This is a genomic window from Brevibacillus nigriterrae (assembly GCF_049846925.1).
GTDB lineage: Bacteria > Bacillota > Bacilli > Brevibacillales > Brevibacillaceae > Brevibacillus_H.
On sequence record NZ_JBNCMT010000039.1, the window covers coordinates 1 to 55,300 of the forward strand.

Annotated in this window: 65 protein-coding genes; 41 read left to right on the top strand and 24 right to left on the bottom strand. The window is 44.8% G+C overall.

What is annotated here, in order from left to right; translation table 11 throughout:
- A partial coding sequence (locus ACPW7N_RS22355; RefSeq protein WP_425653617.1) for a GntR family transcriptional regulator occupies positions 1–200 on the bottom strand: 200 nt, incomplete at its 3' end.
- Positions 201–313: 113 nt separating this feature from the next.
- Between ACPW7N_RS22355 and ACPW7N_RS22360 the strand changes: the two genes are divergently transcribed.
- The gene (locus ACPW7N_RS22360) at positions 314–718 is read left to right on the top strand and encodes a GNAT family N-acetyltransferase (protein ID WP_425653618.1); all 405 of its coding nucleotides are present in this window, start codon (positions 314–316) and stop codon (positions 716–718) included.
- Here ACPW7N_RS22360 and ACPW7N_RS22365 read toward each other — a convergent pair whose 3' ends face one another.
- Positions 719–2,269 carry an aldehyde dehydrogenase family protein gene (locus tag ACPW7N_RS22365; RefSeq protein WP_425653620.1) on the bottom strand — a complete coding sequence of 517 codons (1,551 nt, stop codon included), beginning with the start codon at positions 2,267–2,269 and terminating at the stop codon, positions 719–721.
- A gap of 28 nt (positions 2,270–2,297) precedes the next feature.
- Positions 2,298–3,395 (bottom strand): SDR family oxidoreductase, encoded by a 1,098-nt coding sequence (locus tag ACPW7N_RS22370; protein WP_425653622.1) that lies wholly within the window; start codon positions 3,393–3,395, stop codon positions 2,298–2,300.
- Positions 3,396–3,507: 112 nt separating this feature from the next.
- On the opposite strand from ACPW7N_RS22370, the gene ACPW7N_RS22375 reads away from it, so the two are divergent.
- Genes ACPW7N_RS22375 through ACPW7N_RS22385 form a run of 3 tightly spaced genes read left to right on the top strand, consistent with a single transcriptional unit; the run spans position 3,508 to position 4,716 of the window.
- Positions 3,508–4,197, top strand: coding sequence for a LexA family protein (locus tag ACPW7N_RS22375; RefSeq protein WP_425653623.1), 690 nt, complete (start codon positions 3,508–3,510; stop codon positions 4,195–4,197).
- A 17-nt stretch (positions 4,198–4,214) separates the two neighbouring features.
- Entirely contained in the window at positions 4,215–4,430 is a 216-nt protein-coding gene (locus ACPW7N_RS22380) for a hypothetical protein (protein WP_425653625.1), read from the top strand.
- Positions 4,372–4,716: an MBL fold metallo-hydrolase gene (locus tag ACPW7N_RS22385; RefSeq protein WP_425653626.1), complete on the top strand. Its 345-nt coding sequence runs from the start codon at positions 4,372–4,374 to the stop codon at positions 4,714–4,716. The genes ACPW7N_RS22380 and ACPW7N_RS22385 overlap by 59 nt, the downstream gene beginning before the upstream one ends.
- Positions 4,717–4,761: 45 nt before the next feature.
- Here the strand turns inward: ACPW7N_RS22385 and ACPW7N_RS22390 are convergent, their stop codons facing one another.
- Positions 4,762–5,769 carry a M23 family metallopeptidase gene (locus tag ACPW7N_RS22390; protein WP_425653699.1) on the bottom strand — a complete coding sequence of 336 codons (1,008 nt, stop codon included), beginning with the start codon at positions 5,767–5,769 and terminating at the stop codon, positions 4,762–4,764.
- A gap of 219 nt (positions 5,770–5,988) precedes the next feature.
- Between ACPW7N_RS22390 and ACPW7N_RS22395 the strand changes: the two genes are divergently transcribed.
- Together ACPW7N_RS22395 and ACPW7N_RS22400 are read left to right on the top strand one after the other, a co-directional pair.
- Entirely contained in the window at positions 5,989–7,113 is a 1,125-nt protein-coding gene (locus ACPW7N_RS22395) for a metallophosphoesterase family protein (RefSeq protein WP_425653627.1), read from the top strand.
- Complete coding sequence (locus ACPW7N_RS22400) at positions 7,110–9,686, top strand: ATP-binding protein (RefSeq protein WP_425653628.1); 2,577 nt, start codon at positions 7,110–7,112, stop codon at positions 9,684–9,686. The genes ACPW7N_RS22395 and ACPW7N_RS22400 overlap by 4 nt, the downstream gene beginning before the upstream one ends.
- Here ACPW7N_RS22400 and ACPW7N_RS22405 read toward each other — a convergent pair whose 3' ends face one another.
- Positions 9,687–10,886, bottom strand: coding sequence for an ornithine cyclodeaminase, nickel-pincer nucleotide-dependent (locus ACPW7N_RS22405; RefSeq protein ID WP_425653630.1), 1,200 nt, complete (start codon positions 10,884–10,886; stop codon positions 9,687–9,689).
- A 180-nt stretch (positions 10,887–11,066) separates the two neighbouring features.
- On the opposite strand from ACPW7N_RS22405, the gene lipA reads away from it, so the two are divergent.
- Positions 11,067–11,951 (top strand): lipoyl synthase, encoded by an 885-nt coding sequence (gene lipA / locus ACPW7N_RS22410; RefSeq protein WP_425653631.1) that lies wholly within the window; start codon positions 11,067–11,069, stop codon positions 11,949–11,951.
- 179 nt (positions 11,952–12,130) lie between these two features.
- Here the strand turns inward: lipA and ACPW7N_RS22415 are convergent, their stop codons facing one another.
- Positions 12,131–13,237, bottom strand: coding sequence for a YhcN/YlaJ family sporulation lipoprotein (locus tag ACPW7N_RS22415; protein WP_425653632.1), 1,107 nt, complete (start codon positions 13,235–13,237; stop codon positions 12,131–12,133).
- A gap of 125 nt (positions 13,238–13,362) precedes the next feature.
- On the opposite strand from ACPW7N_RS22415, the gene ACPW7N_RS22420 reads away from it, so the two are divergent.
- Complete coding sequence (locus tag ACPW7N_RS22420) at positions 13,363–14,016, top strand: YutD family protein (protein ID WP_425653633.1); 654 nt, start codon at positions 13,363–13,365, stop codon at positions 14,014–14,016.
- A gap of 123 nt (positions 14,017–14,139) precedes the next feature.
- On the opposite strand, the gene ACPW7N_RS22425 is transcribed toward ACPW7N_RS22420, so the two are convergent.
- The 3 genes from ACPW7N_RS22425 to glpX all read right to left on the bottom strand — a co-directional run bounded on the left by ACPW7N_RS22425 (position 14,140) and on the right by glpX (position 15,980).
- Complete coding sequence (locus ACPW7N_RS22425) at positions 14,140–14,565, bottom strand: hypothetical protein (RefSeq protein WP_425653634.1); 426 nt, start codon at positions 14,563–14,565, stop codon at positions 14,140–14,142.
- A 162-nt stretch (positions 14,566–14,727) separates the two neighbouring features.
- Complete coding sequence (locus tag ACPW7N_RS22430; RefSeq protein ID WP_425653635.1) at positions 14,728–14,997, bottom strand: DUF3055 domain-containing protein; 270 nt, start codon at positions 14,995–14,997, stop codon at positions 14,728–14,730.
- An 8-nt stretch (positions 14,998–15,005) separates the two neighbouring features.
- Positions 15,006–15,980, bottom strand: coding sequence for a class II fructose-bisphosphatase (gene glpX / locus ACPW7N_RS22435; protein ID WP_425653636.1), 975 nt, complete (start codon positions 15,978–15,980; stop codon positions 15,006–15,008).
- A 170-nt stretch (positions 15,981–16,150) separates the two neighbouring features.
- Between glpX and ACPW7N_RS22440 the strand changes: the two genes are divergently transcribed.
- On the top strand, positions 16,151–17,494 hold the full coding sequence (locus ACPW7N_RS22440) for an EAL domain-containing protein (RefSeq protein ID WP_425653637.1): 1,344 nt from the start codon (positions 16,151–16,153) through the stop codon (positions 17,492–17,494).
- Positions 17,495–17,632: 138 nt separating this feature from the next.
- Here the strand turns inward: ACPW7N_RS22440 and ACPW7N_RS22445 are convergent, their stop codons facing one another.
- Positions 17,633–18,646 (bottom strand): DUF4349 domain-containing protein, encoded by a 1,014-nt coding sequence (locus ACPW7N_RS22445; RefSeq protein ID WP_425653639.1) that lies wholly within the window; start codon positions 18,644–18,646, stop codon positions 17,633–17,635.
- A gap of 108 nt (positions 18,647–18,754) precedes the next feature.
- On the opposite strand from ACPW7N_RS22445, the gene ACPW7N_RS22450 reads away from it, so the two are divergent.
- The 4 genes from ACPW7N_RS22450 to ACPW7N_RS22465 all read left to right on the top strand — a co-directional run bounded on the left by ACPW7N_RS22450 (position 18,755) and on the right by ACPW7N_RS22465 (position 20,948).
- The gene (locus ACPW7N_RS22450) at positions 18,755–18,880 is read left to right on the top strand and encodes a hypothetical protein (protein WP_425653640.1); all 126 of its coding nucleotides are present in this window, start codon (positions 18,755–18,757) and stop codon (positions 18,878–18,880) included.
- Between the two features lie 15 nt (positions 18,881–18,895).
- Positions 18,896–19,330, top strand: a complete 435-nt coding sequence (gene hepT / locus ACPW7N_RS22455) for a type VII toxin-antitoxin system HepT family RNase toxin (RefSeq protein ID WP_425653641.1) — start codon at positions 18,896–18,898, stop codon at positions 19,328–19,330.
- A 93-nt stretch (positions 19,331–19,423) separates the two neighbouring features.
- A complete protein-coding gene (locus ACPW7N_RS22460) occupies positions 19,424–20,053 on the top strand; it encodes a helix-turn-helix transcriptional regulator (protein WP_425653700.1) in 630 nt (209 codons plus the stop codon).
- A 115-nt stretch (positions 20,054–20,168) separates the two neighbouring features.
- A complete protein-coding gene (locus ACPW7N_RS22465) occupies positions 20,169–20,948 on the top strand; it encodes a TIGR01457 family HAD-type hydrolase (protein WP_425653643.1) in 780 nt (259 codons plus the stop codon).
- Here the strand turns inward: ACPW7N_RS22465 and ACPW7N_RS22470 are convergent.
- A complete protein-coding gene (locus ACPW7N_RS22470) occupies positions 20,900–21,445 on the bottom strand; it encodes a phosphatidylglycerophosphatase A family protein (protein WP_425653701.1) in 546 nt (181 codons plus the stop codon). The two genes, ACPW7N_RS22465 and ACPW7N_RS22470, sit on opposite strands and share 49 nt — an antisense overlap.
- A 117-nt stretch (positions 21,446–21,562) precedes the next feature.
- Here ACPW7N_RS22470 and ACPW7N_RS22475 point away from each other — a divergent pair, with 117 nt between their 5' ends.
- Positions 21,563–22,891 (top strand): hypothetical protein, encoded by a 1,329-nt coding sequence (locus ACPW7N_RS22475; protein ID WP_425653645.1) that lies wholly within the window; start codon positions 21,563–21,565, stop codon positions 22,889–22,891.
- A gap of 23 nt (positions 22,892–22,914) precedes the next feature.
- On the top strand, positions 22,915–23,877 hold the full coding sequence (locus ACPW7N_RS22480; RefSeq protein ID WP_425653647.1) for an alpha/beta hydrolase: 963 nt from the start codon (positions 22,915–22,917) through the stop codon (positions 23,875–23,877).
- A 43-nt stretch (positions 23,878–23,920) separates the two neighbouring features.
- Here the strand turns inward: ACPW7N_RS22480 and ACPW7N_RS22485 are convergent, their stop codons facing one another.
- Positions 23,921–24,148, bottom strand: a complete 228-nt coding sequence (locus ACPW7N_RS22485; protein WP_425653649.1) for a NifU family protein — start codon at positions 24,146–24,148, stop codon at positions 23,921–23,923.
- Between the two features lie 233 nt (positions 24,149–24,381).
- Here ACPW7N_RS22485 and cysK point away from each other — a divergent pair, with 233 nt between their 5' ends.
- The 3 genes from cysK to ACPW7N_RS22500 all read left to right on the top strand — a co-directional run bounded on the left by cysK (position 24,382) and on the right by ACPW7N_RS22500 (position 26,895).
- Complete coding sequence (gene cysK, locus ACPW7N_RS22490; protein ID WP_425653651.1) at positions 24,382–25,305, top strand: cysteine synthase A; 924 nt, start codon at positions 24,382–24,384, stop codon at positions 25,303–25,305.
- Positions 25,306–25,307: 2 nt separating this feature from the next.
- Positions 25,308–26,441 (top strand): bifunctional cystathionine gamma-lyase/homocysteine desulfhydrase, encoded by a 1,134-nt coding sequence (locus ACPW7N_RS22495; RefSeq protein ID WP_425653653.1) that lies wholly within the window; start codon positions 25,308–25,310, stop codon positions 26,439–26,441.
- Between the two features lie 130 nt (positions 26,442–26,571).
- Positions 26,572–26,895 carry a YuzD family protein gene (locus ACPW7N_RS22500; protein WP_425653655.1) on the top strand — a complete coding sequence of 108 codons (324 nt, stop codon included), beginning with the start codon at positions 26,572–26,574 and terminating at the stop codon, positions 26,893–26,895.
- Between the two features lie 52 nt (positions 26,896–26,947).
- Here the strand turns inward: ACPW7N_RS22500 and ACPW7N_RS22505 are convergent, their stop codons facing one another.
- Complete coding sequence (locus tag ACPW7N_RS22505; RefSeq protein WP_425653657.1) at positions 26,948–28,015, bottom strand: NAD(P)/FAD-dependent oxidoreductase; 1,068 nt, start codon at positions 28,013–28,015, stop codon at positions 26,948–26,950.
- 168 nt (positions 28,016–28,183) lie between these two features.
- Between ACPW7N_RS22505 and ACPW7N_RS22510 the strand changes: the two genes are divergently transcribed.
- Positions 28,184–28,447 carry a YuzB family protein gene (locus ACPW7N_RS22510; protein ID WP_425653702.1) on the top strand — a complete coding sequence of 88 codons (264 nt, stop codon included), beginning with the start codon at positions 28,184–28,186 and terminating at the stop codon, positions 28,445–28,447.
- Positions 28,448–28,491: 44 nt separating this feature from the next.
- Here the strand turns inward: ACPW7N_RS22510 and mqnE are convergent, their stop codons facing one another.
- Complete coding sequence (gene mqnE, locus ACPW7N_RS22515) at positions 28,492–29,595, bottom strand: aminofutalosine synthase MqnE (protein WP_425653659.1); 1,104 nt, start codon at positions 29,593–29,595, stop codon at positions 28,492–28,494.
- Between the two features lie 390 nt (positions 29,596–29,985).
- On the opposite strand from mqnE, the gene ACPW7N_RS22520 reads away from it, so the two are divergent.
- Complete coding sequence (locus ACPW7N_RS22520) at positions 29,986–30,213, top strand: Spo0E family sporulation regulatory protein-aspartic acid phosphatase (protein WP_425653661.1); 228 nt, start codon at positions 29,986–29,988, stop codon at positions 30,211–30,213.
- A gap of 288 nt (positions 30,214–30,501) precedes the next feature.
- On the opposite strand, the gene ACPW7N_RS22525 is transcribed toward ACPW7N_RS22520, so the two are convergent.
- Entirely contained in the window at positions 30,502–31,356 is an 855-nt protein-coding gene (locus tag ACPW7N_RS22525; RefSeq protein WP_425653663.1) for a sugar nucleotide-binding protein, read from the bottom strand.
- Between the two features lie 175 nt (positions 31,357–31,531).
- Here ACPW7N_RS22525 and erpA point away from each other — a divergent pair, with 175 nt between their 5' ends.
- The 3 genes from erpA (at position 31,532) to ACPW7N_RS22540 (ending at position 33,071) form a co-directional block, all read left to right on the top strand.
- Complete coding sequence (erpA, locus tag ACPW7N_RS22530) at positions 31,532–31,888, top strand: iron-sulfur cluster insertion protein ErpA (protein ID WP_425653665.1); 357 nt, start codon at positions 31,532–31,534, stop codon at positions 31,886–31,888.
- 227 nt (positions 31,889–32,115) lie between these two features.
- Positions 32,116–32,811, top strand: coding sequence for a hypothetical protein (locus tag ACPW7N_RS22535; RefSeq protein ID WP_425653666.1), 696 nt, complete (start codon positions 32,116–32,118; stop codon positions 32,809–32,811).
- Between the two features lie 86 nt (positions 32,812–32,897).
- Entirely contained in the window at positions 32,898–33,071 is a 174-nt protein-coding gene (locus ACPW7N_RS22540) for a hypothetical protein (protein WP_425653667.1), read from the top strand.
- Positions 33,072–33,569: 498 nt separating this feature from the next.
- Here the strand turns inward: ACPW7N_RS22540 and ACPW7N_RS22545 are convergent, their stop codons facing one another.
- Positions 33,570–33,890, bottom strand: a complete 321-nt coding sequence (locus tag ACPW7N_RS22545) for an 8-amino-7-oxononanoate synthase (RefSeq protein WP_425653669.1) — start codon at positions 33,888–33,890, stop codon at positions 33,570–33,572.
- Between the two features lie 16 nt (positions 33,891–33,906).
- On the bottom strand, positions 33,907–34,806 hold the full coding sequence (locus tag ACPW7N_RS22550; protein WP_425653670.1) for an HD domain-containing phosphohydrolase: 900 nt from the start codon (positions 34,804–34,806) through the stop codon (positions 33,907–33,909).
- 287 nt (positions 34,807–35,093) lie between these two features.
- Here ACPW7N_RS22550 and ACPW7N_RS22555 point away from each other — a divergent pair, with 287 nt between their 5' ends.
- From ACPW7N_RS22555 to ACPW7N_RS22565, 3 genes are all read left to right on the top strand, one after another.
- Positions 35,094–35,744 carry a Crp/Fnr family transcriptional regulator gene (locus ACPW7N_RS22555; RefSeq protein ID WP_425653671.1) on the top strand — a complete coding sequence of 217 codons (651 nt, stop codon included), beginning with the start codon at positions 35,094–35,096 and terminating at the stop codon, positions 35,742–35,744.
- 102 nt (positions 35,745–35,846) lie between these two features.
- Positions 35,847–36,377 (top strand): histidine phosphatase family protein, encoded by a 531-nt coding sequence (locus ACPW7N_RS22560; protein ID WP_425653672.1) that lies wholly within the window; start codon positions 35,847–35,849, stop codon positions 36,375–36,377.
- Positions 36,374–36,718 carry a cupin domain-containing protein gene (locus ACPW7N_RS22565; protein WP_425653673.1) on the top strand — a complete coding sequence of 115 codons (345 nt, stop codon included), beginning with the start codon at positions 36,374–36,376 and terminating at the stop codon, positions 36,716–36,718. Before ACPW7N_RS22560 ends, ACPW7N_RS22565 begins: the two co-directional genes overlap by 4 nt.
- 34 nt (positions 36,719–36,752) lie before the next feature.
- Here the strand turns inward: ACPW7N_RS22565 and ACPW7N_RS22570 are convergent, their stop codons facing one another.
- Both ACPW7N_RS22570 and ACPW7N_RS22575 read right to left on the bottom strand, forming a co-directional pair.
- Complete coding sequence (locus ACPW7N_RS22570) at positions 36,753–38,024, bottom strand: MFS transporter (RefSeq protein ID WP_425653674.1); 1,272 nt, start codon at positions 38,022–38,024, stop codon at positions 36,753–36,755.
- A 24-nt stretch (positions 38,025–38,048) separates the two neighbouring features.
- On the bottom strand, positions 38,049–38,651 hold the full coding sequence (locus tag ACPW7N_RS22575) for a TetR/AcrR family transcriptional regulator (RefSeq protein ID WP_425653675.1): 603 nt from the start codon (positions 38,649–38,651) through the stop codon (positions 38,049–38,051).
- A gap of 157 nt (positions 38,652–38,808) precedes the next feature.
- Here ACPW7N_RS22575 and ACPW7N_RS22580 point away from each other — a divergent pair, with 157 nt between their 5' ends.
- Together ACPW7N_RS22580 and ACPW7N_RS22585 are read left to right on the top strand one after the other, a co-directional pair.
- On the top strand, positions 38,809–39,333 hold the full coding sequence (locus ACPW7N_RS22580) for a hypothetical protein (RefSeq protein ID WP_425653676.1): 525 nt from the start codon (positions 38,809–38,811) through the stop codon (positions 39,331–39,333).
- Positions 39,334–39,418: 85 nt separating this feature from the next.
- Complete coding sequence (locus ACPW7N_RS22585; RefSeq protein WP_425653677.1) at positions 39,419–39,694, top strand: hypothetical protein; 276 nt, start codon at positions 39,419–39,421, stop codon at positions 39,692–39,694.
- Positions 39,695–39,797: 103 nt separating this feature from the next.
- Here ACPW7N_RS22585 and ACPW7N_RS22590 read toward each other — a convergent pair whose 3' ends face one another.
- Positions 39,798–40,811: an NAD(P)/FAD-dependent oxidoreductase gene (locus ACPW7N_RS22590; RefSeq protein WP_425653678.1), complete on the bottom strand. Its 1,014-nt coding sequence runs from the start codon at positions 40,809–40,811 to the stop codon at positions 39,798–39,800.
- A gap of 441 nt (positions 40,812–41,252) precedes the next feature.
- Between ACPW7N_RS22590 and ACPW7N_RS22595 the strand changes: the two genes are divergently transcribed.
- The 4 genes from ACPW7N_RS22595 to ACPW7N_RS22610 all read left to right on the top strand — a co-directional run bounded on the left by ACPW7N_RS22595 (position 41,253) and on the right by ACPW7N_RS22610 (position 43,639).
- Positions 41,253–42,443 (top strand): NAD(P)/FAD-dependent oxidoreductase, encoded by a 1,191-nt coding sequence (locus ACPW7N_RS22595; protein ID WP_425653679.1) that lies wholly within the window; start codon positions 41,253–41,255, stop codon positions 42,441–42,443.
- Positions 42,444–42,458: 15 nt separating this feature from the next.
- Entirely contained in the window at positions 42,459–42,713 is a 255-nt protein-coding gene (locus tag ACPW7N_RS22600) for a hypothetical protein (RefSeq protein ID WP_425653680.1), read from the top strand.
- A gap of 71 nt (positions 42,714–42,784) precedes the next feature.
- On the top strand, positions 42,785–43,270 hold the full coding sequence (locus ACPW7N_RS22605; RefSeq protein ID WP_425653681.1) for an NUDIX domain-containing protein: 486 nt from the start codon (positions 42,785–42,787) through the stop codon (positions 43,268–43,270).
- Between the two features lie 207 nt (positions 43,271–43,477).
- Positions 43,478–43,639, top strand: coding sequence for a YuiA family protein (locus tag ACPW7N_RS22610; protein ID WP_425653682.1), 162 nt, complete (start codon positions 43,478–43,480; stop codon positions 43,637–43,639).
- Positions 43,640–43,703: 64 nt separating this feature from the next.
- Here ACPW7N_RS22610 and hemQ read toward each other — a convergent pair whose 3' ends face one another.
- Entirely contained in the window at positions 43,704–44,450 is a 747-nt protein-coding gene (hemQ, locus tag ACPW7N_RS22615) for a hydrogen peroxide-dependent heme synthase (protein WP_425653683.1), read from the bottom strand.
- 212 nt (positions 44,451–44,662) lie between these two features.
- Between hemQ and ACPW7N_RS22620 the strand changes: the two genes are divergently transcribed.
- Complete coding sequence (locus ACPW7N_RS22620) at positions 44,663–44,923, top strand: YuiB family protein (protein WP_425653684.1); 261 nt, start codon at positions 44,663–44,665, stop codon at positions 44,921–44,923.
- Between the two features lie 210 nt (positions 44,924–45,133).
- Positions 45,134–46,720: a M4 family metallopeptidase gene (locus ACPW7N_RS22625; protein WP_425653685.1), complete on the top strand. Its 1,587-nt coding sequence runs from the start codon at positions 45,134–45,136 to the stop codon at positions 46,718–46,720.
- A gap of 147 nt (positions 46,721–46,867) precedes the next feature.
- Here the strand turns inward: ACPW7N_RS22625 and ACPW7N_RS22630 are convergent, their stop codons facing one another.
- Positions 46,868–47,041, bottom strand: a complete 174-nt coding sequence (locus ACPW7N_RS22630; RefSeq protein WP_425653686.1) for a hypothetical protein — start codon at positions 47,039–47,041, stop codon at positions 46,868–46,870.
- Positions 47,042–47,227: 186 nt separating this feature from the next.
- Between ACPW7N_RS22630 and ACPW7N_RS22635 the strand changes: the two genes are divergently transcribed.
- Positions 47,228–47,851 carry a 3D domain-containing protein gene (locus ACPW7N_RS22635; protein WP_425653687.1) on the top strand — a complete coding sequence of 208 codons (624 nt, stop codon included), beginning with the start codon at positions 47,228–47,230 and terminating at the stop codon, positions 47,849–47,851.
- 30 nt (positions 47,852–47,881) lie between these two features.
- Here the strand turns inward: ACPW7N_RS22635 and ACPW7N_RS22640 are convergent, their stop codons facing one another.
- Both ACPW7N_RS22640 and ACPW7N_RS22645 read right to left on the bottom strand, forming a co-directional pair.
- On the bottom strand, positions 47,882–48,685 hold the full coding sequence (locus tag ACPW7N_RS22640) for a cobalamin-binding protein (protein WP_425653689.1): 804 nt from the start codon (positions 48,683–48,685) through the stop codon (positions 47,882–47,884).
- Positions 48,686–48,703: 18 nt separating this feature from the next.
- Entirely contained in the window at positions 48,704–49,183 is a 480-nt protein-coding gene (locus tag ACPW7N_RS22645; protein ID WP_425653690.1) for a divergent PAP2 family protein, read from the bottom strand.
- Positions 49,184–49,350: 167 nt separating this feature from the next.
- Here ACPW7N_RS22645 and ACPW7N_RS22650 point away from each other — a divergent pair, with 167 nt between their 5' ends.
- The 6 genes from ACPW7N_RS22650 to ACPW7N_RS22675 all read left to right on the top strand — a co-directional run bounded on the left by ACPW7N_RS22650 (position 49,351) and on the right by ACPW7N_RS22675 (position 55,160).
- On the top strand, positions 49,351–49,725 hold the full coding sequence (locus ACPW7N_RS22650; protein WP_425653703.1) for a DUF309 domain-containing protein: 375 nt from the start codon (positions 49,351–49,353) through the stop codon (positions 49,723–49,725).
- 139 nt (positions 49,726–49,864) lie between these two features.
- Positions 49,865–51,358, top strand: a complete 1,494-nt coding sequence (locus ACPW7N_RS22655) for a leucyl aminopeptidase (protein ID WP_425653691.1) — start codon at positions 49,865–49,867, stop codon at positions 51,356–51,358.
- 16 nt (positions 51,359–51,374) lie between these two features.
- Complete coding sequence (locus ACPW7N_RS22660; RefSeq protein WP_425653692.1) at positions 51,375–51,812, top strand: CoA-binding protein; 438 nt, start codon at positions 51,375–51,377, stop codon at positions 51,810–51,812.
- Positions 51,813–51,971: 159 nt separating this feature from the next.
- Positions 51,972–53,246: an efflux RND transporter periplasmic adaptor subunit gene (locus tag ACPW7N_RS22665; protein ID WP_425653693.1), complete on the top strand. Its 1,275-nt coding sequence runs from the start codon at positions 51,972–51,974 to the stop codon at positions 53,244–53,246.
- Between the two features lie 10 nt (positions 53,247–53,256).
- Positions 53,257–53,976 (top strand): ABC transporter ATP-binding protein, encoded by a 720-nt coding sequence (locus ACPW7N_RS22670; protein WP_425653694.1) that lies wholly within the window; start codon positions 53,257–53,259, stop codon positions 53,974–53,976.
- Complete coding sequence (locus tag ACPW7N_RS22675) at positions 53,973–55,160, top strand: ABC transporter permease (protein ID WP_425653696.1); 1,188 nt, start codon at positions 53,973–53,975, stop codon at positions 55,158–55,160. The genes ACPW7N_RS22670 and ACPW7N_RS22675 overlap by 4 nt, the downstream gene beginning before the upstream one ends.
- Positions 55,161–55,300: the final 140 nt, after the last annotated feature.

Consider the following 55,300-nt stretch of genomic DNA (forward strand, 5'->3'; position numbering starts at 1 on the left):
CCTTCTGCGAGCAGTTGCTGGTAAGCCGTTTCGATTGTATTGCGACTTAACCGCAGATGCTCTGCACACTGACGGATAGAAGGCAGGCGAGTACCGGGGAGAAAACGACCCTCTGAAATCTCGTCTCGAATAAATTGATACAGTTGTAGATAGTACGGTGTGGAATGATTTCCATGCAAGTTAGGCGTTATCTCCAGCAACCTTGATCACTCTCTCTCATCTGACCTCATCCGATTTATAAAAACTGACTCTTTCATCAGGGACAGGATGCTTTTATTCTATCAGAAGAGTTCCAGTTGGGGGGAGAAATCAGATGAATATTACGTATCAAATGAATCCTATGATCACAGCAGCAGAGGCTCAGGAAATTTATCAGCAATCGGGGCTTACCAGACCAGAGGATCCTCGAAAAATCGAACAATTGATAAAGAATGCAACGATACTCATAACGGCTCGCAATCAGGAGGGGCAAATCGTTGGATTTTTGCGGGCCTTCACGGATTTTGTCTTTGACTGCTATCTGAATGACCTGGCCGTACATCGAGATTACCAGAGGCAGGGGATTGGCAAACAACTGATCAATCACTTGTATGATCAGCTTGATCAGGATGTCATGATCCTGTTGGTTGCTGCTCCCGCTGCCATTGGCTTCTATGAAAGACAGGGGTTCTCTAACTTCAAACGACTGGAAGACACGTGGTATAAGGTCAAGAGATAATTACGGTTTCCGTATCAGACCTACATACGATTTGACAAACGTCAACCAATTGCGGCTTTTGGCATAATAGCTGTAGATCAGGTTATAGAGAAGGTGGTACTTTCCACGATAAGGGTACCAATGGACTTCCGAGTTGAATTTTCCCCGATCCACAATGACCGCCTTCTCGTGGCAAAAGATGCGCAAGCCGTTGTCGCCGTGATAACGGCCAATTCCACTGTGTTTGGCCCCACCGAAAGGCAGATGATGGTTAGCCACACTGACAATGACATCGTTAATGGCAACTGCGCCACTGACTAGTCGGGAAGCCACTCGTTTTGCCTTGTTCAGATCAGCGCTCCACACGCTTGCATTTAGCCCGTACAGAGAATCGTTGGCAAGTTGTACAGCTTCTTCTTCTGTATCAAAAGGAATAATCGGCAGAAGCGGGCCAAAGGCTTCTTCCTGAACCACTTTCATCGACTGTTTCACATTTGTGAGTACGGTCGGAGGGACAAAAAATCCTTTGGAGGTATCCCATTGGTCGGGAGTCGTCCCCGTCCGCAGATCTGCTCCCCCGGCCAATGCATCGTCCAATTGCTCCTTGAGGATAGCCAGTTGTCCCTGAAACGTCATGGAGCCGATATCATCATTGAGCGTGAAGCCCTGTGTCAACTGGTTTACCTCTTCAACAAGCTTCTGGACGAATTTCTCATAGATTGGTCTTTGTACATAGAGACGCTCCGTTGACATACACACCTGACCGCTATTGGTAAATGCTCCCCATAACGCACCCCGAATAGCACGCTCCAGATTGGCATCCGAAAAAACGATCATCGGGTCTTTGCCGCCAAGCTCAAGTGTCGTTGGGATCAAATCTTTCGCAGCTTGCATTTGAATGATTTGTCCTGTCCGTACAGAACCAGTGAAAAAAATATAATCGGGGTTTCCTTGCGTAAGGACAGCACCCAGTTCTTTGCCACCGTGGGCAACCTGTACGACACCCGGAGGAAAGCCTGCTTTTTGGAATAGCTCTTCGATGCATTTGCCGACAAGCGGAGTGATCTCAGAAGGCTTCAAAATCACCGTATTGCCGCCAACGAGTGCGCTTAGCATAGGAACCATCGCCAGTTGAAACGGATAGTTCCACGGTGAGATGACCAGTACGACACCTCTAGGCATGAATTCTACATATGATTTTTTTCCAATTAAGAGAATCGGTGTTGATTTCTTTTCTCGTCCGAGAACTTGATGTGCGTGTTTTTCGATGTGGAGGATCGCATCCAGCACAGGCATGACATCAGCAGTCAATGCTTCTACCTTTACTTTCCCCGCATCGTTGGAAATTGTTTGAATGATTTCTTCCATATGTTCCGTCATATAAATTCGCAGCTTGCGCAAATACTCTATCCGTTCATGAATCGTCAGTCTGGCCCATTGAGCAAAGGCGCTTCTGGCCTGCTCATACAGACGGGGCACTTCATCAAGGGATGTTTCGTCCATCTCTGCAATGATTTGGTGCGTGGCCGGGCAAGTCACTTGCCATTTCGCACGGTTATTGATCGTGGTCATCTGCATATCAGCACCTCTGTTAAGAAGATTAACGAATCGTCAAATGCTTGCTCTTGTCAAACTTGTTTGCCTGATAGAAGGTAACCATCGATTGGATCCCTTCACGGAAATCAGGACAGGTAATCCCTGATCCAGCAAGGTCTTTTTGTGCGGCGGAACAGTCATAAACGGACATGCAGGTAAAGTAATCCATCGCTTCTTTTTCAACACCTAACCATCTGCGTACTTGCGGTATGGCAAGGGCAGCTTTGGCCCAGGATAACGGAATTTTTCCTTTGGGCTGTCGACCACTAATGGCTTCATAGAGCATGGAGTAAATTTCATGTACGAGATAAGGCTTGGGGTCGGTAAGATGATAGGTTTTGCCTGCACCGACTTCTGCATGGCCGAGATAGGTGGAAGCACGGATGATATAATCGACCGGAACGAAATTGCCTTGCGCTTCTCCTGCTCCGAGGTAGGGAAGGATGGGCATAAACTTCAGGCGGTCAAAAAAGTTCAAGATGAAGTATGGTCCATCGAATTTGATTGTCTCTCCTGTGCGGGAATCACCTTTGACGACTGCAGGGCGAATGATGGTTGTGGGTATCTGATTCCAGATTTGTTGTACGAGCATCTCTGCCTCATACTTTGTGCTTTCGTAATGATTTTTGAACGTCTGGTTCTTCACCAGTTCTGATTCATAGATGACACCTTCCCGTCGACCAGAGACGTAAGCGGTACTAAAGTAAATATAACGTTTCAGCCGGAGTAAAGTAAAAAGCCACTCATTGACATTCTTTGTTCCTGTTACATTGACGTCATAGGCGAGTTTCTCTGGAACGGCGAGGTCGTAAATGGCTGCCAAATGAAAGACATGGGTTACTTGTTGACTTACAGTTGCTTGTACACCTGCTGTCAAGTCGAGACCGGGCTTCGTGATATCTCCCGTGATAACGGTGAGCCTGGTTTTATCTATTTTCTCTGATGCAGCGATTTTATTTGCTTCTTCTTCTGCCTTTATCTTCATCTCTGGCAGAACGAGAAGGTAACAATGTTCAATCGTGTGACCATCTCGGATGATTTGCTTGAGCAAAGCAGTAGCAATAAACCCTGGAAAACCCGTGAAAAAATAGACATTCCCCATGACAATACCCCCATTTGCCATTTGTATTTGAAACCTTTACAATATACCCAAAAGACCCAAAAAAGAAAATTCTTACATTTACTATACGTTGGTCACTAAGAAGGAGTCAATCATGAGTCTTACGGAAAGACGAAAGCAATTTCTTGAGCAAATTGTGCACCTGTATGAACAAACAAATATACCTGTACACTATTCGACGATTGCTGAAGCAATTGGGGTGAGCAAATGGACCGCATATGATGTGCTCAAAGAGCTGGAGAATCACGGGTATTTGCAGAGAACCTACTCCGTGGGCCCCAATGAAACAGGGAGGTCGTTGGTCGTGTTTATACCGACAGAAAAATCGGAGGGATTGTTCCAAAAGTCCAGAGCAGAAATCACGACAAACGAAGAGTGGGAAAAGCTGAAACAGGAGCTTACACAATTGCTCTCAGAATTGGAGAGCCATCCGTTGGCTGAATCCGTTGATCGCCTGCTTCAAAAAATGGAGAAAGTAACGTACCGAGTGGAGTTTTGTGTTTATTTTCTGGGAGTGTTGCTGCTTTATTTAAACGGATTGGGGCAGACCGTTCGGCATCTGAGTATCAATGTAATCTCCGTGTCGAAAAATCCAGTGTTGCAGCTTTCGATGTTTGTAGGCACGGTTGTCGGGATGATCATTCAGACGGTCGGTGAAGAACTGAGTCCGCATATGGCAAAGTTTGTCGGCCAATTCCTGGCAAATGTAGAAGAGCTTTCACCGCAAGAACTTGCCATGCTGACAGAGTTTCTCGACATGTACCAGAAGCAGTCCAGGTTATAGTGGGTGTGGGTAAACTGATGATTCAGGTAGATACATTCGAGAACATTACGCATGCCAAAGCAATAATTACTCGAATGGGGCAGAGGCTGAGTGTCCATATTTATGAGGTAGATGGGCTGTTGATTGACACGGGCCCCAGACAAACCATTTTGCCAAAGTCAAACAAAATTACCTATGTATCGCAGGTTGTTCTGGGGGAATCGGGAAGCATTTCAGCCACAGACGATTTCTGAGACGATTGAATCTGATCAACACCGCTACCAGGTAATCCATATTCCGGGACATGCAGAAGATCACATTGTGTTGTTGGATCAGGAGCATGGCAGATTGTTTAGCGGGGATCTGTTTTTAACAAGCCGTCCAAGGGTCATGCTTCGCTATGAATCACTTTATCAGAGAGGAATGAGCGAGAAACAGATTTGCAAAACGCTGTACCCCAAGGTCGATCCACTGACATACGTATCGATTTTTGAGATGTCACCGCATAATATCGTTCACTCCATTATCCGCAATCAGTAACAAGGCAGGGGGCCTTCCCCCTGCCTTTCCTGTTATTTTCAGCAATCATTTCCGTTTTTTGTTTTGTCTCTCCCAGCGCTTCAGGTAAGGGAAAGGATCGAAGGCCCATTCATCTGATCCGGTCTCACTGTACATTCCGTAATGCAAATGCGGTGGAAATTTTCCTGAAGTACCGGGCTTGCCGTAACCGGAACTGCCTACATAGCCAACTACTTGACCCGGTTCTACGATATCTCCAACTTTTAGACCTTTGTTAAAAGCAGACAAGTGTGCGAAGTAGTGGTATACGTTTTCGATGTCTCGTATGCCCACTCGCCACCCGCCATAACGGTTCCATCCCATAATTTCAATGACACCATAACTGGTACTGAGCACGGGGGTACCATAATCGGCAAAAATATCGGTTCCTTCATGGATTCGTCGGCCTCCCCAGCCCCTGGCGTCACCCCAGGTGTTTCTGTAACTGTAATCATACCTGCGTGGAATAGGGAAGGCATGATGCAAGAGATCCAGACTTTGATATTTATCATACACTGCGACAAACTGCTGGATTGTCCGTACCGCCTGATCCCGTCTGTAAAAGTTCCAAAGTCCAATTCGGAAGTCTTCAGGTGACCAACCAAATTCTTTCAGGAACTGAGTCGTAGTGTACAGTACATCCATGTCGTTGGTTTGATCAGCAGCCCCATCTCCTGAACCGTCCCTTCCAATTCCACCGAAAAACTGGATTGATCCCGGATCGGTATCATCTTCCTCCGGATTCAGGTATCCAGACCAGACTCTTGGTGGAATGGTGATGGCTGTGAGACGATTGTCCGGCTTTTCTTTGGTATTTTTTTTTCTCTTTTTCATTGTTCTTTCGTATTGATCGATTGCGGCAAGATACGCCCAGGGAATCTGATATACGGTCTCAAAACGTTGGAACAAGTCCATTCGAGCCTGCTGAACAGGGTCTTTGTTTGCCTTTTTTTCCTGCTTGGTGACAGGTTCCTTGTTGAAGAGAGCTGCTGCCGTATGCAAAGGAAGATTCACCAGTATAAGGGCCATCATCAGTACGAGAAATCCAAAACGTCGCAAAAGCAATCTCCTCCATGTCCATTGCTTTTTCCCGTATTTTTGCCACTAGGTCTTTTGTTTACTCAGATACATTTTCCCAATCCCGGAATCCTGTTATTACGTTATTTTTCGATGGATAGTTCTGGTGTTATCCTGTATCATGAACAAAAGAGAAAGTATGTTCGTAAATTCGGGTGGGTTCTTTGAGGTGATGACATGCTATCGTTTATTCATACAGCCGATGTTCATTTAGATGCTCCGTTAGTATCTATGGCTTCCTTATATGAGATTCGACAACACGATTTCCGCGAAACGATGCAACGGATTCGTGATCTGGTTCGTGATAAACAGGTCGATTTCTGGCTGATTGCCGGAGACCTGATGGAATATCATGGCGGAACAAGGTCGACAGCTTTGTTTTTGATCGAGCTGTTTGCGAGTGTCAGTCCAACGCCTGTATTTATTGCACCGGGGAATCATGATCCCTGGATGGAGGACTCGTATTATCAGACCATTGAGTGGCCGACCAATGTCTACTTCTTTACTCCGGAGTGGGGAGCCTATGAGTTTCCAGAAAAACAATGCGTGGTGTACGGCTGGGGGTTTGGACAAGCCCATGTCACGGAATCTCCGTTAGCCTCCTTTCCTGGCAAGCTGACAGGCTTTCAGCATCACATCATGGTGATCCACGGAACTGTCCTGACGCAAGAAGAGTGGGGGCATCAGCCATATGCGCCAATTGCGTTGCAAGAATTGCAGAATCTTTCCATGGACTATGTTGCCTTGGGTCACATTCATAAAGCTCATCAATTTATCCATTCGGAGAGAAAGACTCCTTTTGCCGCCTATCCAGGCTCTCCCGAGGGATTAACGAGCAAAGAGAGCGGGATGAGACATGTTCTGCTCGGTTCTATTCAGCCTGATGGCGAGGTGCGTCTGGAGACCATTCCTGTTTGTTCCAGACAAATCGAAAAAGTATCAATAGAGGTAAACGGTGCAAGCACAACGGATGCGCTGCTGCAACGAATTGCCTCTGTTTTGCACAGTAAAAATAAACGAAACATACTGGAAGTGACGTTGGAAGGTCAACGGATGAGCCACCTTGCCATCCCCCTTGAGCTCTTGCGGGAACAGTATCGGGAGTTTTTTTCGGTCAGCTTCCGTGATTGCACCTATCCCGATATTGATGTCGAGCAGTTGATCCAAGAAAATCAACTGCTGGGTAGATGGCTGCGCACGCTTCAATCAGCGATCGCTCAATCGCCGGCAGAGATGGACAAGGAAATCGCAGAAATTGCCCTCCAGGAAGCAGTGCGACGCATAGGAGGCACGATTCGATGATCATAAAAGAAATCCATATGCAAGGGTTTGGCAAATGGCGAAATCAAACACTTCATTTTACTCCAGGAATCAATGTTTGTACGGCTCCTAATGAATCGGGTAAGACGACCTTGCTGCAAGCCCTGTTTGCTTCTCTTTATGGAATGAAGCGGGATTATGTTCGGGTGACACGATATCTGGACGAGCATGAGCGATATGAGCCGTGGGACAAGGGATCCTATGAGACGGTAATCCGCTACTCGATAGAGGATCAGGATTTTCGCTTGCATCGCCATTTCTCCAAAGAAAAAGAGCAGGCAAGACTGTTCCTCGAACCGGAGTTGACCGAGGTTACGGCCTTGTACCAGGAGGATCGTCGCAAAGAGTACAATTTTATGGAAAAGCATCTGGGTCTTACCCGCAGTGTATTCACTGATGTCACATGGGTACGCTCCGAGCCATTGGTGGCATCCGAGCGGTTTCTTCCTGCGGTAACGGCCAGCTACACCGAAGATCCAATCATGCGAACCCTGCTCGGTGGATTGGAGACGGAGATTGCTGCAATTGGAAAAAAAGAGACTGCCGAGAACACCCTGTTAGGAAAGGCCAGCAAGCAGGCAACCCAGGCAAGCCAAGCACTCATCGAAGCAGAGCAAGCGTGGCAATCCGTTCAGACGCTCTCTCAAAACGTTGCTGGCTGGAATGCCGAACTGGAATCCATGGTCAGACAAAAACAGCAATTGCTATCGCTGCAACGAGAACACGAGAGGAAGCTGCAAGAGGCACAGAAATGGTGGCAATTCAGTTTTCAAACACAAACAGATGAACAGCTTCTGATGTGGGAACAACATGCCGAGACCGTGGAAGAACAGATGGTGCACAAAAAAGTTCGAGAACGTTTGCTTGCGATAAAACAGACAGAAGCAACCTATTTGGCCGTAAACACCAAGCACCAAGCACAGGAAGCGGAAATCAGCAAACAGATGAGCAGGCTTCTCTCCTTCCATGACATCCCTGACGAAGAATGGCATACCTGGTTGAAAAACTGGTACGCCTATTCTGCTAACAAGGAGGATCAGGCGGAGGAAACCAGTCGCACAAATGAAATAAATCTGGAAAAACTTCAGTCTGACTATCGTTTGGGGCTAGGACTGCGTGAACAAATTGAAGCAGCAAGACATTCAATGAATCGGACACCACGCCGTATGTCAAGAGGTCAAGGCAGGTCCTCCATTCATAAAGGGAGCGGCAACCTGTCGTGGGCAGGAGGCATCCTTGCCTCGTCTGGTGTGGTGCTGGGGATTTTGCTTCTTGGACATCTGCTATCTGTATCAACCTCTGTTGAAACTGCCCTGTTTGTACTCTCTGGAATTGCTTCGATTGGAGGTGCGATTCTTCTTTACAAGTCGTTTTCATCAAAAAAGCAGAACATTCGTCTTCAGCCAAACACTACTCAGATGGAAGCCGATTTTGATCCAGAGAAGACAGCCAAGCTGCAGGAAATGGAGGAACACGTTTATGCGTGCGAATCCCAATTGGCGAATATCGTAGCGGAGTGGAAAGTGAATGGGTGGGAAGCGTTTCTGCTGATGCGTGAAAAGCATCTAAAAGACATTCATCGATCTGAGCTGGGGAAACAATTGCAGCAAGAAAAGAAGCGAATGAAAGCCATCCTGGAAAAGACGATGTTGCAATGGGGAGTCCCTCATCATCTTTCCTTTGAAGAAGGAGTATCGCTTGTCCTGCAAGAGCATCAGCTTTGGGAAAAAAGGCGAGAAGAGGATCAGGAACGCTTGGAGCAAGAACTGCAACAGGAACGACATCGCCAACAAGTGACGCAGGAATATGAGCAAGTGATTTTGCAAAAGAAGAAGCTTTTACAGGAGTGGGAAGAGCACGTTCGTACCAAATTGGATGAAGAGATGCAAAGAATCAACTTGCAGAAAAAAAGCGAAGAAGAGAAGCTCAAACAACTCGAAGAAAAAATTGTTGATCATAAAGAGCAGATTGCAAGAGCACACGGTGAAATTGGACAGAGGGATTATGTTTCGTGGGCGCAAGCGAAAAGTGCCAGTGATGAAGCCAAAGAACAGGTTTCTTCCCTGTTAAAACGGCGAAAAGCACTGGAGCTTGCACAAGATTCCCTGATGGAGGCGTGGAAGGAATGGCATCGGGAGTTTTCCCCTGACTTGAATCAAACCGCATCTGAAATCATGGATCATATCACAGATGGACGGTATCATGATGTACGACTGGACCCCTTGCATCATTATGCTATTCGGGTCATTGAACCGGGTACTCGAGATGTTATTACTCAAAAGCAATTGTCATCCGGTACCCAGGATCAACTCTATTTTGCCCAGCGAATGGCCATGATCACTCACTGCAGTCAGGAAAAGGAGCCTTTGCCTATCTTCTTTGATGATCACTTCATTCACTACGATCAGACAAGATTGGAGCAGACGCTGCAATACGTAATGAAGTTGGCAGAGAAACATCAGGTATTTCTCTTTTCCTGTCAGCCCCGAGAAGAAAAACTGCTTGCCCCGCTCATGGCAACAGAAGGACGTCATCAAATTTTACGCCTTCCGTAGTTACAGCTCCCGTTCAAGCATCGTCAGGAACATGCCCACGTCTGTAACTACACCAACCGTTTGGGCAGAGCCACGGTCCATCAGTTTGGTTACTACGGCCGGGTTAATGTCTACACAGACAGTTTTTATCCAGCTTGGCATCATATTGCCTGTTCCGATGGCATGTAACATCGTCGAGAGCATGATCACCAGATCGGCATCTGCCACCTGCTCAGCATACTGTGCCTGAGCTTCAATCAGGTCCATCAGTGTATCGGGCAGAGGACCGTCATCACGAATGGAGCCAGCCAGTACAAAAGGAACGTGATGCTTCACACATTCGTACATGATGCCGTTTTTCAATGTGCCATCCTCGACAGCCTCTGCAATCGAGCCTGAGCGATTGATGGCATTAATCGCTCTCATGTGATTTTTATGACCGCCACGGACAACAGACCCGGTATCGAGATTCACTCCTAATGACGTACCGAACAAGGCACGCTCGATATCGTGTACAGCAATGGCATTTCCGGAAAGAATGGCATTCACGTATCCTTTGCGAATTAAGGAAATGAACGCATCCTGTCCACCCGTATGAATGACAACAGGACCTGCGACAAACACAATTTTTCCATTGCGCTCGTGAATTTGCTTCATTTCCTGCGCCAGTTTTTTTACGATTACTTCGACTCGACGCTCGGAGCTAACCTCATTATTCATAAAAGCAAATTCAGTTCCGTTTTCCTGTGTTTCCGGAAGGATAAGTCGTACACCTGAGCTGCCACAGATGACCTGATCGCCCTTTTTGATATCACGCAGTTTTACACAGTGTACCTCGTCACCTTTTAGCACAAGACAGGCGTCCATGCGTTGATGCTTTGCCCGTACCCACTTGCCGTTCAAGTAAACTTCGGTGGCATGATTGGTTGTGGAGTAAAAGTCATCGGAAACTGTCCTGTCTTTTTCAGCCAGTTTGATATGGATGGTGTTCTCTGACCGAGGAATAATACATCCTACATTCGTTAACTCATTTAGCACCAAATCCAATTTGTCTTCGGGAAGATCAATCACAACCTTAGCCACAGACTCGTCGTCTGTGTGATCTCCTACTTCCAGTTGGATAATTCGATACTTTCCTTGATATTGCTCTACAGAAGCATCAACTAATTTGAGAATGTTATCCCGAATAATATGACCACGAATCTCGATCAGGTGTTCCAAATTCCCATTACCTCCTGGTACATGATTCATTTCAGAATATCGTAATTGCATAGTAACGCTAAAATCAACCATTAGTTTCCAAAGAATAACTGCATAATAGAAGTATAACCATCTATTGCCCCAACGAAAAAAATAACTATATAATGTAGGAATCATGGACAAATAGGAGTGAGCCCGAAAATGGCGCAACGAAAACCGGAGTGGCTCAAGATTAACCTCGTCAAAGGCGATGAGCTGGCCAACTTTAAAGAAATCAAACAAACGATGCGTGGAAAAACGTTACATACAGTTTGTGAGGAAGCGAGATGTCCGAATATACATGAGTGTTGGTCAAATAAAACCGCAACATTTATGATTTTGGGCGATATTTGTACTCGTGCCTGTCGCTTCTGTGCAGTAAAAACGGGTCTTCCTACCGAATTGGATACGGCTGAACCAGAACGTGTAGCAGAAGCCTCTGAAAAGATGGGCTTGCAGCACGTCGTCGTTACATCGGTAGCACGTGATGATTTGGCAGATGGGGGAGCCTCGATTTTTGCGGCAACGATCAAAGCGATCCGCAACCGATTGCCACTTGCGACCATTGAGGTGTTAATTCCTGACTTCCAGGGGAACTGGGATGCTCTTCAAGTGGTAATGGATGCCAAGCCTGATGTATTAAATCACAATATTGAAGGGGTACGCAGACTGTCTGACCGCATCCGTGCCCGTGCAAAATACGATCGCACGATAGAACTGCTCCGCCGTGCGAAAGAAATGCAGCCTCAAATTCCGACCAAATCCAGTCTGATGATCGGGGTTGGAGAATCAATGGAAGAGATCATCGAGACGATGGAAGATCTTCGTGCTGTCGATGTGAATATTATGACCATCGGACAATATCTGCAGCCAACCAAGAAACATATAAATGTGGAGAAGTACTACCATCCTGATGAGTTCAAACAGTTAAAAGATGAGGGCATGAAACGTGGTTTCAGCCACGTGGAAGCAGGGCCGCTCGTACGAAGCTCCTATCATGCTCATGAGCAAGCAAATGCAGCCAAGGAATCAATTGCTTCCAAATAGGCGAGGATAAAATACAAACAATACCCCTGTGCTCCATTTGCTGGATGCATAGGGGTATCTTAAAATTTTAAAGTTTGGGGCCCCGCCCGACGATGCTCAGGACGTGCGAGTGTCGACGATGCAACACGGATGTTGCGTTTAGTCGACCGTTAGCGATAGCTTATGTCGGGTGGGTTTTCTTATCTAGAACCGCCAGTTGTGCCGGTCGCTCCTGCACCGCCGCCCATGGAAGTACCCGTATTGCGGCCTGTTGTGCTGGCATCCTGATAGCCTGCTGTATTGGTGCCAGTCATACTTTGAGTAGCATGACGGCGGCCCTTCATGTGGTCTGAGTCGGTTGAACCACCAAAGCTGCGGATTAAATTGTCAATTTGGCGGTCATCATGTGGTGAGGCCACGTTCACATTGGATGAGCGAGAGTAAATTCTCGTCATCTCATCGATCATGTCTTTGTTGTCCGTTACATAGACTTTAAACCATCTCGGGGAAACGGACATGGCATTCATGCGCACTTTTGGCTTTGCAGAATTCGCATGTTTTCCCTCCAGGTTAACTCCGACGAAAATTTCTTCATCTGTTACCAGTACGGTTGAGGTGGAGACCCCTGGGACGCCGCATGTAACGTTGCCCACAACTTGTGCCAAAGCATCGCGGTCTACATGGAACTGACTGAGAGCGTCACGGTTGGTACGGACGTAATTGACATCCATGCGGGCATAGCCCATTCGGTTATGACCAGTTGCCATACCAGTTGTGCCTTGACCAGCAGTGCCAGCCGTTCGGAAATTGTACCCATTGCCGACTACATTGCCATCCGTGCCTGTTTTGTAAATGGAAGTGTTCATCCGGTAATTGGCCTGGTCGCCTGCACGGATTCCATACGTACCATCGGTTCCATAGCCGAAACCACGCGTATTGTACGGGGTACTACCATATCCGTTCATGCCATAACCTGTGGTGGTGCCATATCCCGTTGCACCATAGCCAGCCCCTCTAAAGGCGGTGTTATTGCTTGTTGCTCCGTAGTAGCCAGTGGTACGGTCTACGCCAAAAGCAGTATTATTGCTTCCGGTGCCATATGTTCCGTTGTGTCTGGTGCCCATGGTTCCAGAATAACCGCCTATGAGGTTGCTGCTGCGGGCCATGTAATCACCATAAGAATAACTGGTACCATCGTAGGCTGTTGTCCCGTAACGATTCGTGTTAGGAGCGGCAGCGTTATTCCCACAGGCAGTAGCAAGTAATGCGATACCGGCAATTGTTGAGTAAAGCCATTGCTTATTCATTGGATACACCTCCTGCTCAGTATATTGCCCGTCAAGAGTCGGGAGTTTGTGTGGGAATTTTATGTCCGAAACCAGAAAATGTGGTAAGATGGGGGCAGATGTTCTCGTAAAGGAGGAAGCATGTTTTGATTCGCACGCAAGCCGGAGTTTATGAAGTGATGGAAGAAAGCCGTTCAGGCTGGAACCATGAAGCATTTAAAGAACGTTACAGTGATATTTTGGATAAATACGATTATATTGTTGGTGATTGGGGATATAGCCAGCTTCGACTGCGCGGCTTCTACGAGAACACCAATAAAAAGGCACCATTTGAACAAAAAATTGCCGCTTTGGATGAATATTTGCAGGAGTTTTGTAACTTCGGCTGTGCTTATTTCGTTTTGAAGCGTGTAAGAACTCTCGGAGCAAATACATTGGATGATTCAGTAGATGAAATCACGACCAATCAGGGTGGAACAGAAGAATCTTCCTCTGAGCCATCCGTTCGTTATGACAGAAAACATCCGAGATTTGACAGACCCAATCGCCCACAGCGCCCTCGTCCGGATCGCCCTGACCGCAATGCCAAGGAGCAGTCCAACCCATCCAATGAGCGAACAGACAGGCCGAACCGAAATAATCGAAATGAGCAAAAAGAGAAGCAGGGTAAAAATTTCAGAGCGGATCGATCGAACAAAGACAGACGCAATTCACAATTCTCTAACCGTCCGAATCGGGAAAAGGTAACGACAGAAGCTTCACAAAATAACACTCGCCGCACGGAAGAAAAAAATAAATAAGTCTATAAATAAAGAAAGAAAGCACCATTCCTTGTTGATTAAAGGAAATGGTGCTTTTTTAGCAGTAAGTTGGGGCCTCGCCCGACGATGCTTTAGGACGTACGAGTGGGTTTTCAGGCAGTTTTACACCAGCTCATCCTGTTGGCTGTCTTCATAATGTCCTTGGACTGGCTGAGCTGATTGGTACTGATTTTCTGATGCATAGACATATGGGTACGGATAGTAGGGATTGTATGGGTATTGCTGGTAGTACTGATTGTATGGGTATGGTTGATAATAAGAGTACGGCTGATAGTATGGCTGGTAGTACGGACTATAATAATTGGGTGGATAAACAAACGGCAACAGGAATCTTGCCAGGTCTTCAGGGCTGTCAAATCTTCTGTGATGGTGGTGTTTCTCATGGCTCACCTGTTGAATTTGATACGGATTGTGTGTTGTGTAGGTCGGTAGATATTGGGTGTTTGTGATTGGCCGGTAATATCCGGTTGCATTCGATTGGAACTGTGTGTTATTTGGATAGGATTGCTGATTAGGGAACGATTGCATAAAAGTATCGACACTCCTCGTTTTGATCTCTCTTTATCTTTCGTTGGCAGTATATGGGCGGGCCGAGAAATAGGCGCATGTACCAGGAAAAAATGGGCTCTTCATCCAAATAAAAAACCCTGCTCTGGATTCGAGCAGGGAAGAACGTTTAGGATTCAATTGTTACAACGTCTTTTCAAGGAATGATGTCAGTTCATCCGCTTCTTTTTCTGACAGTTGAAAAGCGTATTGGATATAGCCTTCTTCACGCAGGTCGTCATCGCCTACAATAGCACTTCTGCCGTTTTGAATATTGACAACCAGTCTTTTGCCATAAAAACGGCCGGTGGTGGTGATAGCCAAATCAAACCGACTTGTTTCTCCTATGAAGCTTACAAAACGAGTGCGAGTATCTTCTGTATCATCGTAAAGAAATAAGATCTCGTCAGACATGGATTCACCTACTTCCAAACCAAATTTGGTTTATGTTCCAGATTATGAAGAGCACGGATAAAACGCAATGTCTTTGTTTTGGCACGCATGACAATGGAATGTGTCTCAGCTATATCGTCTCCGAGGAAGCGCACGCCTTGAATCAACTCTCCGTCCGAAACTCCAGTTGCAGCAAAGATAGCATCATCTCCACGCACAAGATCAGACAGTTGAAGAACTTGCTCAGGGTCTTCCAATCCCATGCGGATGCAGCGTTGACGTTCTTCATCGTTTTGAGGTTTCAACTGTGCTTGCATATCGCCACCAAGACATTTGATCGCTGCCGCACTGATTACTCCTTCAGGTGCACCGCCAATTCCGATGAACAAATCAATCCCTGTGCCAGGCATGCAAGCAGCAATAGCAGCGCCAACGTCACCATCACCAAATAACTTAACACGAGCACCTTTTTCACGAACCGCTTCGATTAAATGGTTATGACGGTCACGTTCCTGAATAATGACAGTAACGTCTTGAATTCTTTTATTATTGGCTTCAGCTACGATTTCAATCATTTTTTCAATAGGATCATGGAGATGAATGCGGCCAGCAGCACGTGGGCCTACTGCCATTTTCATCATGTACATGTCAGGAGCATGCAGGAGCATTCCTTTGTCACCGATCGCAAGCACCGACATTGCATTACTGTGACCTTTGGCGACGATCGTTGTTCCTTCAAGCGGATCGACTGCGACATCAACCTCGGGACCATCCGAATCAGGACTACCTAATTTTTCACCAATATACAGCATGGGGGCTTCATCCAGTTCGCCTTCACCGATGACAACGGTTCCCCGCATGTTGATTGTATCGAACATGGCACGCATTGCACTGGTTGCAGCGCCGTCCGCTTCATTTTTTTTACCCCTGCCAAGCCATTGGGCGGAAGCAAGTGCGGCAACTTCTGTTACACGAACTACTTCCAAAGCCAATTCCCTATCCATGTTTGTCCTCCTCTTATGCGTCTACCATTCAGCAAATTCTTCTATATTGTAACACAGTTTGAGAGCAGGCGAAGTTTCGTGTTGAATCTTCCTATTATTTCTTCTAATATGGAAGTTAGAAACGATTAGGAAAATCATCCAAGATGCCGCCAGAAGCGGGAGGGACATTCATGTACCAACGGACAAGCAAAGGCTTGGAAAAACTGAAATTATGGCTGCAAATGTTATGTCCAACCTTTGCATTGAAATTGTTTCCTCCACATTTCATCATGCGGGATGTTGTACAAAGTCAGATCGAAAAGTGGAATCGCAAAGGAAAGCGTTGTATCCTCTTTTTTTATGATGTGAAAAAATACGGCGAGCTGAAGTCATTTTATCCTCGTCATGCCATGTTGCAAATAGAAGATACGATCGTCGAGGCATTCCGGACGATTGTCAAAAGGCGCTTCACGGAAAAAGACGTCTTGGCCGTACAACAATACTATGATGATGACTATATGATACTGATCAAAGAAGACGATGAAGTATACACAACGGAGAGATTACAGCAAATCTCGGAAGAGTTGAAACAGGAACTGGAGCACGAAATTGCCGAGAAAACAGCAACGTTCTCTGATAACCTGATAGAATTTCACACGTCGTATGTGTGCATTGATCCCCATGTCGATGATTTGCATGAAGTGATTCAAAAAGCAATTCAGGATGCTCGGGCGATTGCCAAGCAGGAGCTTAGTTCCGGGATCGGGAACTTTCGTGCCGAAATCCGTAAAATCATTGACGAGGAACAAATTCGGGTTGTTGCCCAGCCGATTATCTCACTAGGGACAGGACATGTGGAGGGTTGGGAAATTTTGACCAGAGGACCCGAGAATACTCCCTATGCATTGCCGCTAAGCCTGTTTCATTTTGCCTATCAGGCGGAGATGCTGTTAGCTCTGGAATTGCTGGTTGTGAAGAAAGCACTGTGCGAAATACAGAAAAAGAAAACGACCTGCCCGATTTTTATCAATGTAACGGTGCCTACTTTACGCAATCCGCAATTTTATTCAAGTGTCAGTTATTTGATGAAGCAATATCCACATGTGAGGCCGGAGCAAATTATTTTTGAAATTACGGAGCGTCACTCCATTGAGGATTTTAAAGTATTCAATGAGTCGATGGCTGCCTTTCGCCAGGATGGATTTAAATTTGCGATTGATGACACGGGAGCAGGCTATGCCAGTCTGAACATGATAGCTGAGGTTTTACCGGATTTCATCAAAATTGACCGTTCGATTATCCAGAATATCGATCAGCATGATGTGAAAAATTCTGTCCTGCAATCGCTTGTGCTGCTAGCCAAAAATATCGGTTGTGAAGTGGTGGCAGAAGGGATTGAGACCGAGGCAGAAGCAAACATCCTGCTAAAGAATAATGTTGATTTTGCGCAAGGGTTCTTCTTTTCCAGACCACAGGAGCCATTTCCACAGGTGGATGAAAACTGGGTCCACAAACAAAAGCTTCCTCTGCAATAAGTTGAAAGTACCTTTCAAAGCAAAACAAGTGCCATCGTGGGAGCACCCGCTGTGGCACTTGTTTTTTTACAAAGTAAGAATTTATAAGTTTGGGTGCCCCGCCCGATGCCAGCGATAGCTTGTGTCGGGTGGGTTTTCTTAGTCGTTGGAGGAAGAGGTCGGTTGGGATGGGGGTGGGGTACGGCGTTTCCGTTTGATATAAACAACAACCGGAATGGCAATGATGGCGAATAACAACAGGAGGGGGAATGCGCCTGCGACAAAAACAATCAGCCCGTTGAGGAAAGCCAGAATGCCAAGCAAACTCTTGTTGAGGGCAAGCCAAGCCTTGTTCCATGTACCCGAATCGGCCACTTCATCCAGTTTTGCCGTCACTTTTTTCTCGGTGAGTGACATCTCAATCGTGGAGTAGGCGATGTTCTCGTCAAGGTAACGCATCCGTCCCTTGATTTGTTCTATTTCCTCCTGTACGCGACCCAGTTCGGACGAGATTTTCAGCAGATCCTCAGTCTTTTTGGCTTCGGACATGAACTGCAACAGACGAGCCTCCACAACTTGACGTGCCTTGAGGCGGGAGCTAAGGTCTACATATTCTTCTGTCACATCCTGCCCAACGATCGAACGTCCAGGTATTTTGGTAGCGATTTTATCCAACTCATTGAGAAACGAGGAAAATCCGGTTTGCGGGATACGGACATTCAACTGCCCGCCTTTTTCATATTCATTTTCAAAATCGGATGAGTTCAAGATGTATCCATGGTAGCGGCTGACGGCAACCTCAAGCTCAGAGCGAGCCTTCGTGTAATTTTCGACTTCCACGGACAGATTGGCTTGATAGATCATTTTGCGGTCAGCTCTAGTTATTTGCAGAATGCCTGAAGTGGAGGGCGATCCTGCTGCTTTTGCCTCCGTGGGAGCAGCCATCGGTTCGGCTGGTGCTTCGTTTTCACTGGAAGCAGGAGAAGGAGCGACACTGCTGGTGTTGGAAGCAGATAAGCTAGCTGAATCCTGCCTGCTGGCGAACTTTTGTGCTGACTCGCCACCAGAAGGAGCATTTTGTGAAGAGCTTCCGCAGCCAGATAGCAACAGCGAAACAGCAAGAGTGAACAGCATCAGCACATGCCATGAAAGAAAATGCTTTCTCTTTGTCATAAATTTACAACCCCCTTTTGGCAGTTAGGACGAATGGAAATAGCAAATGTTTCATCATGGCTTGTACAGTTTTTTAGAAGGTTTTGTTATACTGATTGGGAGAAAGAGGTGAAGCATGTGTCAAAAGAATATCTGATGCAAGGTGTCCTTGTAGTGTTAGTTCTCTTGCTTACCTTTGGGATAACAATTGTCTACGCCAAGAAAGCATCGAAAAAGAAACGTAACGACTCATAGATAGGGGTACACAGTATGTATGATGTAAACACAGGAAGAATTGAAGATCGACTTTCTTATTTAGAGCAAATGATTGCTATGCTTCGGGAGCTTATCTCTCTCGAAGACGAAAAAATCCTTGCCAGTTTGCGAGATATTCTGGCCATGGAGAGGGCGCTTCATTTGTCGATTGAGGCGATTGTGGATGTCGGTAATGCGATGATAGACGGATTTATCATGCGTGATCCGGGCAGCTATACAGATATTGTTGAAATCCTTCGAGATGAACAGGTCATCATAGATTCGTTGGCTCATAAACTGAATCATTTTGTAGAGTTCCGCAAACAGTTGGTAAATGAATATACTCAAGTCCCCGTTGCTGAAATGATTCAATTGGTTCGTTCATCCATCGAGGATTTGCCCCAATTTGCTCCGGCAGTACGTGCGTATATTGAAAAAGAATTGTTTTAATAGGATATCCTAATTTTTAAACAACTTAATTTCATTAGTTTACTAATGGATATATGATACGGTAGAATAATGAATGAAGGGCGGTGAATCATGTTGACTAATGATCAAATATCTACCAGAGATCAAATCCTTCATATGTTGAAGCTGAAGGGATCACTCTCCGTGAGTGACATGGCATTGGAGCTGGGAATTACTGAGATGGCTGTCCGACGCCATTTGAATACCCTTGAACGGGATAAATTGATCAGATCCTCTCTTGTTCGCCAAGCCATGGGCCGTCCGACAAATGTCTATTCTTTATCGCAAGAAGCAGACGAAATGTTCCCACGCAATTATCATGATTTGACGTTGGACTTTTTGGAGGATATTGAGGAGATTGACGGTACAGACAAGGTTGATCTTTTATTCCAAAGACGGGAAGACCGTCTGGAAGAAAAGTATCGCAAGCAAATTCAGGGTGAGTTAGAGGACCGTGTCTCTAAATTGGCTGAGTTGCAAAATGCAAAAGGCTATATGGTTGAATGGGAAAAGGACGAAAAAACTGGCACTTATTATATAAAGGAATTTAACTGCCCGATTTCACAGGTCGCAAGGCAATACAATCAGGCTTGTAATTGTGAACTGTCATTGTTCCGCAGAGTACTGGATGCCGATGTAGAACAAACATCGTGTATGGCCAAGGGTGGAGACAATTGCATTTATAAAATAGATCAAAAAAAATAATGAATGAGAATCCACTTACGTAAGGTGAATGAAGAATAGCTGCCATCCACCTCAATGCAAGGTGGATTTTCTTTTATGATAGATAAACGATCTTTTTGGATAGGAGAGCTAACAGATGAAAAATTATTCTGCTTACTTACTGGATTTGGACGGTACCATTTACCGTGGCTCTGAGATTATTCCAGAGGCTATTGCGTTTATCCAGCATTTGCGAGAGGTGCAGATTCCTTTTCTTTACCTCACCAATAATTCCTCAGCAACACCGCAAGCGGTAGCCGATCGATTGACGGGAATGGGATTGCCGACAAATCCGGAAGAAGTGTACACCTCCAGCATGGCGACAGCAGCCTATTTGGCTGAACGCAAAAGTGAGGGAACACCCATCTATCTGATCGGAGAGTCGGGGATAGAAGAGGCATTAAAAGAAAAAGGCTTCATCCTGACAGCGGAGAAGCCTGAATATGTAGTCGTGGGGATCGATCGGAAATTCACCTATGAAAAACTGGCTATCGCGACAACAGCCATTCGCAATGGAGCGACACTGATCGCAACCAATGGTGATGCTGCCCTGCCAACAGAAAAGGGTCTGTTTCCTGGTAATGGATCGCTTGTAGCAGCAGTTTCAGTTGCTTCGGCTACTCAGCCAATCGTCATCGGAAAGCCTGAATCAATCATTGTGGAGTATGCCCTTGCTGTACTTGGGAAAACAAGGGAGGAAACGCTGATTGTAGGCGACAATCTGCACACGGACATCGAAGCAGGGAGAAAGAGCGGGCTGGATTCGTTGCTTGTCTTGACCGGATACTCTTGCAGAGAAGATTGTGAAAAGCACTTGATTACCCCAACCTATATCGAAGAGTCACTGTTGTCCTGGTGGGACAAGGCACGCCACTGACCTTCCTCTACGTGTCGATAGCGATGGGCAAGCCGGCTGGATGCGGCAGCAGCAACTGCTCCGACCAGATCATCGAGAAAGGTGTGGGAGCCGTACCTTTTGTCGTTAAGCTTGCCCAGAACGCCATGTTTTTCCTTGTCAATGTACCCGAAATTCGTAAACCCGATGCTTCCGTAAATGTTGACAATGGCCAGTGCCATCACTTCATCTACGCCGTATAACGGTTCATCGGAAGCTAGCATCTCTTGCAAAGGAGACATCAGTTTTCCTTCTTCCGCCAACATATCCAACTGGATTCCCGTGAGAAGGGCATTTTGGACTTCGCGTTTTTCTAACACTCTTTCAACACTTTCGATGCAATCCTCTATTTGCAGATTCGGAATGTATTTCTGTTGTAGAAAAAACACCAGTTCTCCAATGTCCCGCAAAGAAACGCCACGTAGTGGGAGAAGTTCAATTACTTTGTCATATACGTCTTTGGCGTACACTTTTTTCATCGTCACGTCTCATCCCTCTTTCAAACAGAAGTCTCTGAAATAGTATCTGTTCAAAAATAGGCACCTATCCCCCTCACCAGTCATAAAATAGGGCAGAGTGGAATGAGGAGGGAGATCATGAGTGACGTAATCTCTATGATCCAGGAACAGTATGGATTCACTGTCAATGGTTATCGGGAAGCTGGCGGACGTACGATACTCGAGACCGATCGTGGTCTGTTTAATTTATATACGTACCCACTTAATTATCGAAACAAGAAGAAGCTGGTGGATTCCGTACGCAAGCACATAACTAAGGGAACCAGCTTTACGACATTGCCCATCTTGAAAACGAAAGAAAACCAGCCATATCTCATCGCAGGCGATCGGGTCATTTATGTACACAAAGGGATACGTGAGAGCATTCCTGTTGATTTTTCATTTGCGATCGGGAGGGCGTTGGCTGAGTTTCATCAGGGAACATGTAGTTTTACAGTGGATGCCTTGTTTTTCCCCTATCGTTCAATGGGAACCTGGCCGTCAATGTGGCGTAAAAAAATCAGCATGTTTGAAAGCATTCGAGAGGAATTGGAGAGAAATCAAGGAGATTTGACCGTATTTGATGAATATATACTGACGACATACACCTACGTACATCAGATAGCAGATATTTCAATCAAATTCTTGCAGGACAACGGCTATCAGAATGTTACCAGGATGAGTGCCACGACAGGCAAAATTGCCTTTCAGAACTTTGATGACGGGTATATTATGTTTGATGAGCGCGGTTCCAGACGATTAGCTGGTGAATATGCCTGGGTTTTAGATATGCGGGCGAGAGATATTGGCCAGTGGATCAAGGCGGAAGTTCGCCGCAACGGGTATAATCCCTTCGTCATCCAGCAATTCCTTGCAGGGTATAATGAAGTGGCACCGTTATTGGAAGAAGAATATTCAGTGATTTACTCACTTTTGGTATATCCAGGCAGGTTTTTCCGCCAGATCGAATTGTATGACCAGATTAATGATGGTAATCTTGACCAATCAGATTTGAGAAACTGGACAGAGGAATTGGAGCAGGAACTGATTGAAATGGAAAATGTTTTGCGCCAGTTTCCGCTGTTAATCGAAGAGGTTTATGGAATACGGATTCCACGAATTGAATGGTTATGGCGTGACAGGGTATTGGGCATGGACAGCAGCAGTTCATCATCGTATGCACGTCATGGTGCTGGTACCGATTCGAATGCGGACTCTTATGCTGGTTCCAGCAACTACTCGAGTTCAAGAGGGGATTCTTGCGAGAGCGAGAGTTCTTGCCAGAGCGATTGCTCTTATCAGAGTGAAAGCTCATGCCAGAGCGAGGGTTCAGGCCGAAGTGATTGCTCCTATGATAGCGAAAGTTCTTGTCGAAATGAGAGTTCGGACTCAAGTTATTACTCCAGTTCCAGAAACAGTTCCTGGTAAAAAGAAGGAAAGGGGGAGGCTGCTTGGCACAAATCCTGTTGATGACCGCACTGTCTGTTGTTGTTTTGTTACTCATTGCTACAGTAGCATTTTCCCTTTATGTTGGATGGAAGTTCTTGCATCCGCCTCGTAAACCAGTTGACATGCTTCCAGAGCATTACGGCATTCAGGAGTACGAATCAGTCAAGTTCCCCAGTCGTGAGCAAGAGATCATGTTGTCGGGGTGGTATTTTGAGGCAGAGGCCAATGGAATTACTCCAAAGGGAGCCACGATAATTTTTTCTCATGGGTATACACAGAATCGGCAAGAACCACATTTGCCAGCATTAGCTCTGGCACAGGAACTGATTGCAGATGGATATAATGTACTCATGTTTGATTTTCGCAATGCAGGAGAATCAGGCGGGAGCCGTACGACGATAGGTCTATTGGAGCAGCGTGATTTGTTGGGAGCGATCGATTATGTGGAGCAGCGCGATCCAGAAACGGAAATCGGCTGTATCGGCTTTTCCATGGGGGCTGCAACCTCACTTCTGGTGGCAGGAAAAGATGATCGGGTAAAAGCAGTGGTTGCAGACTCTTCCTTCTCCTGCTTGTATACGTACTTGCGTGAAAAAATGTCGACATGGACCAGCCTTCCCCGTTTTCCTTTTAACTCGATTATCCTGACGCTGATCCCACTTATCTCAGGGGCTAATCCTCGTCAGGTCAAGCCAATTGAGGCGGTGAAGCAAATCACACCACGCCCGATATTGTTTATCCACGGTACCGCAGATGATACGATTCCCCCATACCACAGCAAGAGAATGTATGAAACGGTATTGCATCCACATTCGGAGCTGTGGATTGTTGAGGGGACAGGACATGTGAGAAGCTATGCTGCGGTTCCTGACGAATATAAGAAGCGTGTCTCCCGATTTTTTGATACACATTTGCTAGGAAATCACAATGAAAACAGGCAAACCAAAACCCCCTTCCTATTATAAGAGAAGGGGGTTTTGACTAGCCTCAATCGGCTGGGTTGGGTTTTTAAAATACTTGTTGTACTTCTACGATTCCTGGGATTTCTTCCACCAACGCGCGCTCGATACCAGCTTTCAACGTAATAGTAGAAGAAGGGCAGCTTCCGCATGCACCCATCAAACGCAGTTTTACGATACCGTCTTCAACGTCAACCAATTGTACGTCTCCACCGTCACGTTGCAAGAACGGGCGCAATTTATCGAGAACTTCTTGTACTTGTTCTTTGATTTCCATGAATGTTTCACTCCTTTTTGCTCAAACCTCATCTTTATTATAATCCCCTTTTACGGATAAATCCATGATGAAAGATGATAGTTTCTAAACATTTTTGTTTTAAAAGCAAAATAATATTGAATTGTCTATCGCAGAAAGACATAATTGGAATTAATTACGAAACGATACTGTAGCAGAAAATTAGGTCATGCTATAATGTACGGTGGGACACTATTGAAACGAGGGATATTAGCGTGAAGGTCTATCGCAACGTCAAAGAATTAATTGGCAACACACCCATTGTCGAGCTTACTCAATTTGAACTGCCAAATCAAGTGAGGCTCTTTGCTAAGTTAGAATACTTTAATCCGGGCGGAAGCGTGAAAGACCGCTTGGGCCTTGAACTGATCAGAGCGGCAGAAGAAAGTGGTCAGTTGGTGCCGGGTGGAACAATCATTGAGCCAACCGCAGGGAACACCGGAATAGGGGTTGCATTGGCAGCCGTGGGCACTAGCTATAAGGTTATCTTTTGTGTGCCTGCGAAGTTCTCGGAAGAAAAACAAGAACTCATGCGTGCATTAGGTGCAGAAGTAGTAAACACACCAACAGAGCTGGGAATTAAAGGAGCGATTGCGAAAGCGCAGGAACTGGCAGCAAGCATTCCGAACTCATTTGTTCCTCAGCAGTTCGCTAATCCAGCGAATCCAGATGCTCATTATAAATCAACAGGTCCTGAGATTTGGAGTCAAATGGAAGGAAATGTGAATATATTTGTAGCCGGTGCAGGATCAGGGGGAACGTTCATGGGCGTTGCCCGCTACTTAAAAGAACAAAATCCTGCCGTAAAAACAGTAATTGTTGAGCCAGAAGGATCGATCCTGAATGGCGGAGAATCAGGCCCACATAAAACAGAAGGTATTGGGATGGAGTTTCTTCCTCCTTTCATGGATACAAGCTATTTCGATGCGATTCATACCATTACCGATGAAGAAGCATTCCGTTTAGTGAAAGAACTGGCAGCGAAAGAAGGACTACTCGTGGGAAGCTCTGCAGGTGCTGCTCTGGCAGCTTCCTTGCGAGAAGCGAAAAACGCAAAGCCGGGAACCAACATTGTCACCATCTTTGCTGACAGCAGTGAACGTTATTTGAGCAAAAAGATTTATCAGGGAGGTATGTAAAGATGAGATTAAAAACCAGACTGATCCATGGTGGTATCGACGGAGATCCGCATACAGGCGCAGTATCTGTTCCGATTTATCAAGTAAGCACGTACAAGCAAGAAGCGATTGGTAAACATAAAGGCTTCGAATATTCTCGTACAGGCAATCCAACTCGACACGCACTGGAAACCTACATCGCAGAAGTAGAGGGTGGTACTCGTGGGTTTGCCTTTGGCTCCGGGATGGCAGCCTTGTCAACCATTCTGTCTCTTTTTAACAAAGGAGATCATTTGGTAGTAGGCGATGATGTGTACGGTGGAACATACCGTGTGGTGACCCGTGTGTTTACTCGTCTCGGATTGGAAGCAACCTTTGTTGATACAAGCGATTTGGCGGCAGTCGAAAAAGCAATCGGACCCAATACACGTGCGATCGTAATGGAGACACCAACGAATCCATTGCTCAAAATCACAGACATCTCAGCGATAGCTCAAATTGCTAAACAAAAAAATGTGCTGCTCGTGGTAGACAATACGTTCATGACACCTTACTGGCAGAACCCGCTTGATCTGGGCGCGGATATTGTTTTCCACAGTGCAACCAAGTATTTGGGAGGACACAGCGACGTGGTAGCTGGTCTGGTTGTAACCAAAGACGAGCAGCTTGGCGAAGATCTCCACTATGTGCAAAACGCCATCGGTGGTGTTCTAGGACCGCAAGACTCCTGGTTATTGCTTCGGGGAATGAAAACGCTTGGTGTTCGTATGGAGGAGCACGAGACGAATGCTCGTGCGCTTGCAGAGTGGCTGTCAGGGCGTAGCGACATTTCACGAGTGATCTATCCTGGCCTCGAGAATCATCCTGGGCATGAATTAGCGAAGAAGCAAAGCCGTGGATTCGGCGGAATGATTTCTTTTGATGTAGGCAGTGCAGAGCGTGCAGACGAAGTGCTCTCCAAAGTGAAATGGTTCACCCTTGCTGAGTCTCTCGGCGCTGTAGAAAGTCTGATTAGCGTACCTGCTCGAATGACACATGCTTCGATTCCAGCCGAGCGTCGTGCTGAGTTAGGAATTACAGATGGACTTATCCGTATTTCCGTAGGTATTGAAGATGTGGAAGACCTGATTGAGGATTTGGCGCAGGCTCTTTCTTAATAAACAGATTCACTCTCCAAGATGATGCCCAGGTCGCGCCCACACTTCCTACCCTTGGCAAATGGACGTAAGAAGGGGATAGGAGTATAATAATACTATTGTTGTAGTGGAAACGGGAGGGCTGAGACAATTGGAACGAGTTGAGATAGCTGTATACGGAACAGAAACATTATGTGCGAGCTGCGTGAATCTGCCATCAGCCAAAGAGACAGCCGTTTGGCTAGAAGCTGCACTTGGGCGGAAATACGGTCAAGACAAGATTGTCATTCGGTATTCCGATTTTGAAAAACCTGAGACAGATGATGACAAAATGTGGGCAGAGCGTATTTTGAACGAAGATTTGTGGTATCCGCTTGTCGTAATTTCCGGGGAAATTGTCGGTGAAGGAAATCCGAAGTTAAAGGAAATTGGAGATAAACTGGAAAAGCTGGGTTTAGTGCCGGTTGAGGCATAAAATGATAAAAAAAGGTCTGCTTCCTGATAGGGGAGGCAGACCTTTATTACTTTTATCCAAGATGATTTTTGTACAGCCAGAGAACACCACTTTTCATGATTCGAGGCATTTGACCAACCAATGACAGCTTGCCCATCATACCAAAGCCTTCCTTGTGACCAAGTGAGCCAAGTGTGCCTTTCAGTTTCAATTGAGGCAGTGAGGTAGGGAAAGGCAAATTGTTCATTTGATGTTTTAGCATGGATGCAATTTGTTCGCCTTGTGCTTCCGCAAGCTGGGCACTTGGGGCAAAAGGCAAGGATGCACAATCACCAACAACATACACATTAGTAAAATTTGGTATTTGGTGAAGGTGATTCAAGATTACCCGTCCAGATATATCATGCTCGACAGGAAGCTCTCGTGCAATTCGGTTTGCCTGAATTCCTGCCGTCCAAACAATCGCATCACTATGAAGTTCTTGATCGTTGTTGTAGAGTACGCCTTGTTCAATACGAGTAACATTAGCGGAAGACATGAGTGCTACGTCATGCTGAATAAACCACTCGGAAGCATACATCTGCAGTTTTTTGGGGAACGGGCTCAGGATGCTGTCACCACGGTCGAGAATGCGGATATTAAGATCAGGGCGGCTTTCACGGAGTTCAGAAGCAAGCTCGACACCACTTAAACCGCCACCCACTACTGTGATTTGACCATATGGTTTTACGTTGTGAATGGCTGTATAGGTTTTGCGTGTCTGCTCCAGCGTTTGTATCGAGTTGGTAAACTCTTCAGCACCCGGAATATCGTGATAGCGATCTTCACAACCTAAAGCGACAACTAACCAGTCATATGGCAGATTGTCGCCGGAAGCAAATTCAATTACATTCATTTCAAGGTCTATTTTTATAACTTCTCCATGTCTGATTGTGAGTCTGGAATCAGATGGAAAAGGCACCCGGACAGTCTTTTCTGATTCTGTACCTGCCGCCAGTGCAAAATACTCTGTTTTTAGTCCATGAAATGGCATACGGTCTACCAAGATAACGGACACATCGTCAGGTAGCTCGGGTGAGAGAATACGTTCGGCAATTCTTACCCCTCCGTAGCCTCCACCTAGTATGACAAGTCGTTTCATAATGGTTCCTTCCTTCATCCATATAATTGTACTCATTCTATTTTTGTCAATTCTATGACAAAATGCAAGTGAAATTAATAAATGGCAACAAGTTCTAGACTGGACAATGTGTTGGATCAAGGTAAAATAGTAAAGGGGAAATTACAGGTAGCAGGCAGGTGAACACATCTGAAAGCTTTAGTTGAATTTTGTTCCAGTAACGCTTCATCTTTTACGAAAGATCTCATAAATCGATTGGAAAACGATGCAACACTGGATGTTGATGTCGTCGAATATGGTTGTCTCGGACATTGCGGTGAGTGCTATATGGGCCCGTTCGCACTGGTTAATGGAGATTTCATCAATGCTCCTACATCAGAAGAATTGTTTGCGAAAATCAAACAAAAAATTCAAGAAGCTGAAGAGGCAGAAGAAAAGGACTTTCCCTTTTAACGAGGGAGAGTCCTTTTTCGCAAGTGAATTACTATTGATTTCCCCTAGTAACGCTTGATTACGTTGTAGAAGGTGTCGCGTTCAATGGCTTTTTTGCCTGCGCCTTCAACCAACCAGACTAGCTCATCGACAGTAAGTCCTTGTTGGGAAAGAGCACCCACGGCATGGCTGATGCGCTCTTCAATTAACGTCCCGTGTACGTCGGAAGAACCCATGGTCAGGGCAAGCTGGGTTAACTGTGTGCCGATATTGATGAAGTACGCTTTAATATGATTGAAGTTATCGAGCATCAGGCGGCTGATGGCAATGGTTTTCAGGTCATCGATTGCAGACGTGCGACGTTTGATCCCTGCTGTAACTTTCATTGGTTGTACCGCAAGCGGGATAAATACCATGTAACCGTTCGTTTTGTCCTGAAGCTCACGAACACGAGACATGTGGATCAAGCGCTCTTCCAACGTTTCGATGGAGCCGTAAAGCATCGTGGCATGGGTTTTCAATCCCAGTTCATGTGCTGTTTGATGTGCTTCCAACCATTGGTCGGTGGATGCTTTTTCAGGGCTCATTAAGAGGCGGTAACGTTCAGTAAGAATTTCAGCACCACCACCTGGTAGTGTATCAAGTCCTGCTTTGATTAATTCCTGCAGTACTTCACGGAAGCTCAGGCCTGAAATGCGAGAGAAAAACTCAATTTCTGCTCCTGTATATGCCTTGATCGTGACGTTTGGATAGGCCTGCTTAAGTGTACGCACCGTATCCAGGTAGTAATCAAACTTCATATGTTGATTGTGTCCGCCAACGACGTGGAATTCGCGAATTCCTTCGTGATAACGGGTTCCAACATAATGTAGCAGCTCATCCATGCTCATGGTATAAGCCCCGTCTTCACCAAGGTCACGACGGTATCCACAGAATTTGCAGTTTGCCTCACAGACATTGGTAGGATTGATATAGAGATTTTGGATAAAGTATACGTTGTCGCCATTCTTGCGAGTATTAACAAGGTTGGCAAGTTGACCAATCGTCAGAAGGTCTTGAGAATTATACAGGGCAAGACCGTCTTCAATTGTTAAGCGTTCTTGATTAATTACCTTTTCTGCAACTTCTGCCAGGGATTTATCTTGTGTTTGGATCGACAAAATCGACATGTACCTCCAGCTCCTCTCGTGTTATACGTAAACTATTGGAATCGTATCTCACGGACATAATCAGCTAACTGACCTCATAAATTTAAGGCGGAAGGGTGTTGGCCTTTGTTGGTACTTTAGCCTCAACATCAGTGAGAATATCCAGATCTTACATATATTCTGTTTGTTCTCCATCCAGCTTGGAACCAAGGAGAGCAACTACATTATAAATCTCTTTTGGACGGGGAACAACATTTGAATTATTCTGAATATTATTACCTATTTTTTTATAAAAATTCAACGGGTGAAAGTAGGAAGTACTGGCAAATTTGTTTGCTAATGTCAATAACTTCCTGTATAATCAAATCAATTGCAAGTCCTATTTTACTCAAAAGGCAAGGAGGAGATTGCATGAGAGAACAAATACTCGAGAAAATCGAACTCCTACGTCAGCAGATGATATCCATCGGCTTGGAGCATGGTTTGGATCATCCAGATGTTCTTTTTTACAGTCAACAAATTGACTTGCTCCATAACAAGCTGTTGGAGATTGAAAAAGAGGACTGGAAAAACAATCAGTTGAAGCGGAAGATTTGCTACAAATTCTTTTTATATGAAAGTAGAGCGCATTTTGCCTAAATAGTAAAGTAAGTCGGAAAGGAGGGCGTAGACCCTCTTTTCTTTTTTTATCTAAAATAACCGAGAAGGCTCCCTCTTCTATAAGGGCGAGATGAATCGGTGCTTTTTTGTGCATATAGCCTTATTCTTTCGGCTACGATTCGCAAAAATCCAAGTATCAAGCAAGAAGGACTTCGTTTGTTGGCACATGCCAACTAAACTGCGGGAATCGCAGAAATCGCTTGCTAAGAAGAGAAGGATGTTTCTCTGTTCGCAAGAATCCCCCAACTCTTTAGGTAGGGGGAGAGTTCAAATACTCCGAAAGCTAGTAGTAAGCAATCGATGTGCCAGAGAAGTATCCAGAGATGTATCAAGCGGGAGGCAACGGTATTTTGCTTCTTCTTCCGATATGGCAGAAGCCATAATATTATCTATACCTAGGCCAAGTGATGCTGCAATTTTTTGATTAAACAAATAGTAGCTTTCTTTGGTAGCTGGCCCAAGATGAAGTTTTCCACTATAGTTGGTGTGGACAAGTTCACAAATTGCCTTAGCAAGATCATCGACATGGACAAATGTTCTGAATAAGTTGCTAGCACGGGAGACGATATTTCCTGCTTGCAGCTGATTCAGGAGAGAAGTGGTTCTGTTATCCCACTTTCCAAGTATATTTTGACCATAGATAGGGCCATTTCTCAGTATTATGGAATTCCTGCAAGCCAGTTGTACCGTACTTTCTCCCGAGAGCTTTGCATTTGTGTAACCAGAAAGAGGATTCGCATCGCCAAGAGGATGTGTCTCATCATCCTCCGAAAAAGCACCAGTGCCCTGAGAGAAGACACCATCGGTTGATAGGTAGATCAATCTGGCTGCTGGTTGCAGGTGAGTGAGTAATTTGCATAAACCCTCCTGAATCAGAGAAGACTCATTCTGTCCGCTCATCAAGGCCCAAATGACAACGTCAGGAGAGGTTTCGATGAGGATACGGGTGAGCTGAGCTTCATTTGTCACATCGAGAGGAAGAAGATGAGGGTCGGCTGAATTTGTAAAACAGGTACTGAAGCTTGTACACGCGGTGTCACTTCGTAAGTGGTAATTGATTTGCGCACCGAGATAACCGCTTCCACCGAGCAACAGGACACGCTTTTTTGGTGAATTTGGCATAAGGAAGCACCTCCTGGATTGTTCTGCCAATCACTATTCTACAAAAAGGAAATAATCACCTTTTTAAGCGTGTTAGGATTATTTTCAACATATAAGTAGTGTTAATCTTGTGGGATAACAAATTTATTTGTATACTATATTTAGTATGTACCCAAGGTAAAAGGGAGGGTGTACCATGATCGAAATTACAGAACAAGCCAGCTCTAGAATTAAGGAACTCATGGCTGCTGAAAATAATCCGAATCTGTTTTTGCGTGTAGGCGTTCAACCGGGTGGATGCAGTGGCTTCTCATACGGCATGGGTCTGGATCAAGATATGCGTGAAGGCGATCAAACCTTTGAGCAATTCGGGATTAAGGTTGTCGTAGATGAAAACAGCTACAAATACATCAAAGGAACGCAAATTGACTACAAAGATTCCATGATGGGCGGCGGCTTCACCATCAACAACCCGAATGCAGTGGCTAGCTGTGGCTGTGGAAGCTCGTTTAAAACGGCGATAGATGAGGGTAAAGCGGAGAAGTGTGATTGATTTTTCCCGTCAAATCAACGTTTGTCGACTCCGATAATCTGAACGTTACCTAAACGGTCAATGCAATTGGCTCGGAAGATCCACGCACGGACCTAAGCTTGTAACACCTACGCCCACTTAGCGGATTTGCACTCCGTTAGGTGGGCGTTTTTTGTTTGATATTACAAAATTTACCTATGTAGTGTAATATAAACAGAATAGAATATTAGAGAAAGGGAGAATATTTAATGAGGATATTCTTGAAAGTTTTCATAACTTTCGCCTTATTCATGAGCATTATGCCGCATGCTTTTGCTGACATCGAAGTGGTTGATGATCTTGCACCTACAACGATTAAGTTTGACAAAGAAGTCTATAAACCAGGTGAGACAATCGAACTAACAGCAGAAACAGATAATAAAGGCAGTTATATCCCAAATTCAATTCGGGTTGAAGTCGATTTTGAAAAAGTACCTTCAAGAAATACACGGAAAACCGAGGATAAATTATATAAAGTAAAAGCCAAGTTTAAAGCACCTGATGTGGGCGGCACTTTTTTTGTCTCCTATAAAATAAGTATGAAGGATAAGGATGGAAAGATTTGGAACGGGTATGCAGGACAACGAATTGCGGTTCATGATCCACAGTTAATTTCACTAAGCCCGTCGAAAGCCACAATTAAGGTTGGAGAGGAACTATACCTGGTAGGAAAACATTTGTATAAGAACGAAAAAGATGTTAAAACTCAAATGGGTATTTTTTACGGTGATACTGGTTATGGTTCATTAAAGAATATTGAAAAAGGGGATAGCAGGGAATTGGCTGTCTTTGAAGCAGGAAAACCTGGAAAGTATATTATTACTTTTTCTGTTTCTTTCAAGAAAGATGACGGAACTGAGCACTATGAGTACCTTAATTCTACGGTGACAGTAGAATTGCCATAATCGTTTTTTACGCGCCCCGATTCTAGGGCGTTATTTTTTTGTCCTAATTCGGTAAGGTACGATTGCAAGCGAAAGGGGAGAATCGAATGTATACGGTAGATATTCGGAATGTATTCGGAGTAATGCGCACGTTAAGCGAAATGGGTGCGCCTTATCGGTGGAGATTGCGTGGGTGGCGGACGGTGACGGTTAGGCTCGGTAACATGCCGGCGCGGACGTATGATATTGCGCATAAATTTCTCGTTGATAATTTACGGTGAATAAGGGAAGAGAGGTCGTTGGTCATCCTCTAGCATAGCATCATTAATCTTGATTCCATCCGAAATAATGTGGCTTTGAAACGACCTCTCCATTAAAGATTATACTCATACATTTGTTATCTTCCAAATAATTCTGCGACAGACCGCGATTGTAGTATTGGAAATGGTAATCGTTTCGGAATCGCAACGCGACTCCCCTCATTCGTACCACTTATCACTATTTACAAACAACGGCAGGATACGACTAGGGTATAGACTACACTCCATTACTCCGAAAGTTTACGAAGGAAGTACGGAATCTTTCATACATCCATCAATAACCCGAATGCAGTGGCTAGCTGTGGCTGTGGAAGCTCGTTTAAAACGGCGATAGATGAGGGTAAAGTGAGAAGTGTGATTGATCGGGTAGATTACTAAATTGCAGAAGTAGCAAAAAAACCCTCCTCAACTGTACAGAAAAAAGTTGCACAGTCAGGGAGGGTATTTCAAATTTATGGTTTAATACATTGTTGTTGGTGGGTCAATTCCTAAAACAACTTTGCCATCTACTGTAAGCCAGACGTAGCAGTGATCAAATTCTCTACCTGATTTCTCTTCCAGTTCAGCAATCCATTTTTCTTGAAGTTCAAAGGAAAGTCTGGCAGTTTCTTCTCCGAGGGGAATACCTTTTAGTCCCATTGCATCAGCAAGTGCTCTTGCTTTTTGTTCAGGTACTTCCTTATACTTATCATACTCTGGTAAGTAGGCTGCTTTTGCCTCTTGGAAACCGAGACTAACTACAAGCAGTAAAGATGTTAACAGTACACCAAGTTTTTTCAATTTGTTCTCCTCCAACTTAATTTATTCTATCTTTGAGAGATAGGAACATAGTTACAACGTCTGGATTGTACATGGTGCCACTGCATCGTTGAATTTCTTCCAGAGCTTCTGCTTTGGTTCTGCCTTTTTTATAAGGCCTATCAGTTGTCATTGCATCATAAGAGTCAGCAACCGAGATGATAGCAGCCTCGATACATATATTACCACCACTTAAACCATTGGGGTAGCCTTTTCCATCAAATCGTTCATGATGTTGTTCTACAATCAATCCTGCATCCATGATCAAAGGAATTTTTGTTTCTGAGAGGATTTCCCTCCCATACGTACTGTGCTTTTTCATAATTGTCCATTCTTCATCCGATAACTTCCCAGGTTTTTGTAAAATAGATAGAGGTACCCTAACTTTTCCAACATCATGCAAAAATGACGAAACATTCAAACGTAATAATTGATGAGAATCCAATTCCATTGATTCACCTATCATCATCGATAGTTGGGTAATTCTACTACAATGGTCAACTGTATAACCATCCTTTTCTTCGATCGCAATAGCTAAATCCATCATTTTTTTTGTTGCTTGGCTATAGTAATGGAAAACGGGCCTTGAAGAGACGTACAAAAACTCAGTGTCTTCTTCTGCCGTAAAAATATACGTTTTCGAAATAGGACTTCCAAAAAAGGAGTCTCCCGGATGTAAGGTTTGTTCGCAATCCTCTAATTGAAGTTTTAGTATTCCAGAAAGAATGGTTATATGTTCTAAAGCTACCCATCCATCTTGTGGATATAGACTCCACTTAGCACCTTTTTCAATGCGATGGTGAATTATTTCTGTCCCGTCGCCTCCACCAATAAGGGAAACGGTTATTTTTTTCATTTCTACACTCTCAATAAACTCACCTTTATATACGATAGGCACCTAAATTCGCCTCCTATATTTCGCTTATTTCTCTGATGTATATGTAACGCATATCTACTACGTATTAACAGGAAGAATATAGAAAAAGCACCTTATTAAATTATAACACTAAAGTGAAATCCTGTATTATATATCGTAACGATTGCTATGTTTTATTAGTGGGTTTTACTCCTAAAAGTTCAATTTCATAGAACAAGAACAATAGAAGGGGGCACTTGCTAAAAGATGGTATAATAGAAAGACTACATGCAGACTGTTATAAGGGGAAGTTGATAGCAGTGGGAGAAATGATAAAAACGGTACTGAAAAGTTTTTTAATCTTTCAAGGATTAAATGATTCTGAACTATCGGAGATTGCTAACTGTTCGAAGCTTGAGAGATATTATGATGGTGATGTCATCTTCAATGAAGGGGACCGGGGAATTTGCTTTTATATCATTGTGGACGGCACAGCAAAGGTTGTCAAAAAGAGAAACAACAATGAAATTGTCCTTTCCATTCTGAAGAAGGGTGATTTCTTTGGTGAGTTGGCTCTGATTGACGGTAACATGCGATCTGCCAGTGTGGAGAGTCTGGAGAATTTGACCTGTGTATCAATCAGCAATGATGGGTTCAAGAAGGTGTTTAACAACAGCGTCTCAACCCTGCGAGTTCTTGAAATGCTCAGCCAGAGACTGCGAAAGACAAATGAGTACTTGATCGACCTTTTCTTTAACGACGATAATATGAGGATCATCAGCACGTTCAAGCAATTAGGGGAGCGCAACGGCTCTCGAATCCGGTTAGCGGAGCGGCTTACGAGAGAAGAAATTATTCAGGTAAGTGGAATGAATCGGGAAAAGGGTATAGAGATTCTTGATCTGCTGGAAACCATGGGTGTACTTGACTATGACAAAGGCTATCCGTACATTGAAATCTCCAATTTGATTCGCGAGTAAATGACAAACCTCCTTCGTTTGTGCAGGAAAGTTGCATGAATCCAAGGAGGTTTTTTTGCGTGATAGCGAGTAAATGGTAATACAAGAATAGAGGAGATGCCGATGACGGTTTTTATTTTTGTGAGACATGGGGAGCCGGACTGGAATTTGTGTGAGGAAAAGAAGTTGGTTGGTGCAAGACGAGACCTGGTGCCGCTTACCATACGTGGAGTGAAGCAAGCGGAGATGACAAGAAATGAGACGAGCCTGCAAGGGGCAGAGCTAATTCTGACGTCTCCCTATACGAGGACACTTCAGACAGCGTACATCCTGAATGAAAAACTGGCTCTGCCACTACAAGTTGAGATCGATTTGCACGAATGGATTCCAGATAAACAGTACTCTTACACTTCCAGTCACGAAGTGGACGAGTTTTATCAGGACTTTCGAGAACATAAGGATATTTTCTCGCCGAACCTCAAGAAAAACTGGGAGACAAGGGAAGAAATCCAGAACAGAGTATGGGCCGTTCTACAAAAATACACCCATTATGATAGAGTGATCGTGGTTAATCATGGAATCGTAATAGAAGTAATGACAGGAATCAGTAATACACCACATGGTGGAATCGTGGAGATGAGGTGGAACAGATGAAAATAAGTAAACAAAATGCAGAACACTATCTATGGGGTGACCACTGTGATGGATGGTTTCTGGTCAAGAATGGGCAGTTGAGTGTGATTCATGAACGAATGCCGGCAGGTACCTCCGAAGCGAGGCATTATCACCAGACAGCTCGCCAGTTTTTCTTTATGCTATCAGGAACGGCTTTATTTGAGTTAAATGGTGAGGAAATCGTTTTGCAACCGCAAGAGGGGATTGAGGTAGCTCCTAATATACCGCATCACATCAGGAATCATACTAATGAAGCGATTGAGTTTCTTGTTATTTCCCAGCCTAGTACACAGGGAGACCGGATTTTGACCGAAGAGTAAGATGACAGTTCTCATGCCATGGGGTTGCTCATGTCTATGCGCTTATCTCCTGCTCCTTGTTCAACTTACGCCGTCCCGCCACTTCTCGAAGAACGGAGCGCAGCAACAATAAACCCCCAAAACCCATCACGGCAAAAAGCAGGCTCATCGTCCAGGAAGAGAGAAAACTGCCCAGTGTAATCCCTACGGCTCCGACCATCATGGCAATGTATTGGGTCATTCCGTTAATAGCCATGTAGGAGCTGCGCAAATGGGTAGGAGGGATGTCTCCGAGAATGGCTTGCTTGATCGGGATGTACATGAGCTCTCCAATCGAAAGGACCAACATGGCAAGCAGGAGTACCCACGGTTGATTACTAAAGCCAAGCACCATGAAGCCCAGCGTAAAGAAGAATATTCCCCATGTCAAAACATTCCGATCGTGATAGCGCTTCATAATGGCCGTGACAATGGTTGTGAACAGAACGACCAACAGCGTGTTCTCTGTTCGCAGGATCCCCAGCATTCTCATCCCGTCAACTTCCAACGGAAACACCTGAAAAGGCAAGAAGGCTTGAGCAGGCAGCTCTTTAGCCAAGCGAATGCCGATGTAATTTGTTAATTGATTCTCAACAGAGGAAATAAGAATACCGGCAAAGACAAATAACAGGAAAACCTTGTCTCGCAGGACTTGCTTGTAGGTTCCTACAAAATTAGTTTCCCTTCCCGTTGCAGGAGTCGCTTTCTCATTGCGCTGGTGAGTTTCACTGATGAAGATTATGGTTGTAAGCATCGAGAATAAAGAAATGATGGCAACACTTAAAAACAATGCAAAGCGATACGTCTCAAATAAATAAGCACCGATGAGCCCTCCCAAGGCAAGGGACAGATTGAATGACCAGTACATGAAGCCAAATACATACTTCCGTTCTTCCGAGGCGCTTACATCAATGACCATTGCTTGGGAAGCGGGCGCAAACACCCCGACAAAAAACATGTTGATAATAAACAAGATAAAGGTAACTGGAATAGATTCGAACCAGGATGAGTTAGATAGCGCAATCAGTAAATAAGTTATTCCTACAAAACATTCAGATATTACAAGCAGCTTTTTCCTGCCCAAACGATCTCCGTAAAAGCCCCCAACAAACCCTCCGGCAACACCTGAGCAAATAACCGTGAGAAACATGATTCCAGTGATGGTTTCACCAACCCGAGAGGCAAAATAAATGGCCAAATACGGAACAACCATCATGGTTGCCAAATTGGTGAAAAACTGGACAACGATTCTGATTTTAATATTTGGATGAAAATCACGGAATTTCATACTCTCAAATCCCTTCCTGATTTGTTATCGTTTGGGACCGAACAGACGCACTCCTTGATCTACATACATATCCCAAATGGTATTATCCGGACAGTCATTAATGGTTAAGCGAATTCCGTTGAGATAGCTGAAATAGGATAACGCAACCAGCTTCGGGTCGATGGGTTCTAATTCATCTGAGGCCTGGCCTGCAATGATCAGTGGTTCGAGAGAGGCAATAATCGAATTTAAAAACTCATCCAGCTTTACAAATAAATCAGGGAAGCGATCTGATTGCCCTAACACATACTGAACGATTCGGAGATAATCTTTTCGTTCCGAGAAAATACGGACCTGCTGTTTTACCAGTTTTTTTATTTCTAGTAGGGGAGTGTCCGCTGGTACTGTCCGTTCAAATAACGTAGTTTTTAACTCATCCAATGGTTCAAGAACAACAGCCTGAAACAATTCTTCTTTGGTAGGAAAGTAGGTAAATACACTTCCAAAGCTAATATTTGCCGATTTGGCGACCATGGCGATTGTTGTCTGAGAAAGGCCGTGTGCTGCAAAGAGGACAGTGGCTTCTTGAAGAATTTTTGCTCGTTTTTCTTGCCTGATGTGTTCGTTTTGTTCTTTCGTTCGTGGCATAAGAGGCACCTCGTTTTATACTTGATTGATCGATCAATCATAAAATAACAAAAATTAGAAACTTTGTATAGCCCCAATTCCACGCATTTTTTGTTCATTATTTTTCCGTGAATGGGAACAGTAAAAATGAGAACTGTTAAAAGGAGGAAGGATCAGTATGTTGAAATGGAAAAGTAAATGGCTCGCAGCGGCTGTTGCGACTATGCTTTTGGTTCCTGGCTTGGCTTATGCAGACAACACAAGCTTTACCCGTTTGCAAAATTCTGGTGAGGCAGTAGAGCATTCACACGACGGTCACCACCACAAAATGAGAATCATGCATGGTGTACATTTTCAGACGTATGTGACACTGTTGTCTGAGAAATACACACCTGATCAAACGCAGCAGTGGAAGGATGTGTTCGCAGAGCGTAATCGCCTTTACAAAGAAATGAAATCTGTGGTAGGTGAAATTTCTTCTAAGGAAAAACAGGAGAAGTACAAGCAGTGGATGAAGACACACAAAGAAGAGCTTGGTAAGCTTCGAGAAGAGAGAAAAGCACTCTGCGCAGAATTCACAGAGGCAATTACCTCTCAGGATGCAACGAGGATCAAGGCCGTACTTCCAAAAATGTTGGAACAGGCTAAGCAGAAAAACGCAAGAATGACTGATAAAATTGCAGAACTGAAGAAAAAAGGTTGATTCATGTAAAGGACGTGAAGAATTTCTCACGTCCTTTTACTTTCCCTAAATCGACTTAACTCGACAGGAATATTTCAGCAGGAGTTTGCTCAGAGACAAAAACAAGCTGTTCCCTGCGACAGTGAGGGCACCATCCGACATGAATGCACTCATGGTTGGACAGATCCATGAAACCATTGGACAGCTTGGAATCGTCAATTTCAAGGTAAGGACTATAATCACCGAAGTAGTCGGCAAGTCTGCCTGCATCATCAATTGTGTGCTGACAGGACGAGCAGGATACCTGAAGTCTGGTAAAACCATTGCAGACGGGACAGATGAATTGCATATGAATCACCCCACATACCTACTTTGCGCCTGAGCCGTTCGGAATATGCACAAGCCGAAGCCCCGTCACGGGAAGAGAGGACACAAAAACACCCTCACCTGGGGTAGGGAGGGTGTTGTGTGCAAAAAACGTGAGATTACTTGGAACCACCAAAATCCATGCTGGAGGAATGGTGTGGTTGTACTTTTGCATCTGGGTAGATGTAGGACATGGCATTGTTCACCGCAGTTGGAGCTTCACCGAAGCCAACAGCGATCAATTTTACTTTACCTGGGTATGTAGCGATGTCGCCAGCCGCATAGATACCAGGGATGTTGGTTTCCATTTTGGAGTTAACCACGATAGAACCTTTTTCCAATTCAAGGCCCCAGTTTTTGATTGGTCCGAGAGAAGAAATGAAACCAAAGTTTACAATTACTGCATCAACTTCAACAGTTGTTTCTTCTTTGGTTACGTTGTTAGTCAAAGTTACACGCTCAATGCGATCTTCGCCATGAAGAGCAGCGATTTCGCATGGTGTAAGAACGTTTACTTTGGAGTTCATCAAAGTTTCTACACTGTGTTCGTGAGCACGGAATTTGTCACGACGGTGAGTCAAAGTAACCTCTGTTGCGATTGGCTCGAGCATGAGTGCCCAGTCAACTGCGGAGTCACCACCACCAACTACAAGTACTTTTTGACCAGCAAATGCATTGAGGTCAGTTACGAAGTAGTGAAGGTTGGATTTTTCGTATTTCACTGCATCTGGATGTTCCAATTTACGAGGTTCGAACGCGCCGCAACCAGCGGTAATAACTACTGCACGGGAAAGGTGAACACCTTTATCAGTAGTAACCTCGAAGATGCCTTCATCGTTTTTGGTTACGTTTTCAACTTTTTGCTCTGTGCAAATTGTTGGGTTGAACATGGAAATTTGTTGTTTCAATCCATCTACAAGTTCTTGTGCACGAACTTTAGGGAATCCAGCTACATCATAGATATATTTTTCAGGATAGAGAGCAGAAAGCTGTCCACCAATTTGCGGCATACTTTCAATAATTTTTACACTTGCATGTCTCATCCCGCCATAAAATGCAGTAAATAGACCAGCAGGTCCAGCTCCAATAATTGTTAGATCGCGTACTTCTTCGTCTTTGTTCAGGAAACTCACGAACTTGCACCTCCGAATAGAAATATGAATTCTTTTTGACTCATTTCACACTTTCCTATTATAAACATCCTTGTACAAGAAAAAAAGGAAAACATCCCGTACCATAAAAAAGTTTTACACCAATCGACAAAAAAGTCTGTGATAAAAATCACTTGCAAAATTTGACCAGTCCTCATATGATAAAGGTAAAGATGTGAACGCTTTGTGAACAAAGAAAATAAAAAAGAACTTTTGTTCACAATTCTTGCAAAGTCGCACAACTACCTAACAAAGCGGTTGAGTGAGATGATGTTTGTGCATTTTTTCACAAGCCTCCCAGTAACCAAAACTTATGCAACGTAGTTTGGACGCAGAGGGGCACATTAAACATATCTACTTACGTGAAAAAAAGCGCAAACAAGCAGCGTTCCCACAAATATTCGGTATAGGAAGGGATACAACATGAGTACACCAAAAATTTTGGTTTTGGGAGCAGGTTACGGAGGACTTTTGACCACATTGGAACTTCAAAAGAAGTTAAATTATAACGAAGCGGAAGTAACTTTGGTAAACAAGCATAATTACCACTACCTTACTACTTGGCTTCATGAACCAGCAGCAGGAACAGCATCCGCTGACCATGCACGTGTAGATCTCGATACCATTATCGACAAAAATAAAATCAATTTTATCAAAGGAACAGTTGCCGGTATTCAACCACAAGAGCAGACGGTTACTTTGGAGGACGGTCAAGTACTTTCCTATGATTACCTCGTCATTGGGCTCGGAAGTGAGCCGGAGACATTCGGTATCGTCGGTCTTCGTGAGCATGCATTCAGCATTCGCAGTATCAATGCAGTGCGTCAAATCCGTGAACATATAGAGTATATGTTTGCGAAGTTCAAAACGGAACCAACTCGCACAGATTATCTCACATTCGTTGTAGGTGGCGCAGGTTTCACAGGTGTTGAATTCTCAGGTGAATTGGCTGACCGTATTCCTGAATTGTGCAAAGAATTTGATGTAGATCCTGAATTAGTCAAAATTTACAATATTGAGGCTGCTCCATCAGCACTTCCAGGCTTTGATCAGGAGCTGGTTGACTATGCAATGGATGTACTTGCTCGTAAAGGAATTGAATTTAGAATCAGCACACCGATTAAAGAGTGTACTCCAGATGGCGTCGTACTTGCCACAGGAGAAGAAATCAAGTCTGCTACCGTGATCTGGACGGGCGGGGTGCGTGGAAATGCAATCGTCGAGCAATCCGGTTTCGAAGTAATGCGTGGTCGTGTCAAGGTTGACCAATACTTGCATGCTCCTGGACATGACAATGTGTTTATCGTGGGTGACTGCGCACTAATCTTTAATGACCAGGGCAGACCATATCCACCAACAGCACAAATCGCTGTACAGCAAGGGCAAAATTGCGGCTCGAACCTGATCGCGATCATTCGTAATGACAATCTGCAGCCATTCGTTCCAGCACTGCAAGGAACACTTGCTTCACTTGGCAAAGGCGAGGGAATCGGTCTTGTAGGCAAGAAAAAGGTGTTCGGAACAAGTGCAGCTCTGCTCAAAAAAGCAGGCGACCTCCGCTATCTTTACAAAATTGGTGGATTAGGGTTAGCATTGAAGAAAGCCAAATTATAGTAAGGGGCATGCTTTATGCGCCATTGCAGTGTTCAAGTAAGAGGATTGCTCACCAGAGATGAGTTGGACCGCTACCATAATTTAATGGAAGTGGGTTCTTTCCTCGAAGATCAAAGTCGTCATGACCTGGCGTACCACGTCCAAAAAGAAGTGGATATTTTGATTCAGCCGGCAATCGAGCGGTTGAAGGAAAAAGGGCGAGAACGCGATCGCGAAAACCTTCGCTATATGATTGACAACGGTCTGTTGGATGAAGATGAGGACGATTAGCATCGTCCTCTTTTTCGTGGCTGGTGATGACTTCAAACGGAATGGAAATGGTAGTAGATGGAGGTGGCATTTTGAAGAAATCAAAAGTATGGTTAGCTGCTGCGGGGATTGTCATCAAGGGAGATGAAGCGCTTGTCGTCAAAAAAACGTACGGCGGTCTGAAAGGCAAGTGGTCGTTTCCCGCAGGTTTTGTGGAACCAGGGGAAACGGTTGATCAAGCTGCAATTAGGGAAGTAATGGAAGAGACGGGTGTTGAAGCGGAGATCAGACAAGTAGTTGCGATCCGTACAGGTGTCATTCGAGATGAGATCAGTGATAACATGGTCGTTTTTGTCATGGATTACGTAAGTGGTGAGCCAACTCCACAACCGGGGGAGATTGAAGTGGCGACGTTTTTACCGATTAAGCAGTTGATTGTCGATCCACTTTCTACTGAATACATGCGAATCATCTTACCGCATATCCCTGATCAGGCAAATGCGTTGTTAGGAGGAGAACATTCACCTGACCCTGTGTTTGGATATACAAGCTACAAGATCTTTGCGCCAAAAGACTAAGTAAAATTTCGGAAATGTCAGAAAAAACGAGATGTACACGCTTACATCTCGTTTTTTTGCGGAATTTTTGTCTAGAAAGCATTTCACAACTGGATTCAGATTTGTTATAGTATTGATCAAGTCACAAAAGATTCAGAAAATAAAGAAATTAAGAGTCCAGATTGGTGTAAAATGAAAATCAGAGGGAATGTGAAAGGAGAGAGTAGCATGAGTCGTAGACATAACCAGTCCGAAACATGTCCATACTGCAAAGGCCAGGGATATTTTCAACTGATTGTTGGGGGTACAGAGGATTGCCCGAATTGTGATGGGGCTGGTACTCCTTCACAAGAAAGCATACAACCAATCGTTGCCGCATCCAAAAAGTAACATTAATCGATAACGACCGTAGCTGTGAGGGGCTACGGTCGTTTTATTTTACTACACTTTACTTTTATACTTCGAGCATGCGCGCAAGGGATTCTTTGTCAGTCAGGTTACCTACATAGAAGGAACCGAACTCACCGAAGCGAGCACTAACTTCATCAAAGCGCATTTCATAAACGATTTTTTTGAATTGCAGCGGGTCATCAGACAGGAGGGTAACGCCCCACTCCCAATCATCTAAACCAACAGATCCAGTGATAATTTGTTTGATCGTTTCCGCATATTTGCGACCAATCAACCCGTGGCTCTTCATCATTTCACGGCGCTCTTCCATGGTTAACATGTACCAGTTATCATTGCCAGAGCGTCTCTTGTTCATTGGATAGAAGCAAAAATGCTTTTTCGGAGGCAAAATTGGCTTGAGACGAGCCTGGATTCCTGGATCTGTGTTTGGATCTACTCCAGGGCCGCCGATATAGCCGCTCAGTTCAACAACAGAAACATAAGAGTATGTAGGGATGGTAAAGTCAGCAAAACGGGTTTTATTGAACGCCGTCTCCAACTCGTTCAGTTCTTCTATTGTTGGGCGAAAATGCATAAAGGCGATGTCTGCTTTTTGACCTACAATGCTGTAAAGATAAGTACTGCCTTCTTTTTTATCTTGAACTGCTTTCCATGTATCAAGGAGATCAAGTAATTCATTAACTGCCAATGTGCGTTCTTCCACGCTTAATTGTTTCCAAGCGGGCCAATCGATTGCACGGAAATCATGCAGGGAATACCAACCTTCCAAGGTAGCTACTGCTTCACTCATGATTCATTCACTCCTTTATGATGTACGAAAGTTCGTGTTATATTGTTATTGCCATTACCTAATATAGCACAGTTTTCGAGTGTAATCTATTTACGGGATTGCAACTATTAAATTTTTCAATGACAAAAATCACAGGTTCATAAATTGCTCTTCCTGATTTTTTTGTGTAGACTTGAGAGAATGAGAATTTTTTCGGAGGTTGAAACGGCAAGATGAACATTATTCAATTCGTCATTTCCATCTTACTTTTTTCCATCCTTGCTTTCGGGATTGGATTTATCCTTAACATGATCTTGCGAACTACCTGGCTGCCAGTTGTGATATCGCTAGGTGTAATTGTTGGTTCCTTGATCTACAAACAAATTGTTCCGGGTATCTATGATGTCATTATTCTTGCATTTGGCGTCGTTGGCTCAATTCTAAGCGGCTGGACGATTCAGCTTCTTCGGAATAAAGGGTATCGAATGTTTTAAGGATAGCAGAAGCTATCCTTTTTTTTTTGAAAACCAAAAGTGTCAATAGGTATATTCTCACTTGTTGCATTATTTAGAATTATAAAAAATAGTTAAAAATATGGAAAAATATGTAACTACTTCTATGAAATTTGCCTGATTTACAGAAAATTTCTAATTGGTAAAATTTGGTTTGTGTTACCAATTATTTTGTAAAGGGGACGAAATACGTTGAAGAAAAAAGTCGTTTACACAGGTATTTCATTATCACTTCTCTTCAGTGCAGTTGTAGGCGGTGGGCCAGCCTTCGCAAAAAAAGGCGACATCCAGTTTAGTGAGGAATGGAAAACTCCCGAGTTTATGGGGGAAGAGTGGAAAGCACCCAAGGGACTTTCTGACGAGGAGATTATATGGGCATACTTAGAAGACAACAAAAAACAATTTAAAATAAAGGGTAAGGTAAAAGAGCATTTCAAAATCACCTCGGATCAGTATGACAAGGAAACAGATACCCGACATTTCCGTGTAAAGCAAACATATAACGATATTCCGGTGTTTGGCGCTGATCAGACCATCCATCTCAATGAAAAGGAAAATGTCACCTCGTATTTTGGACAGTTCATTCCAGAATTGGATAAAGAGAAAAACCTGAAAAAAGAAGTGAAGATTAAAGCGAAAAAAGCACTCGATCTTGCTCGGGAAGACTTGGAAGATGATATCGGGAAAATAAAAGAATTTGACAATAAGCCGAAGGCCGAATTATATATCGTTCCATATAAAGGTGATGTTCATCTTGCTTATGTGGTAGAATTCGCCTTTGTCGATCCAGAGCCTGGGCGATGGCAGTATTTTGTTGATGCGGTGGATGGAGACATCCTGTTCAAACTCGATAATCTTGAGCATATTACAGCGACTGGAACAGGCGTTCTTGGAGATACAAAAACCTTTGAAACTTCCCAGTCTGGTGGGTCATATACAATGGTTGACTCATCGAGAGGAAAAGGTATTTATACGTACACGGCAAACACTCGTACCAGACTGCCAGGATCGCTGGTTACAGACGCTGATAACTACTGGACAGACGGAGCCGCTGTTGATGCTCATGCTCATGGTATGATGGTTTATGACTACTACAAGTCCAATTACAATCGCAACAGCTATGATAACAACGGAGCTGCACTGAAAGCAACCGTGCATTATAGCCGCAATTACAACAATGCTTTCTGGAATGGTGTACAAATGGTCTATGGTGATGGAGACGGAACTACTTTTATTCCACTCTCCGGTGACCTGGATGTCGTTGGGCACGAATTAACTCATGCTGTAACGGAAAAAACGGCTGGCTTGATCTATCAATATGAGTCAGGCGCATTAAACGAGTCTATGTCAGACATTATGGGAAATCTGATTCAAGGGAAGAACTGGCTGATTGGCGATGATATCTATACACCAAATGTCGATGGGGATGCGCTTCGTTCAATGTCAGACCCTGCTGAATTCGGAGATCCTGACCATTATAGCAAGCGTTATACAGGGAGCCAAGATAATGGAGGAGTACACATCAACAGCGGAATTAACAACAAGGCTGCCTACCTGATGGCAGAAGGTGGGACTCATTACGGAGTTACTGTAAATGGAATTGGGCGGGAAGCAATGGGCAAAATTTATTACAGAGCGTTAGTATATTACTTGACCTCAAATTCCAACTTCTCTCTGATGAGACGTGCCGCTGTGCAGGCAGCAACTGACCTGTATGGAAGCAATTCTGCTGAAGTTGGGGCCGTTCACGCAGCCTATGATGCAGTGGGTGTTCAGTAAAATATAACAAGTGATAAACGATCAAAAGGCAGGGGATTTGTTCCCTGCCTTTTTGGTGTCCATTCCCGCAGTAGCTAATTTCGTTTTACGTTCGTTGCTTCCATGACTACATTATGTAAGGTGTGTTTCCTATTCGAGTTGAAGGAACTAATGAGCTTCGGCAGCTTTGATGGCATTCTCCCAAGATGGATAGTAATACAGAGCATTTCTCATCAGTTCAGGGTCTGACGTCTTCACGGATTTTTTGGCAAGGCTTCCTCCATTCATCTGGATTTGACGAATTCGATGTTGGACTTGCTCAGTAGTTAAATTTGCTTCCATATCCATTCCTCCTTTAAAGAAGTTATTCTTATCCTGCCCTTTATCTGGCAAATTCATCCTGACTATTTTGTGTGTAATCCTTGTTTTTAACTAAAGATAGAAAAATGTGGAAGATGAAATCTAGTATTTTTTTGAATAAAACCTCTGTTTCTGGACATTACTAGAAATGAGAGGAGGTTCAATAGGATGAATAGGAAGGTTTATATAAGCTTTTTACTAGTTTTGATGTTCTCTCTCGGGTTTACAGATGACGGATTCTCTTATAATTTAATAGACTCGAAGATCGTAGAGAACACATTTGGCATGAAAGAAAAGACGGTAGGTGGCAAAACGATTAAAACTCGAACAGTCTCAGCAAGCTCTATCAACCAAATGATAGACAAGAGTGATGAGTTCGATGTAACTTCAGGACAGTTTCCCAAGGTTCGTGTGGTTGCCACTGGTTATTATGCCGGATATGAGTCCACGGGCAAAAATCCCAATGATCCATCCTACGGGATCACGTACTCCGGTGTAAAAGTCAGAAGAGCAGCTTACTCAACCATTGCAGCCGATTTGCGCGTTTTCCCGATTGGCACGATTCTTTACATTCCGGGCTATGGCTATGGAGTTGTAGCGGATAAAGGCGGGGCCATTCGAGGCAACAAGATCGATCTATACTTCGAAACGAAAAAAGACGTGTATTCTAAATGGGGCAAACGGACTGTCGATGTATTTTTGGTACATAAGGGAAATGGCGAGCTCTCGGAATATACCATGAAAGCACTGAATGACAAGGGAATTGCTGCTATGGCGCAACCGATGAACTAAATAGCTAGACAATAAGAAAAGAGACGTGAGTTAATCCACGTCTCTTTTTCCCGTTGATTGATGCAATTGTGGATGGATAAGGTCAATTAATTGTTCAAGTCCTTCCAGTATGCGGGGAGATGGTCGACAATAAAGGCCTTCTTCCAGTATGTGTACATTGTCGTTTTGAATTGCCTCAATACTTTGCCATTCAGAACGTTCTGTTATCATCGTGCGCTTGATTCGTTTTAATTGAATGCCACACCAAACCACACAGATGTGATCAGGGTTGCGTTCGCTCACCATCTCACGAGTCGCTTTCACGTTGTCTGTATCATAGTCAGCGAAAATGTTGACGGCACCCGCCAATTCGCTAATATCGGTGAGCCAATTCTTCTTGCCTGGCGTGTAAATCGGATTGGGCCACCATTCCCAGTACAGGCGTGGTCGGTCTGTGATGTTTTTGGTAAGTGAGCGAATGGCTTCCAAGCGATTGGAAAACGTGGCAGCCAGCTTCAAAGCGTTGTTTTCATTACCCGTAGCACGACCAACCGTGCGAATATCATCAGCAATATCATAGACGCTGGAAGGATTCAATACGATGTGGGGGATGTTGTGGTGAAGCAGTTGTTCAATGTTTTGTTCCATCCCAGGCACACTTAAAGAGGCAACCACCAAATCAGGCTGTAACTCCATCACTTTCTCTATTTGTATTTGCAAATCGGGTCCAACTCGAGGGAGGTGCTGCAGCTCTTGTGGCCAGTCAGAGTGATCATCGATACCAACAATTTGCTCACCTAACCCCATGTAATGCAGGATTTCTGTGTTGCTCGGGCAAATGGAGACAATTCGCATCGTTGGCCCTCCCTGAACTTATTTATTAAACCAGTACATGACCAAGGCGATCAGGACGCCAAGCCATCCTCCAATCAAAACCTCAATGGGCTGATGTCCGAGAAGCTCCTTCAACTTTTGAGCTTTCTCATGATTGGGTTTCACTTTAAAGGTTTTCATGCCTTCCAACAGATGATTGAATTCATCAACCAGCTTGTTTAGTACGACTGCTTGCATGCCTGCATGTCTACGTACTCCAGCAGCATCAAACATGACAATAATCCCGATAATTGCCGATATGGCAAAAGCTGTGCTGTGGAAACCCTCTTGAATACCAACGGCGGTAGACAAGGCAGTAACAGCAGAAGAATGAGAACTTGGCATCCCGCCTGTACTAAACAACAGGGCCCAATTCCAGGTTTTTGTTGCAATCAAATTGAGGGGTATCTTGATAAATTGGGCGAGACCGATGGCTACCAATGCAGCCCATAATGGAAAATTCCCCAAAATTTCAGCCATATCACAGATCGTTCCTTTCCAGAGAAGGCTTACCATATATTTTAGCAGAATGAGGAATAGATCATCCGTAAAGTTTGCGTAATGATGGCATACAGCTTGCGTTCACCACTTTTTCATTTGTATGGTATCATAAGTAGAAATGGGAGGCGAAGGAAAACGGAATGGTGATGCAATACCCAGAGCAATATTATCTCTTCTTTGAGCGGTTTAATCAGGGTGAATACTACGAGTGCCACGACCTCTTGGAAGAGATCTGGCTAGAGCAAAAAAGCAATAAATTCTTGCAAGGACTTTTGCAACTCGCAGTAGGTATTTATCACTTTGAATGTGGCAATATCAAAGGTGCCAGGTGGATGTTTACCAGCGCCCGCAATTACTTGACCCGTTATCTGCCGGTCTGTTGGGGATTGGAGCTTGACCCGATCATTGCCTATATCAATCAGTGCCTGGAAGTGTTGCCGCCTGTTGATTCCGTCTCACTAGATGAAGTGAAGAACCTCACATTTCCATACATAAATCTACATATAACAAAACGGTCATGACCGTTTTCCCCTCTCATCGGGGGACTGAAACGTGTTGCCCGCAAGCGGTCACATCCACTTTTATGAAAAACGTCAAGACGTTTTTCACAGAAGAATAAGTACTATGGTAACGTAGTTCGGAGAAAGAAGGAAGAGTGAAATGATTCAACTGGTTCGATACCCAGAGGATTTGGCAAAGTTTCAATGTGATGAGTTAGTGATTCCCGTCTTCAAGAATGAGCTGGAAAATGAGTACATCCAAATTGTTGATACCCTGTTGCAGGGTGGTTTGAAACATCTGATCCAAGAGGAAGAAATCACAGGAGAACAAAATCAGGTAACAGTCGTACATGCGTTAGGAAAAGTAGCTGCGAAAAAAGTGATCATCCTTGGCTTGGGGGAGAAAGATGCGAGCACATTTGTAAGTGTACGCAATGCTTTTGCTCGTGCGGTCAAGACGATAGCGGCAAAAGGGGAAGACAAAACGATTGGTTTAGTGCTGATTGAGCCGTCCACGTTTTCGTTAGAACGGTTTGTGCAGGCTGCTGCAGAGGCTTTTTATCTGGCAAGTTATACATACGAAGGTTATCGGGAAAAACCTGGTAAAAAGAAAAGCCTGAAGAACATCCAATTGCTTGTAAAAGAAAAGGATTGGGAAGCAGCCGCTTCTGGGTCAGCCATTGGAACCGCTTTGTCAACAGGAACTGTGCTTGCACGTGATCTGGTCAATACACCAGCTAACTACTTAACACCAAGTGCACTAAAAGATGCAATTGTCGAAGTTGCTGAAAAATACAGCATGAGCTATGAGGTGTTAGAGCAGGCCAAACTGAAAGAACTGGGCATGGGCGGTGTACTGTCTGTTGCACAGGGAAGTGTTGAGCCTCCGTATGTAGTGGCAGTCAAGTACCAAGGGAAAGAAACCTGGGATGACGTAATCGGTCTCATTGGAAAAGGCGTTACTTTCGATACGGGCGGTATTTCGATCAAACCGGTTGCGGGCATGGAAGAAATGAAATCCGATATGGGTGGTTCCGCTTCTGTACTCGGCGCATTGGAGGCCATTGGTCAGATGAAGCCAAAGGCGAATGTACTTGTCGTGATCGGTTGCGTAGAAAATATGCCGTCGGGTACAGCGTACAAACCGGGTGACGTCATTACCACGATGAGCAAGAAAACAGTCGAAATCATCACAACTGATGCAGAGGGACGCCTCGTATTGGCAGATTGTATCACGTATGCCAAAGAACAGGGAGTAAGCTGCCTGATTGATTGTGCTACATTGACTGGTGGTGTTGTCGTTGCGCTCGGCACGATTTCCTCTGGAGCGATGAGCAACAATCAACAGTTGGTGCTGGAAGTCCTGGCAGGTGCAGAACAGGCTGGAGAGAGACTGTGGCAGCTTCCTACATTTGAGGAATATCGTGAATTAAACAAGAGTCGTGTCGCTGACCTGAAGAATTCAGGCGGTCGAAATGGTCATGCTATCATTGCGGGCGTATTCCTTGAGGCATTCGTAGGGGATACACCTTGGGTCCATCTGGATAATGCAGGGACAGCTTACGTTGGTTCTGGAACGGATTTAAATCCCGCAGGTGCAACCGGTGCCATGACCAGATCCATTGCGCAATTTGTCTTGAATCGAGGAAAATAAATCGGAGGTGTCGTGTATGTCTTTTCAAAACCCGAGTGATGATGTTCTTCGTCAAATGCTGGCCGATGCGAAAACAATTGCCGTTGTCGGTTGTTCGGATAAGCCAGAGAGAACCAGCTATCTGATCGCTGAGGCGATGCAACGAGCAGGCTATCGGATTATTCCTGTTAATCCGTTGATTGCAGGTAAAACAGTTCTGGGTGAGACGGTGAAAGCGTCTTTAAGTGAGATTGAAGAGCCAATCGACATCGTAAATGTTTTCCGTCGCAGTGAAGAGGTATTGCCTGTGGCTGAAGATGCAGTGAAGGTCACACCGACTCCCAAAGTTCTGTGGCTGCAGCAAGGAATTGTGAATGAGCAGGCAGGAGAATTAGCCAAGGAACACGGTATGAACGTAGTGATGGATGCTTGCATCAAAGTGCTGCATGCTGTATTGAGACCCGTGCGTTCCTAACCAGCTTGGCAAAGGAAAACAAGTAATAGTGAAAAAAGAATGAAGTTCCTGTGGAGATTGTGCGCAGGAGCTTTTTTTATGGAATTGTTTGTAACCTTTCCTTGATTTCGAACGTAACACTTAAGGTGGATACAAGAGACAAGAAAGGGGTTTTCATCCATGCGCAAACGCTGGTGGATAATCGGCGGAGCCATACTCGTCTTGGCGCTCGGCACAGGAGGCTATCTGATGACGAGAACCAGTCAAACGGCGTCAATGCCAGTCATGATCGCTTCAGTCACCCAGGGAAACCTGCAAAATGAGATATTAACTTCCGGAAAAGCAATGGTAAATGAAGAAATCACACTGTACGCCAACAGCAACGGAATCCTGCGAGAATTTACCGTAAAAGAAGGCTTCACGGTAAAAAAAGGACAACCAGTGGGGAAAATCGATACTTCGGACGTGGACAACAAAATTTTGGGGCTTGAAGCACAAATCGAAGTGCAAAAAGCCAACTTGGCAAAAACAAAAAGCGGCGAGGAACCAGAAGAGATTGCCCAACAGCAGGAGCGAATCAAGCAGGAGCAGTTGAATGTCCAGGCAGCACAGACGGAGCTCAATCGGATTGAGCAGCTCTTTGCTTCGGGAGCCGTTACCGCACAAGAGCTGGATAAGGCAAAGGATGCACTCGCAACAGCCACATCCAATTTACAAGTGGCAAAACAGGGACTAGCCCTGAAGCAAAAAGGGCCACGCAAGGAAGATGTACAGTCCATCCAGGCGCAGATCAATCAATTGCTGACAGAGAAGGCAAACTGGGAAAAAGAGCGGCGGGAAAGCGTGCTGCTCGCCCCGGCAGATGGCACGATCCTGAAGCTCGATGCAAAGAACGGGCAGCATGTTAACAAAGGGACAGAGATTTTCACGATTGGCAATCTGCAGGATATGATCGTAGAAGCGGAAGTGAATGAATCCGATGTGCACAAGATCAAGGTCGGTCACGAAGCTGTAGTCAGTGGCAGTTCGCTTGGAAAAACGACCTTGAAAGCAAAGGTAGCAAGAATTTCCCCAATCGCTGTCACTACCCAGAACAGCTCTGGTCAAGGAGAACAGACACGAGTCAAGGTAACGATGGAGCTTTTGGAGCGATCAACGGATTTAAAACCAGGCTACCATGTGGATATCAATATTATCAGCGAGAAATTTGCCAACGCATTACAAGTGCCGATTGAAGCCATCCAACAGGAACAGGACGGCTCAACCTTCGTGTGGATTTCTGAAAACGGCATTGCCAAAAAGAAAAAAGTGAAAATCGGTATGGAAAATGAGTTGTTCACGCAAATCATCGAAGGTGTAACGTCTGGTCAAGAGATTATCACCAATCCTCCTGAATTTCTCAAAGAAAATGATCCTGTCGTCAATTCCCCAGGCGAAATGCCAGGGATGATGTAGGGGGACTCTTATGCTACAGCTTGAGGGGATTACCAAATCATTCACCAACAGCGGTACAGAACTGCAAATTCTCAAAGATGTTTCACTTGTCGTCGAAGCGGGAGAATTTGTTGCTATTATGGGGCCATCGGGCTCAGGGAAATCTACTTTCATGAATATCTTGGGGTGTCTTGATCGGCCAACCTCCGGCCATTATCGGTTGGATGACATTGAGATTACGGAATGCAGTGACAAAAAGCTGGCAGACGTTCGCAACCGGAAAATCGGCTTTGTGTTTCAAGCGTTTAATTTATTACCACGCTCTTCTGCCTTGCAAAATGTGGAATTGCCCATGATCTATGCCGGGCACTCACGAGGGGAGCGCAAGAAGCGAGCACTTGCCGCTTTGGAGCGTGTCGGATTAGCCGAACGTATTCATCATAAACCTCCCCAGTTGTCCGGGGGGCAAAAGCAGCGTGTTGCCATCGCCCGTGCCTTGGTGAATCAGCCGGCGATTATCCTGGCCGACGAGCCGACAGGGAATCTGGACAGCCGCTCGAGTGTGGAAATCATGGCAATCTTTCAAGAATTGCACGCACAGGGTGTAACCATCATTCTTGTCACACATGAATCCGACATTGCCCAGCATGCGGAGCGCATCATTACCTTCCGGGATGGCAGGGTGATTAGTGACGAGCGTGTGCAGGAGAGGCTTTTTGCCACGCGATCGGAAGAGGTGTTCGTCACATGAATCTGCTAGAAAGCTTTCGCATTGCCATCGACGGGATATGGGCAAACAAAATGCGCTCCGGCCTTACGATGCTTGGGATTATCATTGGGATTACCTCGGTTATTGCGGTAAATACGCTTGGCGAGGGTGGGCAGCAGGCCATTGTGAAAGAGATCGAAAAGTTTGGGGCCAGCTCCTTTAACGTCATAGTGGATTGGAATAGCAAGGAAGAGTACAAGAACCAGGATTTGACGATAGAAGATACCGAGATTCTTACCAAAGCAAGTTCTTTCATAGAGAAAATGGTTCCACTCAACTACGGGAATGCAGATATTCAAGGACCCAAAAAATCGGAACGCACCCACATCATTGCTACAGGAGCCGATTATCTTGACATTCAGTCCAACATCAGGCTTGTCAAAGGGCGCTTTCTCAGCAGGGATGACGACATCGAGAAGCGTTCTGTCGTTGTATTGGATGCTCAGACGGCCAAGGCATTGTTCAAGAATCAAAATCCAGTCGGCAAGCGTGTACGCATGTACAATACCTCGGTAGTTGTAATCGGTGTTGTACAGGAAGACAAGTTTCGTTTTGATATGAGTCAAAGTGGAACGGCGTACATCCCGATCCGCTTCCACCAGACATTTATGGAAGAACCGTACGTCTCTAGCTTCCTGGGAAAAGCAAGCTCCAAGGAAACGGTTGATCAGGCTTCACAGCAGACAAAGAACTACTTGAATCGCAAACATGGACATAAAGACCACTACATGGTGCGCAGTTTGCAGCAGGAAGTTTCCCAGTTCAACCAGATGACAGACATGCTGACTTTGGTGTTTAGCGTAATCGCAGGTATCTCACTGTTTGTCGGCGGGATCGGGGTAATGAACATCATGCTGGTTTCGGTTACGGAGCGTACACGGGAGATCGGCATCCGCAAAGCACTGGGCGCCCAGCGAAGGGACATCCTGATTCAGTTCTTGATTGAATCGGTGATCGTCTGTCTGATTGGGGGAGCGGTCGGCGTACTCTTGGGAATTGGCCTGGCTGCGATCATAGCCAAATTCGCCAATCTTCCGCCGTTTCTGGCATGGGACAGCGTCTTTCTCGCTTTCGGCTTCTCCAGCGCAATCGGTATTTTCTTTGGGCTCTATCCGGCCAATAAAGCTGCCAAGCTCGATCCAATCGAAGCGCTTCGTTATGAATAAGCCAAATCGTCAAAACAAACAGCCCCGGACATCTGCTTGGGCTGTTTGTCATTGATGTGGTGCGATGTGCTCCGTACCTTGCGCCATCCAGATAAGTATGATAAGAAAAAGGGATAGATGATCCGTTTGGGCATAATAAG

What these genes read in the sequence shown, in the direction of transcription:
- ACPW7N_RS22395 (WP_425653627.1), top strand. Translation starts at nt 5,989, where the DNA reads ATGCTATCGTTTATTCATACAGCCGATGTTCATTTAGATGCTCCGTTA.
- ACPW7N_RS22445 (WP_425653639.1), bottom strand. Translation starts at nt 18,646, where the DNA reads ATGACAAAGAGAAAGCATTTTCTTTCATGGCATGTGCTGATGCTGTTC.
- ACPW7N_RS22570 (WP_425653674.1), bottom strand. Translation starts at nt 38,024, where the DNA reads ATGAAATTCCGTGATTTTCATCCAAATATTAAAATCAGAATCGTTGTC.
- ACPW7N_RS22505 (WP_425653657.1), bottom strand. Translation starts at nt 28,015, where the DNA reads ATGAAACGACTTGTCATACTAGGTGGAGGCTACGGAGGGGTAAGAATT.
- ACPW7N_RS22640 (WP_425653689.1), bottom strand. Translation starts at nt 48,685, where the DNA reads ATGCGAATTGTCTCCATTTGCCCGAGCAACACAGAAATCCTGCATTAC.
- ACPW7N_RS22465 (WP_425653643.1), top strand. Translation starts at nt 20,169, where the DNA reads ATGAAAAATTATTCTGCTTACTTACTGGATTTGGACGGTACCATTTAC.
- ACPW7N_RS22495 (WP_425653653.1), top strand. Translation starts at nt 25,308, where the DNA reads ATGAGATTAAAAACCAGACTGATCCATGGTGGTATCGACGGAGATCCG.
- ACPW7N_RS22370 (WP_425653622.1), bottom strand. Translation starts at nt 3,395, where the DNA reads ATGGGGAATGTCTATTTTTTCACGGGTTTTCCAGGGTTTATTGCTACT.
- ACPW7N_RS22660 (WP_425653692.1), top strand. Translation starts at nt 51,375, where the DNA reads ATGTCTTTTCAAAACCCGAGTGATGATGTTCTTCGTCAAATGCTGGCC.
- ACPW7N_RS22595 (WP_425653679.1), top strand. Translation starts at nt 41,253, where the DNA reads ATGAGTACACCAAAAATTTTGGTTTTGGGAGCAGGTTACGGAGGACTT.
- ACPW7N_RS22525 (WP_425653663.1), bottom strand. Translation starts at nt 31,356, where the DNA reads ATGCCAAATTCACCAAAAAAGCGTGTCCTGTTGCTCGGTGGAAGCGGT.
- ACPW7N_RS22620 (WP_425653684.1), top strand. Translation starts at nt 44,663, where the DNA reads ATGAACATTATTCAATTCGTCATTTCCATCTTACTTTTTTCCATCCTT.
- ACPW7N_RS22535 (WP_425653666.1), top strand. Translation starts at nt 32,116, where the DNA reads ATGAGGATATTCTTGAAAGTTTTCATAACTTTCGCCTTATTCATGAGC.
- lipA (WP_425653631.1), top strand. Translation starts at nt 11,067, where the DNA reads ATGGCGCAACGAAAACCGGAGTGGCTCAAGATTAACCTCGTCAAAGGC.
- ACPW7N_RS22365 (WP_425653620.1), bottom strand. Translation starts at nt 2,269, where the DNA reads ATGACCACGATCAATAACCGTGCGAAATGGCAAGTGACTTGCCCGGCC.
- ACPW7N_RS22600 (WP_425653680.1), top strand. Translation starts at nt 42,459, where the DNA reads ATGCGCCATTGCAGTGTTCAAGTAAGAGGATTGCTCACCAGAGATGAG.
- ACPW7N_RS22470 (WP_425653701.1), bottom strand. Translation starts at nt 21,445, where the DNA reads ATGAAAAAAGTGTACGCCAAAGACGTATATGACAAAGTAATTGAACTT.
- ACPW7N_RS22375 (WP_425653623.1), top strand. Translation starts at nt 3,508, where the DNA reads ATGAGTCTTACGGAAAGACGAAAGCAATTTCTTGAGCAAATTGTGCAC.
- ACPW7N_RS22385 (WP_425653626.1), top strand. Translation starts at nt 4,372, where the DNA reads ATGTATCGCAGGTTGTTCTGGGGGAATCGGGAAGCATTTCAGCCACAG.
- ACPW7N_RS22665 (WP_425653693.1), top strand. Translation starts at nt 51,972, where the DNA reads ATGCGCAAACGCTGGTGGATAATCGGCGGAGCCATACTCGTCTTGGCG.
- ACPW7N_RS22520 (WP_425653661.1), top strand. Translation starts at nt 29,986, where the DNA reads ATGAGAGAACAAATACTCGAGAAAATCGAACTCCTACGTCAGCAGATG.
- ACPW7N_RS22635 (WP_425653687.1), top strand. Translation starts at nt 47,228, where the DNA reads ATGAATAGGAAGGTTTATATAAGCTTTTTACTAGTTTTGATGTTCTCT.
- ACPW7N_RS22540 (WP_425653667.1), top strand. Translation starts at nt 32,898, where the DNA reads ATGTATACGGTAGATATTCGGAATGTATTCGGAGTAATGCGCACGTTA.
- ACPW7N_RS22475 (WP_425653645.1), top strand. Translation starts at nt 21,563, where the DNA reads ATGAGTGACGTAATCTCTATGATCCAGGAACAGTATGGATTCACTGTC.
- hepT (WP_425653641.1), top strand. Translation starts at nt 18,896, where the DNA reads ATGTATGATGTAAACACAGGAAGAATTGAAGATCGACTTTCTTATTTA.
- ACPW7N_RS22485 (WP_425653649.1), bottom strand. Translation starts at nt 24,148, where the DNA reads ATGGAAATCAAAGAACAAGTACAAGAAGTTCTCGATAAATTGCGCCCG.
- ACPW7N_RS22675 (WP_425653696.1), top strand. Translation starts at nt 53,973, where the DNA reads ATGAATCTGCTAGAAAGCTTTCGCATTGCCATCGACGGGATATGGGCA.
- ACPW7N_RS22400 (WP_425653628.1), top strand. Translation starts at nt 7,110, where the DNA reads ATGATCATAAAAGAAATCCATATGCAAGGGTTTGGCAAATGGCGAAAT.
- ACPW7N_RS22380 (WP_425653625.1), top strand. Translation starts at nt 4,215, where the DNA reads ATGATTCAGGTAGATACATTCGAGAACATTACGCATGCCAAAGCAATA.
- erpA (WP_425653665.1), top strand. Translation starts at nt 31,532, where the DNA reads ATGATCGAAATTACAGAACAAGCCAGCTCTAGAATTAAGGAACTCATG.
- ACPW7N_RS22575 (WP_425653675.1), bottom strand. Translation starts at nt 38,651, where the DNA reads ATGCCACGAACGAAAGAACAAAACGAACACATCAGGCAAGAAAAACGA.
- ACPW7N_RS22645 (WP_425653690.1), bottom strand. Translation starts at nt 49,183, where the DNA reads ATGGCTGAAATTTTGGGGAATTTTCCATTATGGGCTGCATTGGTAGCC.
- ACPW7N_RS22580 (WP_425653676.1), top strand. Translation starts at nt 38,809, where the DNA reads ATGTTGAAATGGAAAAGTAAATGGCTCGCAGCGGCTGTTGCGACTATG.
- ACPW7N_RS22360 (WP_425653618.1), top strand. Translation starts at nt 314, where the DNA reads ATGAATATTACGTATCAAATGAATCCTATGATCACAGCAGCAGAGGCT.
- ACPW7N_RS22555 (WP_425653671.1), top strand. Translation starts at nt 35,094, where the DNA reads ATGATAAAAACGGTACTGAAAAGTTTTTTAATCTTTCAAGGATTAAAT.
- ACPW7N_RS22655 (WP_425653691.1), top strand. Translation starts at nt 49,865, where the DNA reads ATGATTCAACTGGTTCGATACCCAGAGGATTTGGCAAAGTTTCAATGT.
- ACPW7N_RS22650 (WP_425653703.1), top strand. Translation starts at nt 49,351, where the DNA reads ATGCAATACCCAGAGCAATATTATCTCTTCTTTGAGCGGTTTAATCAG.
- ACPW7N_RS22610 (WP_425653682.1), top strand. Translation starts at nt 43,478, where the DNA reads ATGAGTCGTAGACATAACCAGTCCGAAACATGTCCATACTGCAAAGGC.
- ACPW7N_RS22630 (WP_425653686.1), bottom strand. Translation starts at nt 47,041, where the DNA reads ATGGAAGCAAATTTAACTACTGAGCAAGTCCAACATCGAATTCGTCAA.
- ACPW7N_RS22440 (WP_425653637.1), top strand. Translation starts at nt 16,151, where the DNA reads ATGTACCAACGGACAAGCAAAGGCTTGGAAAAACTGAAATTATGGCTG.
- glpX (WP_425653636.1), bottom strand. Translation starts at nt 15,980, where the DNA reads ATGGATAGGGAATTGGCTTTGGAAGTAGTTCGTGTAACAGAAGTTGCC.
- mqnE (WP_425653659.1), bottom strand. Translation starts at nt 29,595, where the DNA reads ATGTCGATTTTGTCGATCCAAACACAAGATAAATCCCTGGCAGAAGTT.
- ACPW7N_RS22670 (WP_425653694.1), top strand. Translation starts at nt 53,257, where the DNA reads ATGCTACAGCTTGAGGGGATTACCAAATCATTCACCAACAGCGGTACA.
- hemQ (WP_425653683.1), bottom strand. Translation starts at nt 44,450, where the DNA reads ATGAGTGAAGCAGTAGCTACCTTGGAAGGTTGGTATTCCCTGCATGAT.
- ACPW7N_RS22415 (WP_425653632.1), bottom strand. Translation starts at nt 13,237, where the DNA reads ATGAATAAGCAATGGCTTTACTCAACAATTGCCGGTATCGCATTACTT.
- ACPW7N_RS22425 (WP_425653634.1), bottom strand. Translation starts at nt 14,565, where the DNA reads ATGCAATCGTTCCCTAATCAGCAATCCTATCCAAATAACACACAGTTC.
- ACPW7N_RS22430 (WP_425653635.1), bottom strand. Translation starts at nt 14,997, where the DNA reads ATGTCTGACGAGATCTTATTTCTTTACGATGATACAGAAGATACTCGC.
- ACPW7N_RS22565 (WP_425653673.1), top strand. Translation starts at nt 36,374, where the DNA reads ATGAAAATAAGTAAACAAAATGCAGAACACTATCTATGGGGTGACCAC.
- ACPW7N_RS22560 (WP_425653672.1), top strand. Translation starts at nt 35,847, where the DNA reads ATGACGGTTTTTATTTTTGTGAGACATGGGGAGCCGGACTGGAATTTG.